Source organism: Paenibacillus lactis (assembly GCF_017873605.1).
GTDB classification, from domain to species: Bacteria; Bacillota; Bacilli; order Paenibacillales; family Paenibacillaceae; genus Paenibacillus_AQ; species Paenibacillus_AQ lactis.
Genome location: NZ_JAGGKI010000019.1, coordinates 1 through 56793 on the forward strand (window position 1 = coordinate 1; position 56793 = coordinate 56793).

Genomic DNA, 56793 nt, shown 5'->3' on the forward strand with positions numbered 1-56793 from the left:
AATGGTCTTGTTGGTCAAACCTCGATCTCTCCACCCGCATAGCGGGTGGTTTTTTGTTTCGCACGCTTCGCGAGCTCAACTGGCTAAAGCCGCAATAAAAAAAACGGCCCCGGAGGGCCGCTAATCCGCTGCTGTTGCAACCAGTGGTTGCCTTATGTCGTTTCTGTCCTCAAACTGCGCCTGCAAGCTTCGTCTCCGGTCTATGGACCGTAGAACTTCGCCTTGTCAGGACCTTTGCTGTTATATTCCGTCTTTATCTCGTTCCGGTAAGAGCGCTCGATCTTACGTACGTAAGATAATCTCCGGATATTCTTCATCGTTTCCTCGGCACGGTCCGCGTTGACGTACATCACAACGTAATGCATCCGGCGTGAAATATAATGCACGCTGCCGTACTTCTCCAGATTCCTCGCTGCCTTGACATCGCTGACCCATATAATAAAACCGGTACGTTCCGCCAACATCCTAAGGTCCTCGCCTCGCTTTCATTCTCTTATCGGCTCGCAGCGCTTTAGCCGCACTGGCAGGCGCCGCCGCTGCCGCAGCCCTTCTTCGGAAGAGGATCGTTGCTAGGGACCTTGATGCTGCTCGAAACCGAGAAGGCAATTCGCTCGGACATTGAGTGCAGAAGATCATCCAGATTCTTCTCCGCCTGTTTGAACCGGGCGACCGGCTCAAAGGCTTCCAGCTCCGCCTCCACCTTGCTGACCTCATCCTTCGCCGAATGGTAGTTCGGATGGAAGTGACCGAACCGCTGCGTCTCCTCGAACAGCTCCTTCTTGGCTTCCAGCTTCTTGATCAGGCTCTGGATGGCCGGGTCTCGCTCAACCGCCTGCTTCCAATATAAGTAATCCGCCACTTCGACGGAAGCATTAATCATATCGCCGATCTCGTAGGCATAGGTGAGCACCTCGGCCATATCGATCGTGTTTATTTCCGATACGCTCATGAACTCATCCCGCTTCTCTATTAGATTCGTCCCTTGCTTGTGCATTCGTGGACTCTTCCATCATAGCATAACGTGCGTCTCTTAAGAAGGGGGAATTCATACGCTTCCAGGGATAAGCAAGCGCATTTCTCTCCATTGTCCTTCGCTAAGCTGCACGATCGACTCCGGGCCGTCAGCGCCAGGGGGAAACAGGGCGCCTGTTATTGTCCAGGGGTTTCGCCCCAGCTCGCGCGGAATGAATTCCATTCGTCTGCCGTTGATCGAAATTTCCAGTTTTACGGATAAAGCGAGCGCCTGCTCCATCATTTGCTTGGCCGTCGAGCTGTGGTAAGCCCGCCAATCCTTCGTCCACATGGCAGGAATCCGCGTCAAATCCGGGAGCAGAGAGCGAATATCCGGCAACCGCTCATCCACCTCGTCAGGCTCGTTCTCCGCTTCGCCAATGCTGCCAGCCCGCTCCGTGATCACAGCCGCTGCGGAATCAAGGGACCAAGGCAGCGGATATCGACTGCTCCCACCATCGGCACCATCGGCAAGGTCCGCGTTACCCAGCTGAAGCCGGTGGCCCGGGCGGTTTTCCGAATCGTCCGCTCCCATGCCCCACTGGACGATCGCGGTCCGGACATGGTCAGGGAATCCGGCCGCCGCCCCTTTCTCGAGCAGTTGGATGATCTGCTCCGGGCCGATGCCTGCCCTTGCGGCCTCCATGACCGAGTCGCGGGTCAGCCGATAAACGGACATGACGTCATCCGATAACCGTTCCGTAAACAGCGCAGCCTGAAATCTAAGCGTATAAGGAACGTCGGGCGGGATCAGGATATCGAAATCGGGCTGAATATACAACCGGCCGCTTCCTGCTTCGCTGTTTGCGAAACCTCCGAATAACGCAGGGAGCGGCGTCATGCGCCATCGAAACACGATCCTTCCGTCATCATTCTCTCCGAGGTCGATGTACCCGCAGCCTGCCAGCAAACGAAGCCATGGGAAGGCTTCCCCGGCGTGTAAACGGCTAATGGTGCCGGCACCATCTTCCTTCTGACTGCCGTCATGGCTGTCCGACAGCAGCAGGCCCGGATCGATCCACCGCCCGCAAGTCAAGGACGGATCGCACAGACGCCAGACGAAATGCTGGTAGGCCGGATTCTCCGGAGTGCAGCGCTCCATAAGAATGAAGAGGATCCTGTTATCCATCGCTTCGCGCGAAAGCTCCAGCCATTCTCCAAGAGCCCGGCGATCAATGATCAGCCCGTGCCGCTGGATGGCGGCAAGCCCGAGAGACTGGATGGCGGCAAGCCCGAGAGACTGGAGCAGGTCAAGAATAAGCGCTATTTGAGGCGGATACGCTTCATGCTGAGTGAACCGGAGCACTGCTGGATCCAAATCGTTTGGAGAAAGGGCTGCGATCTCCTCCAGCCGCCGGATATGCTTTTTGTGCAGCACGCCACGGGAAGTAACGGCCAAAGAGGTTTTCTCCGCATATACCAGCGTATTGAATACATCAAGCGATATGCCGGCTCTTCCTTCCTGCAGCAGCTTGGAAGGTTCTCCCGCGGACGGAACTGCCTGCAAACCGCCAAACGACGATTGAAGGAATCCGAGCTTATGAAACGGAATGCAGTACTCCCACTCGTTCCATCCTTTGCTTGCCGCCTTAATCCATCCCCGCCTCCGTAAGAGCAGCACCCCAAGCTGCACCTCCGCGCCGCTCAAACGCGGAATGATCAGCGTGCGCAAATGGTCGTCGCTAAATGGCCTCCCGGCGAACCTGCGCCAAATGAAGGAAAGCACTGTGCGCTCCAGGGGACGCAGCTGATCCAGGCTGGCCGTTCCTCCCCTTTCATGATCCCCCATCGCCGTCATGGGCTTGACGCCTCCCTTCTGCCCGCCGGTCTCGGTTCTTTGCGACCCGAAGTCTGCTTCGCATGCACAGGGGCGGGGACCGCCCCCTCCATGACGGTCATCGTCCGATACTCGTAGCCCTGCTCAATCAAGAACATACGGCGACGCAGCGCAAAAAACTCCTCACGGCTGTCCTCCGTTACGAGCGTATAGAAATGCGCCTTATTCTCACCTTGCTTGGGCCGCAGCAGTCTCCCCAAACGCTGGGCTTCTTCCTGACGCGAGCCGTAGCTGCCGGAAACCTCGATAGCCACCGACGCATCCGGCAGATCCACCGCAAAATTGGCAACCTTGGAGACGACGAGCAGCCGGGTCTCCCCGCTGCGAAAAGCGGCATACCAGGCATGCCGTTCGTTCTGCGCCATCCGCCCGGTAATGAGCGGCGCCTGCAGCCGATCGGCAATGGCTTTCAGCTGATCCAGGTACTGGCCGATGATGAGGATCTGTGCCCCCGGATGGCGCTCGACAAGCCGGATAAGGGTTGACAGCTTGGACGGATTTTCGGCCGCGAGCCGATACTGCTCTCTCTTTCCTGCAGCCAGGTATTTCTCTTTCAGATGCGAAGTCATCGGCACCTTAACCTCCAGGCAGTCCACCTCGGCGATCCACCCCTGATCCTCGAGCTCCTTCCACGGCATCTCATACCGCTTCGGACCGATCAGCGAAAATACATCATGCTCCCGTCCATCCTCCCGAATCAGCGTCGCGGTCAGACCCAGACGGCGTGTGGCCTGGATATCGGCGGTAGCTCGAAATACCGGGGCGGGCAGCAGATGAACCTCATCGTATATGATCAGCCCCCAGCGGCGCTCATTGAACAGCTTCATATGGAGCTGCTCGTCCCCCTTGCCCGGCCGATGCGTCAATATCTGATACGTGGCGACGGTGACCGGCCGGACTTCTTTCCGATGTCCGGAATATTCGCCGATGTCCTCCGGGGTCAGCGTCGTTTTCCTTAACAGCTCATCGACCCACTGCCTGACCGAGGTTGTATTGGACGTGAGGATCAGCGTCTCGCACTGCAGCTCGCGCATTGCCGCCATGCCGATCACCGTCTTCCCCGCCCCGCAAGGCAGCACGATCACGCCGCTGCCCCCTGAACCCCCGGCATCCCGAATGGATGCGGCCGCCTCACGCTGGTAATCGCGAAGCCGAAAGCCTTGCACCTTCTCCTCCTTCCGGGGATCGGAAGCTTCCGGCAGGCTTTCGTTGCCTGGAGTTGCGGCCAACGGATCGGTTTCTCCCCGCCACCGGATGTCCAAATACTGCCCGTCCTGATACCCCGCATGGTCCAGGACAGGATAGCCGAGACGCGTCAGCTCCTGCTTCAATAAGCCCCGCCGGTCCGCCGGGACCTCCGCCTCCTTGGATGAGCGGAAGTCGAGCCCGATGTCCGCCAGCGTGCGCAGGCTCCGCAGCTCGTTCAGCAGCGACTCGCTGACACTGCGCAGAAGCAGGCGCTGCTCCTTGTCCGGATGCGGCAGCAGCGACAGCTGCCCGTAACGGCTGACAAGCTGTCGAATTTCGGCCAGAACCTGTACCGGAACCTCCCATCTGGCCAGCCCCTGCAGGCTGGAGCAGATCGTTTCGGCGCTCTTTCCGCTGGCGGCGGCATTCCAGAGCGATAAGGGGGTAATGCGATATGTATGAAACGACGAAGGACTTTTGACCAGATCGGCATACTGCGACAGCTGCCGGCGGGCCTGCTCGAATTCGGGGTGTGCGGTCTCAAGCAGAATGGTCCGATCCCTTTGGACGATGCATGGCTTTGGGTTCATCGTCTACTCCTCCTTTTGCATGAATTTGCGGCAAGGGTCTTCCAGCTCCTAAAAAAAGGAAGTCCACATCCAAACAAACATTGGATCTGAACTTCCCCTTATAATCTATAGGATTGCCAAAAAACGTCCATTCATGCGCCTGCCGTCAAAGAAGGCAGATTCTCTAGCCTTCCTCCCGGCAGCTTGATACCATCTCCACGAGCAGCCGAACGCCGTACCGCATCGCCTCTTCATCGAAATCAAACATCGGATGGTGATGCGGGTATACCGCTTCCTTCTGCGGGTTCCCTGCGCCCACGAACATGAAGCAGCCCGGAAGCTCTTGTAGATAGTAAGCAAAATCCTCGGCCGGCATCAGCTTCGGCGACAGCTGCACAAACTCGTCTCCGAACACCTTCGGCGCCGTACGGAAGAATCGGGCCGTCTCCTGCTCATCATTCACCAGGGCCGGATAGCCAATCAGATAACGGACCGACGATTCCGTGCCATAGGTCTCGGATACGGTGCGGGCCATCATTTCGATCCGCTCACGGATCAGCGTCCGCGTAGCCTCGTCGAACGTGCGCACCGTTCCCGTAATCCGGCAGGACGATGCGATCACATTCTGCGCTGTGCCTGCCTGCATCGTACCGATCGTGACGACCGCAGGCTGAAGCGGATCGACCGTTCGGCTCACGATCGTCTGCAGCTGCATGACAAGCGCGGCCCCGGCTACAAGCGCATCAGCCGTTACATGCGGCATCCCGCCGTGACCGCCGCGGCCGGTAATATCGATGAAGAATTCATCGGCTGCGGCCATGAGCGGACCCGGAGCACTCGCTGCGGTGCCGACCGGGAGCGGTGTCCACAGGTGAAGCCCGTAGACCACATCGGCGCCTTCGATGGCGCCGTCCTTGATCATCTCGATCGCCCCGCCGGGGCACACCTCCTCCGCAGGCTGGAACATGAACCGGATTTCGCCCGGAAGCTCCTCCCGGTACGTGCTGTAGTAAGCGGCCGCTCCAAGCAGCATGGAGGTATGGCCGTCATGCCCGCAGGCATGCATTACCCCCGGAACTCTGGATTTATATTCACAGCTCTTGCCGTCCTCGATCGGCAGGGCGTCCATGTCCGCCCGCAGCACGATCGTTTTTCCCCGCTTGTCGCCTCTTAAAATGCCAATGACGCCGTGACCGCCGACATCGGTCTTTACCTCGAGGCCGAGCTCCCGCAGCCGGTCCGCAACAAATCTCGAGGTTTCCTTCTCATGAAACGATACTTCCGGATTCATATGTAAATGACGTCGCCACTCTACCATTCGCGGAAACCACTGTTCCCAAAATGCTTCCTTCATCAAGCTTCATCATCCTCCCCGAACTATGAACGATCATTCGATCGAAAAATAACCGTTAAGGCTCCCCAGAAGCAGGCCATGTCCGACCATGGCGTCAACGCCGCCTTGCTGAACCTTTCGGAACACGTCCCGAAGCGGAACCCATGCGGCGGCCACATCGTCATCGTCCGGACGGCGGTCCAAAGCGCCTGCCGGCTTCAACACATCCGTAAAATAATAATGCACCTTCCGGTTCGCAAGCGAAGCCATCGGGTAAGCGCTGCCCATATAGCTAAGATCCTTGCATCGTATGCCCGCTTCCTCCTCCAGTTCGCGCCGGGCGGCCGCAGCAGCCTCTTCCCCGGGACGGACGGTCCCTCCGGGAAGCTCCCAGGTTATCTCGTCCACCGCTTCCCGATACTGGCGAACCAGCAGCAGGCAGCCTTCATGCATCGCTACCACCGAGGCTGACTCCGGCATCTGGTCGAATACAACGATTTCGTGCTGATCGTTCACCTCGACTGCATAATATTCCGTCTTGTACACGGTCCGGTTCATTTGGCCCTCCGCCTTTCGCTGTATGATATAAACCATATGAATATATAACCGCGCGGATGGAAAGCGTACATTTCAAAACCGATTTGCTCCTCGTTTTATTCTAACAGAAAAGAGGAATGCCTGTCGTCACCAAAATATCTTCTGGATACATGGTCTCAAATTGAGGCCGGACGGGCGCTACAGGCTTGCAGAAGTTCCTGAAACATACTATCATATTAAAGAACTTTGCTAGGAATATTAAGGGGGTTTATGACCACATGATTTTTGAAAATACAGGCTTAGACGGTTTACACAGCGATTTGGCTTACCTCGACGAATGTGCGGAAAAGGTAGGGTTCATTCGCTGGCAGTGGGAATACTACCGCGCTACATACGATTTGAAAATCGAAGATAAAAAGAACCAGGCAGAATACTTCCTGCGCATCAACACCCGCGCCGTGGAAGGCAAGCTGGAGAAGCCTGACACCATTCTTAAGATTGAAGCGGTCTACATGGGCAAGGCTACCTTCCCTCATGGTCTGGAGTATGAGAGCATGGCTCCTCAGCCGGTTATGAATGTGGCCACCAAGAAGATTCAGGAGCTGAAAGCTCTGCTGGAAGCGTAGTGGTTACGCCATGAATACGACCAAACCTCAGCCGAAGAGAGGCACTCCTGATTTCCAGCTGCTCATCATGACCTTGCTGCTGGTGGGATTCGGACTGATTATGGTGTTCAGTTCCAGCTCCAGCTTGACCGTCTTCAATGAGAAATTCAACAACGATCCGCTTTACTTCACGAAGCGTCAGGCCGCCTTTGCCGTTCTGGGTACCTTTGTCATGTTCGTGGCAATGAACATCAACTACAAGAAATACAAGAAGCTGTTTCTTCCTGTATTTTTTCTAACACTGATCCTGCTTATCTTGGTCGTAATGCTCGGTAAGACGACCAACGGCGCCGTCAGCTGGTTCCAGCTCGGATCCCTGGGCATTCAGCCTACCGAGCTTGCCAAGATCGCTACGATCGTGTATCTGTCCGCCTTGATCACGAAGAAAGGGGAACGCATCCGTCAATGGAAGGGCGGATTCTTCCCCGTCCTGATCATCGTGGGCATCGTCGCAGGACTCATCATGCTGCAGCCGGATCTCGGCTCCTGCTTCATTCTGGTCGCGACCTGCGGGCTGCTCATCTATGCGGGCGGTGCCAACCTCAAGCATATTCTCGGCTGTATTTCGCTCGTCGCGCTCGGTTTGGTGCTTACGCTCGGCGTCGGCTCGCTCTTTAACTCGGACGATACTCCCGAGCAAGCCTCCAAGAACTATAAGGTCGGACGGATCGAGGCGTTTCTGGATCCCTTCAAGGATGAATCGAGTACGGGCTACAACCTGGTTCAATCCCTGATTGCCATCGGCCAAGGCGGTGTCACCGGAGCAGGTTTCGGCGAGAGCGTGCAGAAGCTGCATTACTTGCCGAACCCCTACAACGACTTTATTTTCTCCGTCATCGGCGAGGAATTCGGCTTTATCGGCACGGCATTATTTTTACTGTTCTACTTGTATTTCATTATCCGAGGCATTATCGTCTCGCTCCGATGCTCCGATCCTTTCGGGACGCTGACGGGCGTGGGCATCATGGGCCTCATCGCCATTCAGGCCTTTATCAATATCGGCGGCGTGACCAACACGATTCCGATTACCGGCGTGACCCTTCCGTTTATCAGCTACGGCGGCTCATCCCTGCTCGTCATGATGCTCAGCATGGGGATTGTCCTCAGCATCTCAAGGGACAGCAACCGGCCGGCGAAGCAGGAACAGGTCAAATCCGTCATTAAAAAAGACTACCGGACAGCCCGGTAGTCTTTTTTATGTACAATCCATTGTGTTCATTGCTGCAGGGAGAGCCGCTTCCCCTCCCAAGCGTATCGACTTATTTCGCGCGCTGCGGAAGATCGTCGATTTCGTCATCCTTGAACGCCACGCCTTCGACCTTGACGTTGACCTCAACGACACGAAGGCCGGTCATGCTCTCGACCGCTTCGCGGACATTCTGCTGAAGCATGCGGCACACTTCATGTATAGGCGTCTCATAGAGCACAATGATGCGCAAATCGATTGCGGCCTCGAGCTGCCCTACCTCTACCGTAACACCCTTCTGCACATTTTTACCGCTAAGCCGCTTGGCCCAGCCCTCCGACAATCCGCCGGACATCGCTGCAATTCCTGGTGTCTCCAAGGCTGCCAGTCCGGCAATTTTCGATACGACATCATCCGATATCCGAATTAAACCGTTATCCAGTTGAAGTTGTTCCGTCATGCCAAATCCTCCTTCACCTCATTATCCGTTATTGTAAATCCTAACAGGCCCAAAAAGCAAATGCCCGCATCACAAACACCGGATAATTTTTCAAACAAAATGGGTATATTGTAAAAAGAACCCCGAGAATCGTCGTTTCGGCTCGTACGATCGCTTCTTCGAATGACAATACAAAAGGCAGGTGTACATTATGAAAAAATGGTTGAGCCCGGCGCTTCTCATCGTGACCTTTCTGCTCAGCGCAATCGGTCATTATGCAGGGTGGAATTTTACCCTCCAGTTCATCCTTTCTTCCATTTCGGTCATCTTTGTCGCCGGCTTTCTGGGCAAAGCGACCGAAAGCGTCGCCCATTATGCCGGCCAGCGCCTTGGCGGCTTCCTGAACGCCACCTTCGGCAATGCCGCCGAGCTGATCATCGCGATCTTGCTGATTCGTGAAGGCCTGTACGACATGGTTAAGGCGAGCATCACCGGCTCGATCATCGGCAATTTGCTGCTTGTACTCGGTCTGAGCCTGTTTGCGGGAGGGCTCAAGTTTAAAATCCAGAAATTCAACATGACGCTGGCAGGGCTGAACGGCTCCCTTATGACGCTGGCCATCATCGCACTATTCGTTCCCGCTGTCTTCTTGAATACCCATTCGATTACGGAAGACGAAACGAAGCTGCTCAGCCTGATCGTCGCAGGAATTCTGATCGTCTCCTACATAGCATGGCTCGGCTTCTCCATGATCACGCATAAGGAGTACTTGGCGGATGTCAGCGAAGATAAGAGCGATCAGGATGCGCTTGCACATGAACAAGAACCGACCTGGTCGAAGGGACGCTCCGTTCTGTATCTCATCATTGCAACGGTTATGGTCGCCTTCGTCAGTGAATGGCTTGTCGGCGTGCTGGAGCCGATCAGCCACGAATACGGTCTCAGCGAGCTGTTTATCGGTGCATTTCTGGTAGCCATCATCGGTAACGCGGCTGAGCACAGCGCAGCGATCATGCTGGCACTGAAGAACAAGATCAGCGCCGCCGTGGAAATTGCGGTCGGCAGCAGCCTGCAAATCGCCCTGTTTGTCGCCCCTGTCCTTGTGTTCGTCAGCTTCTTTATGGGCGACACCATGGATCTCGTATTCACGACGCTCGAGCTTGTGGCCATCGGCGTTGCCGTATTCATAGCCAGATCCATCACCCAGGACGGCGCCTCCAACTGGTACGAGGGCTTGCTGCTATTAGCTGTCTATATCATCCTTGGCGTGTCCTTCTTCCTAGTATAGCCTTTGGGACGCGTCATTTGATTGGCCGCAGGATTCTCCGCCGTTAACTAACGTCCCATAACATACCAAGAGGCTGTCCGGGTCAATAGACCATTCGGACAGCCTCTTCTATGTATGCGCCTGTACAAGTACAGGCTATTCGGATTGATTCATGGCTTCGTACAGGAGCGCCAGATTGCGTTCGAGCTTGCTGATCAGCTGCTTCCCTGTACTTTCCGGAAGAAGTCCGGCCCGTACCGCAAAATCGACCTCTTTCGAAAAACCGTACATTTGGGTATCCAGCACTTCCTCATAGAGAGGGCAATAACGGGTCGCCAGATTCTCCATCTGTACTTCAATAAGCTTTAGGATTTTATCTGCATCTTCATGTAGAAGACTGATCGCTTTAAGATTCAGCTGTTCCTGTAGATCAGATGAAGTCATGATCTTCCCCCCTATGTCCAAAATCACAGCACAGTTACTATCTTTAATATTAGTCGAAATCGCGGAGCAATACAAGGACCTGAAAAAAATAGACCCCCTGCTAACGAAAAAACACCCTTCCATTCGGTGGAAGGGTGTTCTTCGGCTGTTATTCAGCCACGACGGAGACATTCAAGCCATGCTTGTTAAATACGTCGATCATTGCTTGTTTAGCTTCGTCAGCATCAGGTCCGTGTACATGCAGCTCGTAGCTTTGGTTGCTCACCAGCGTGGTGAACAGGCCCAAAATACTCTTCACGTCGATGTACTTGTTCTCCGCCTGCAAGACGATGGAGGACGAGAACTTACTGGCCGTTTGCGAAATTTCTACGATCGCTGTGTTGTTATTGGACATACGAATCCCTCCGTAACTTTTAGGATCTGAAAAAATATCTCACATTGCACCTTCATGATACATTGAATCCGTTTTCTTATGCAACCTATTTTCCAATCTATTTAAGATTTTCCGGATTTAGCGCCTCCAGCTCCGGAATGACGAACAATCCGTCTTTGCGGATCAGCCGATCGTCGAAATAGATTTCACCGCCGCCGTACTCCGGACGCTGAATCAGCACAAGGTCCCAGTGAATGGAGGAACGGTTGCCGTTGTCTGTTACATCATATGCCTGCCCCGGCGTAAAATGCAGGCTGCCGGCGATTTTCTCGTCGAACAGAATATCCTTCATCGGCGTTAAAATATACGGATTGAAGCCGATGGCGAATTCTCCGATGTATCTCGCCCCTTCATCCGAATCCAGAATCTCGTTCAGGCGTTTCGTGTCGCTGCCCGTCGCCTCTACGATTTTACCGTTTTCGAAACGGAATTTGATGTTTTCAAAGGTGACGCCGTTATACAGCGTCGGAGTATTGTATGCGATCGTCCCGTTTACCGAATCCCGTACGGGCGCGGTATATACTTCTCCGTCCGGAATGTTCTTCTGGCCGGAGCACTTTTCGGCACCGATATTTTTGATGGAGAAGGTAAGATCCGTGCCCGGACCAACGATGCGGACCTTATCGGTCTTTCTCATCAGCTCTGCAAGCGGATCCTGGGCGCGGTCCATTTTGGAATAATCCAGGTTGCAGACGTCGAAATAGAAGTCCTCAAACGCCTCGGTGCTGGTGTTGGCTAGCTGCGCCATGCTGGCATTCGGATATCGGAGCACCACCCACTTCGTGTGCTTGACGCGCTCTTCGCTATGTACCGGATGTGAATATAGTGCGTTATAGAGCTTCATATTCTCTTCAGGCACATCGGCCAAATCGTTCACGTTCTCGCCTGCCCGAATCCCGATGTAGCAGTCCATCTTCTTCATACGGGCGACATCGAACTCCGCCCACAGCTCAAGCTGCTCCTTGCTTGCATGTTTCAGCATGGCGCGCTGAACGGTACGGTCGGTCAATTGCACGAACGGACGTCCACCATGCTTGGATACCTCTTCGATGATTGCATTCAGCAAATCCCGTTCCGAGCCGATCATTTCGATCAGCACATTTTCACCCGGCTGCATGTCGACCGAGTAGGTCACGAGATTATGAGCCAGCTTCTGAATTCTGGGGTCACGCATATGTCTAGTCCTCCTTATGTTGAGACCGTTGCCAAAAATTGAACAGCGGTAAATTTATACCTCATTGTAGCACGCACTGCCGCCCTCCGTCAGCTATAGGATGCAGAATTGCTGCTCTTCCCGCATATCAATAGCCAATAAATGTAACGTCGGATAAGAGCGCCTCGGTTCTCGCCTTGCCGGACCGGTCCACATAGGACACCGACCTCTCCATCGTCATGCGGATCGGCAGCTGTGACCGCTTATCGATCGTCAGATGACAGATAGAGGCAGCCTCCGCTTGATCAAGCATTCGGGTCAATTCCTCATGGTCCCGCTCCCATACGGCTTTCAGCCGGGCCCGGACTTTGGGATCCTCACTGTACAGCGGGTCACCCTTCCGCTGCATTCGCTCGAGAAGCAGTTTCATCTGTCCTTGAAGCGATCGCTTCGTCATATTGGCCGCGGCCTCCGGCGACAGCTCAATCCGGAGCACCTTCGTCCCCCTGGCCGCGCCCAGCTCCGCAGATATTTTCTTATCAGATTCTCCAATATATTCAAGCTGCTCCAGCGGATTGAGCCGGGTCATCCACAACTCCTCCGCCTGCCCGGAGGTAAGCGCATTCCATTTGCCCTCCTTGCGCTTCAGTGAGACGGTCATTCCATCCGTCGAATAAACCGAATCGCCTGTCGCCTGCTGTAGACTCCCTTTCGAAGTCTTATCCTGTATCGTACGCCCCGGTGTTCTCGAGGACAACGTTAAATTCGTATGGTTCTGCAGCTTGCCTTCGAAAGCAAGCGTCTGCTGGAACAAGCCGCTCTCCTCCGTCCGGATCGCAGCCTCCCCTTTAAAAGCGAAATTATCAACCCCGGATAACCCAGCCAATGCCCGTTTGAAAGAATCCTCCGGACTTAGACTATCCTGCCATGCGCAGGCAGGCAGGCTTAACAGCAACAGGGCGGTACAGAGCATGCCCCGCACGACCCGCAGTTTTTTCCACATGATCATCAGCCTTTCATTTGTCATGCTCTTAGGCTATCTTGCAGGGCACGACATTATGCAGCCGTGAATCAAAAGCGCAGCCTTGCATCTTATTAACAGACCGGTATACCCATTAGCGGCCGGGTTGTTAAAAGAGCTTTCGGGACCGTTGGTCTGGGCCTGAACTTCCTGAATGTCAGGAGGATAATAAAACGAGGCTATCCCCTCTTACGGGACAGCCTCGTTCATACCGTTTCGGCTTTCTCGACAACAATGCGATTCCTGCCGTTCTTCTTGGCTTCATACAAAGCCATATCCGCTCTATAAAACAATGATTCCACGCTGATCTTGTTGTTCGTCCAGTTCCATTCCGAAATTCCGCAGGATACCGTCACTCTCGGATCCGTTTCCTCGGCAACCCTGGTGCGTATCCGCTCCGCCACCTGCACGGCTTGTTGAATTTCGATGCCGGGCAGATATACCGCCAGCTCCTCTCCGCCCCAACGGGCCGGAATGTCGCTGTGACGGATCGTGCTCTTGACGATGTTGCTGACCTGCTTCAATATTTTGTCGCCCCGCTGGTGGCCGAATGTATCATTCACCTGTTTGAACTGGTCGATATCAATAACGATGAGGGCTCCGCAAAAATCACGGTTCTGGCATTCATAGATCACTTCGTCGAGATAATGCCTTGCATACAGCTCGGTCAGCATGTCCCGGTTCGCCATTCTGCGGACCTCGGCGTGCAGGAAGGCATTCCCGATCGCCAGGCCGATGTGGCTGGTCAGCGCCTGAAGCAGGCGGTAGCTGTCATAGGAAAAATAATGCCGTTTGGCATGGGTCAGCAGCACGACGCCCCGAACCTCGCCGTTCACCGTTAGCGGCGTCGCAATCATCGAGCTCGAGTTCGTGGTCTCCATCAGCTTCGATTCGGCCGGCCGCTCTTCATTGTAATCCGATAGAATCAGCGGCTCCTTCGAATGATATACGAGGCCGCCGAGGCCATAATCCTTCTCGAAGACTTCCTTCGCCAGCCATTCCGCATTGCAGGACACCACTTCAAGGCCGCCGAGCTCCGCATTGTATATTAGAATGCAGCAATAGTCCGCCTCAAGGATCTTAAGCAGCTCATGGTTCGCGAATTGGAATATCTCCGCCAAATGCAGGCTTTTGTTCAGCCTCTGCGTCAGCTCATTGATCATCCGCAGCTCATGGATCATCAGGTTGGACTGCTCATACAGCTTAGCATTCTCAAACGCGGTCCCCGCAGCGTCGGCCATCATCCCCAGCAGCTCAAGGTCCATATCCGGCAGCACCGGCTTGTCCACCTCGATATGCAGAACCCCGTAAACCCCCTGCTTGCCGCCCATCGGTATTCCGATCTCGACGGTGTTCTGCGACTCGGGATGCTCGCGGATCGTTAGGGTGCCCTCCATAAAGGTCCGGACATATACATCCTCCTGCCAATGCTGAAGAAGCAGGGGTCGGACGAGCGGATGGCTGCTCTCATGGTCCTGGGACATGAACAGCTCCACTTTCGCTTCCGGATACAACGCAAGCACGCTTTCGATCGCCTCGCTTAACACGCTGTGAACATCGATCTGGACATGCATGCGCTTCACGTACTGAAACAGCACCGAACGACGGTAAGCTTCAAGCTTGGCATGGTCATGAACCCGCACAAGATCATTAACAAACATGGATTCGAATTTCCGGTAGAAGCATGTCCGAAACAGAAGCGCCTGGGACTCCGTCACCATCAGCGCCAGCTCTTCCCCCGCAGAGCCGGGCGACACGCTGACCATCACAGCGAACAAGTCGCCCTCGCTTCGTGTAAACAGCGGCACCGAGCATACGACACTGCCTTCGTACAGGCCGGGATTCATTCCGGATGCGGGCATCTTGTCGCTCAATGACCGGTGCACGGCTCCGTCTTCCCCGGCAGCAAAATATTCCCTTAGCCCAGAATCCCCTGACAGCCATGCCCCTTGATGAGACAGAACGGCCCACCTGAACTTCTTTAATGCTTCTGCACCTGCGTTTTCCTTCTGCCACTCCGAATAGCTCTTTTCGATTAGCGTTTGAAGATAGGGATAATCATAAGCGGTTATATCCAATCCCTGAAGGGACAGACCGGACTTGCTTCCAGCGTTACGCCCGGCATCATTGAACATGTCCGCATAACCGGGCGGTCTTTCGTACACTTTCGGTTGTTCCTCTGACATATTGGGCGCTCCTTTGTACCATTATAAAGGCCTGTCTAAGACATTGGCGTCCATAAATTGTATTTAATATATGTAAGGATTCCATTCTTGCTGAAAGACATCTAGATATAAACGACTACATAATCCAATCTTATATTACTCTTTTCTACCCATTTTTGCATTAACTTTTCTGCATTCATCGCAATATTTTTAGGTCCATGGTCCTATCGACAAAATTAGACAAACTCCTTTCAACCTTTTCGATAGGTTAAGCTTGACTTTAAGTCATTACTTCATATAATATTTATTGTTGAGTAAGAATGCAATGCATTCGATGAATTTGGGCGGAAACGTTGTGTCACCCTCACGTTATTTGTTACTGTCGGGACAGCGGCTGAACTTTCCTGGCAGATCTTCCGGGCTTAACTGGTTAGAGCAAACAAATACGGCGCAAATAGAGCCCTAATGAAATTTATTTAAAAAAGGAGTCTATATAACAATGGCACGTTACACCGGTCCTAAATTTAAATTGAGCCGCCGTCTGGGAATCTCCCTGAGCGGTACAGGTAAAGAATTAGCAAAACGCCCTTTCCCTCCTGGACAACATGGTCCTAACCAACGGAGAAAAGTCAGCAACTACGGCATGCAGCTTCAAGAAAAGCAAAAGCTGCGCCACATGTACGGCTTGGGCGAGAAGCAATTCCGCACCCTGTTCGATAAAGCAACCAGCATGAAAGGGATCGCGGGTGAGAACTTCATGTTCCTGCTTGAAAGCCGTTTGGACAACCTCGTGTATCGTCTTGGCTTCAGCAATTCCCGTGCAGGTGCCCGTCAGCTCGTTGCTCACGGTCATGTAACTGTAAACGGCAAGAAAGTTGATATCGCCTCTTACTCCGTAAGCATTGGCGATGTAATCGGTCTTCGTGAAAGAAGCCGCAACCTTACTTCCGTTAAAGAAGCACTGGCTAACCGCGTACATTTGCCTGCTTACCTTGAGTTCGACGAAACTGCATTGGAAGGGAAATATATCCGTCTTCCAGAGCGTTCCGAGCTTTCCCAAGATATCGACGAGAAGCAAATCGTCGAATTCTACAACCGCTAAGATTCTGCGGAGCCCAAGAAACCTGAAAGCCATAGCGGCCTTCAGGTTTCTTTTTTGTTGCCGGCTTTCCCATTCATTACCTCAATATGCAGCGTCGAAGCTGCTGCCACCCACGATCCTCTCGAGCCTTCCCCTGCCCTCCCCGTCCCTGCTGGTTTCGAATCCATCCTTGATTCCAATTCATGCTTGTTTCCAATCCATTTGTTTCGCGTCCATGCTTGTTCCCCGCCCCTCTCCGTCCGTATTTTGAGCCAGGAGCTGTCGATTGGCGGTTCATGCGGCCTGAGTCGACTGCTCGCGTTAACCGTTTTCCCCGTCTGTTTGCTCCGCGATCGGCCGCTAGCAGCGCCTCCTTGAAGCCTCCTTGGTGTGGTAATAAATGCATCCAGCATTTAAGCATTCCAAAATAAATCATTCTTCTTTAAAAAAGGACATTCTATAAAGGACAAATGATTCAAACCCTTCGATTTATGCTATAATAGGTGCGTTAAAAAGGAGGAGTATCATTCATGGTTGAGGAGAAAAAACAGGGTTCCGGAAAACAGAAAAAACCGCGAAAACGTTCCTTTCTGCGGGTTTTCGGATCTGTCATCGGATGGCTTTTTATTATAGGCCTGACAGGTGTGTTGTTCGCCGGAGGAGCCGTTGCGGGCTATGTCACCTCGATCGTTAAGGATGAGCCTGTAAGGTCGCGGGCACTCATCGAGAAGACGATGAACGATAATGCCATTACCGGGTTTGCCTACTTCCGTGACGGCTCGCCGATCGGGCAGCTCAGGACGGAAGAAGACAGACGACCTGTCGAATTTGAAGAAATTCCCCAAATCGTTAAAGATGCCGTCATATCCATAGAAGACAACCGTTTTTATACACATAAGGGTGTTGACATAAAAGGCACTGCGCGCGCAGTTAAAGAACGTTTGCTGAACGAGCCGGTCCAGACCGGGGGAAGCACGCTGACCCAACAGCTTGCAAGACTGACCTTCCTCAGCCGTGACCGCACGGATAACCGGAAGGTGAAGGAAATGCTGCTGGCGATGCGTATGGAGCGGTTTCTAAGCAAGGATCAGATTTTGACCGCCTATTTGAACAAGGTGCCTTACGGCAACGGTTCAAGCGGTTACCAGGTGTTCGGTATCAAAGCTGCCGCTAAAGGGATATTCAACATCAACAAGCTGGAGGACCTGAATATCGCCCAGGCTGCTTATCTTGCCGGCCTGCCGCAGCTTCCATCCTCCTACTCTGCCTTTAACGGGAAGGGCGAATTTGATGAAAAGGCCTTCAAACGGGCGATAGATCGCCAGCATCGGGTGCTGGACAGCATGCTCAAGGAAGGCAAAATTACGCAGGCGGAATATCGCGAAGCGCTGGACTTCGATATTAAGGGAGCGCTGGCACCGCGGACGCAGAAGGCTTATGTGACTTATCCGTATCTCATGATGGAAGTGGAACGCCAGGCATCCGATATTTTGGCACAGCTGGAACTCGAGGGTTCTGCCAATGACCGCAAAGAGAAAAAAGATGAGGAAACACCGGATTTGCTGACCGGCGGGTATCGAGTATATACAACGATTGACCGCACGGTATACCGCACGATGCGCGCCATTGCGGAAGATGACAGCAACTTCTTCCCGGACAGCGAGAAGGGCGTGGAGCAAACGGGCGCGATGATGATCGACAACAAAACCGGAGCCATCCTCGGCATGATCGAAGGGCGTGATTTCAACATCGAGCAGATGAACCACGCCACCCAGATGAAACGACAGCCGGGCTCGGCCATGAAGCCGATCGCCGCTTATTTGCCGGCGCTTGAATCCGGAGCGATTCAGCCGGCCAGCGTTGTGGATGACTCACCCATCATTTTGAAAGATTACTCGAAAGTGTATCATATACCGAAGAACGCATACACCGGCTACAGAGGCCTGATGACGGCCCGGCAAGCGCTGAACGATTCCACCAACACGGTCGCGTTGAAACTGTTCAACAACACCGTCGGTATCGACAATGCCTGGGCATTCTCCAAAAAGCTCGGCATCACCACGCTGGAGGAGAAGGATTACTCCGCAGCGACGGGCGTACTGGGCGGCCTTAGTCGGGGCGTAACCGTCGAAGAGCTGACGAATGCATACAGCTCCATCGGCAATAAAGGAAGATTCAACGATGCTTTTATGATCGAGAAGATCGTCGATTCCAAAGGGAATATCGTCTACAAGCACGAAGTGAAGCCGGAGCAAGTGTTCTCCGAGCAAACAGCCTATCTCATGACCGACATGATGCGTACCGTCATTACGAACGGTACCGGAAGCAAGGTCCGGGATACGTATAAGAAATTCAATGAAATTCCGATTGTCGGCAAAACCGGCTCTACGCAGAACTACGGTGATGTCTGGTTCATGGGCTATTCGCCTGACATCACGCTGGGCGTCTGGGTCGGCTACAAGGAGCAAAAGCATGTGCTCGTCGGAGATCAGCGGAAGCATGCCCAGAGCATCTGGGCGAAAATTATGAATGAGGTCACCGACGTTAAGCCTGAGCTGTTCCCGACGAAGAGCTTTGAGAAGCCGGAGGGTATCATCTCCAAGACCGTATCCGCGTACAGCGGGAAAGTGCCTACGGCGCTAACCGACCGATTCGTTACGGATATTTTCAACGCCAAATATGTACCGACCGAGCCGGACGATGGCATTGCCAAGGCTAAATACATTACCTATCGCGGCGTGAATTACATTCCGCAGGAAGCAACTCCGCTCGATATGCTCAAAGAGCAGATCGTCGTTAAACGGGAGAAGCCGATCGATGAGCTGATCCAAGAGCTCGAGAATGCGCTGAAGGTGATGAAGGGAGAACGCAGACCGCTGGAATACTATCTTCCGCAAGACGCCAAGAAAGGCATGCCGACCAAGATCGATCCGAGAAAAGATGACGGAAGGGCGCCTACGCCGCCGAAAAACGTTCATTACAACATCGGCAGCGGAGCGATCAGCTTCAGCGCGAGCGGCTCGCCGGACGTCGTAGGCTATCGCCTCTATAAATCGGTCAACGGCAGCCCGTTCACCCATCAAGGCCAGGTTGTTCTGGCCGATGGCAATTACGTCTTCTCCGGCCTGGGATCCGACGGCCTGTTTGCCTCGTATTACGTAGTGGCGGTGGATGTGGCCGGCAATGCTTCCGAGCCTAGCACGATCGTAGGTACCGGCGCACCGGGCTTTACCACCTCGGAAGAGGCGGATCCGGAGGAAGACCTCGGCACGGATGAAGGGCTAACCGAAGAGGTTCCGGAGGATGACCTGGGCTCCGAAGGCGTTACTGCTCCTCCGGCAGCTCCCGGGCAGCCAACGATAACCGCTACGCCGGATGGCTTCACGGCCAAATGGAGCGGCAATGCGCCGGAGGAAGAGGTCATCGCCTATAACATTTACTACAGTCCGAACAGTGACGGGAACTATCAAGTTCTCGGCACAAGCAAAAGCACCGACTATTATTACGTAGGCGGGCCGATGAGCGGTACGTTTCGAGTGACTGCCGTGAATTCGGCCGGGGAATCAGCACCTTCGCCAACCGTCTATTTCGAGAAAACCGAATAAAGACATCAACGAAGCCGCTTCTTTCGAAAGAACCGCATCCTTCCGGGTGCGCTTTCGTTAGAAGCGTTTTTTTTATGCTGTGCACGGTGTCATGATGACTGCTCCACGATGCTCAGCGTCTCGCTTGGACGACAAGCCTAGACGTGTTACTGCAGACAGCGGACCACATTTCAATTCATTTGCCTCGGGGCGCCTCCTTTTTTTCATGCAATCACCTCCCCGTTCCCACGTTCAGGACGCGATAATTCGGCATCCATTGTCCGATTCACGTGTTCACATCAAAAAAAGCTGACTCCCACTGTAGGATCAGTGGCAAGTCAGCCTGTTGTGCACTAGGTTATGATATTAATCCTCGATGGTGGACAAATCCCCGGTCGGCAGATCCAGCTCCCAGGCTTTCAATACCCGGCGCATAATTTTGCCTGACCGTGTCTTCGGCAGCTTATCCTTAAACTCAATCTCGCGCGGAGCGGCATGAGCGGACAGTCCCTCTTTTACAAAACGGTAGATTTCATCCTTAAGCTCCTGGGAAGGCGTATATCCTTCGCGCAGGGAGATAAACGCTTTAATGATTTCGCCGCGGGTTACGTCCGGCTTCCCGATGACGCCCGCCTCCGCTACGGCCGGGTGCTCAACCAGCTTGCTCTCGACCTCGAACGGCCCGATGCGCTCGCCGGAAGAATTGATGACATCATCGATTCGGCCTTGGAACCAGAAGTAGCCTTCTTCATCCATATACGCCGTATCGCCGGAGATATACCAGCCCGGAATGCGGAAGTATTCTTCATACTTGGCCGGGTTGTTCCAGACCTTTCTCATCATGGACGGCCAAGGCGTCTTGATGGCCAGATTGCCCATCGTATATGGAGCAACCTCGTTCCCCTGATCATCCAGAATCGCGGCTGTAATGCCTGGAAGCGGACGCCCCATGGATCCCGGCTTGATCGCCATGCTCGGATAGTTGCAGATCAGCTGCCCGCCGGTCTCGGTCATCCACCATGTATCGTGTATCCGCTGCTTGTAAGCTTTATAGCCCCACCGTACCACCTCAGGGTTCAGCGGCTCTCCTACGGACAATACGTGCCGCAGATGGCTCAGGTCGAATTGGTCGATGAGATCCGAGCCTGCTCCCATGAGCATCCGGAAGGCGGTCGGGGCGCTGTACCACACCGTCACCTTGTTCTTCTCCAGCGTGCCGTACCAGTCCTGCGGACTGAACCGGCCGCCGCGAATCACATTCGTAACGCCGTGCAGCCACGGTGCAAAAATGCCATAAGAGGTACCTGTTACCCAGCCCGGGTCAGCCGTACACCAGTATATATCGTCTTCTCTCAGATCCAGAACGACCTTGCCGGTATAATAATGCTGAATCATGGCATTCTGCACATGATAGACGCCCTTTGGTTTCCCCGTCGAGCCCGAAGTATAATGCATGATCAATCCGTCTTCCCGCTCCAGCCACTCGAGCTCGAGCTCACTGGACGCGGATTCCATCTCCCGGAAATAAGAGATCAGCTGCGGATCCTCTTCCTCCAGATCCCCAACCACGAAGATATGCTTCAGCTCAGGCAGCTCGTCACGCTTGACGCGCGGCAGTAGAGCAGGCGTCGTGACCAAGGCTACGGCACCGCTGTCCTCCAGTCGGTCCTTCACCGCCGTCTCCATAAAGGCTTCGAACAATGGCCCTACTACGGCGCCGACCTTCAGAATTCCCAGCAGACTCGCGTAGAGCTCCGGGCTCCGCGGCATGAAAATAAAGACTCTGTCGCCTTTTCCGATCCCGTACTTACGAAGTACATTGCCAAATTTGTCGGACTGCTCTTTCATCTCGGAATAGGTAATCGCTTCGTCTTTTGTCGCATCGCTGTACAAAAGCGCGATCTTATCCCCTTTTCCCTCCGCTACATGACGGTCGATGGCTTCATAAGCCATGTTGACTTTCCCCGTCTCGTACCATGTAAAATGTCTCTCGATCGTATCCCATGAAAACTCGGAACGTGCTTCCTCGTAGCTCTTCATATTGGAATGCGAGACTTCACTTGGTAAAATTTCGCTATGCGTCTGATTCATCATAACATCCTCCTCATTCTCAAATCAGTCTCGTCCTGGTGGACAGCGCTTTCAAATTGAATTGAATGAAACATTGGAAGTTGCACATTGCGCTTGCGGCGGGTCGTCACGTTGCCTCCGATTATCGAGCAATTAACCCTAGGGATTCGTTAAGCCAACTCCTGTTGTCAATGTTATAATTGTGAAGGTTTTATGTCGAAGTGATTATATCATATGTTATGTTTTCCTGTCATTGCTTTTCATTTTTTTATTTTTTTGCTATAAGTAGGGTATGGAAATGAAAGGAGCGTAACGGATGGAACACTGCAAGCTTTACCAGTCTCATGTTTTGTTTCCTGAAGACCGCCGCCTGATCATCGAAGGACCTGTACCTCCCGAGCAGTTATCCAAGCTTACGATGCACCCTGATCTAAAGGCGTTTCGCCGTCCTGCGGAGCAGCATGAGGCATTGGTGGAAATTGCAGGCCTCCCCGAGGGCAGAATTATTATCACGCGGGACCGCGATAGGATTGTAGGATATGTAACCTTCCATTACCCCGATGAGCAAGAACGGTGGTCTGAAGGGAAGATGGAAGATTTAATTGAGCTGGGGGCGATCGAAGTCGCTAGTGACTATCGCTCGATGGGCCTCGGCCAGCAGATGATCAAAACCGCATTCGAGGAAGACCAGATGGAGCGGTATATCGTATTTACGACCGAATATTACTGGCATTGGGATCTTAAGGGGAGCGGCTTGAACGTATGGGACTACCGCAAAATGATGGAACGGCTGATGAAGGTAGTGGATATGGAATGGTACGCGACCGACGATCCGGAAATATGCTCCCATCCTGCCAACTGTCTTATGGTAAGGATCGGCCGACAAGTCCCGCTGTCATCGCAGGAGCAGTTCGACCGCATTCGCTTCAGGCAGCGCTTTATGTACTAAGAAACCAATATATCCCCGGGGGCTTACCCTCGGGGATATTGATTCTGCGGGCAGGTCCGCTGCGTTCATCCTAGCCTAAGCTAAGAGACCTCACGCTTCTTAAAGCCTCGACAGCATATGATTTACAATCTCGTGGGATCGCTTGGAAGCTTTCACCGTAAACTCCGGGAAATTGACGTGGGCCGAGCCGTCGGCTTTGTCCGACATCGATCTAATGACAACATACGGCACCGCATTCATGTGGCATACTTGAGCTACCGCAGAGCCCTCCATTTCCGCACACGCCCCGTTAAGCTCGCTGTACAGCATCTGCACGGTATCCCGGCTTGCGATAAACTGGTCGCCGGACAGGACTTTGCCGACGATATAATGCCCGCCCGCCAGCTCCTTGCACGCTTCCTCGGCAAGCGTTATCAGCGCTTGATCCGCCGGGAAATCGGACACCTCCTGGTAAGGGATGACCCCTTTCGAATAACCGAGCGGCGTCACATCCATATCATGCTGCATGCATGAGGACGAAATGACGATATCGCCTATGTTAAGCTCCGGGTGGAGGGCACCGGCAACACCGGTAAACACAATCTTCGACACGCCAAAGGCATCGATTAAGATTTGGGTTGTAACCGCAGCGTTCACCTTGCCGACGCCGCTCTTGCATACGACCACCTGCTTGCCGTGAATGGTCCCGGCGGCATAGGAAACGCCTGCTTTCACCGTTGTATCCTTATTCTCCAGCTGCTGCAGCAGCAATTCGATTTCTTCGTCCATGGCCCCGATCAGACCGATTACCTGTGTTGACATTCCTGTACCCCTCCGCAAATGATATTCGAAAATGCTTTCAGCAGAAAAAAGCCCCTTGATTTCAGGAGCTTTTTTTCAAATTTATGGATGCCTCGATCCGATGCATCCATTTCAAGCCTACTCGTTTACATGGCTTACCGACAGACGCAGAATCGTCTCGTGCGGCAAAATCACGCGTGGATTCTCCACATTTTCCTTTTTCATCAGTTTGGTCAGCAGCCGCATCGCCACCGCACCAAGATCATACATCGGTTGAGCCACGGTTGTCAGCTGAGGACGAACCATGGAGGCCATACGGATATTGTCCACGCTGATGATCGAGAAATCATCCGGAACCTTGTAGCCTTCATCCTGGATGCTGTGGATGGCGCCGATCGCCATCTCATCGGTAGCCGCAAAAATAGCCGTCGGCTTCTTCTTCAGCCCGAGGAAATATTTCATCGCTTCAACGCCGGATTCATAGCGATAGTTGCCAATACGGACCAAATCCTCTTGATATTCGATACCGGCAGCTTCCAGCGCCTTCTTGTATCCCTGGAAGCGGGCATAGCCGTTCGCTGGATCCTGAAGGGTGCCGCTGATCATCGCGATCTCACGATGTCCGTGCCGGATCAAGGTGTTCACCGCATCAAATGCAGCCTGCTCATGGTCGATATCTACCGACGGATAGGAGCCCTTCTCATCGCTGGTGGCACACAGGACAATCGGAACAGCGGAGGTCTGGAACGCCTGGATATGCTCGTCCGTCACGGTTCCGCCCATGAACAGGAGCCCGTCCACTTGCTTCTCGAGCAAGGTGTTAATGACGCGGATCTCCTTCTCCTTCCGCTTATCGGCATTACACAAGATGATATTATAGTGGTACATATTCGCAATATCCTCGATACCGCGGGCAATTTCCGCAAAGATCGAGTTCGAAATATCAGGGATTACAACGCCTACGGTTGTCGTCTTCTTGCTCGCCAGGCCTCTGGCTACCGCATTCGGACGATATCCCAAACGTTCAATCGCTTCGTAAACTTTCTTCCGGGTCTGAGGCTTTACGTTCGGGTTATTGTTAACAACCCGGGATACCGTCGCCATGGAAACGCCTGCTTCGCGCGCAACATCGTAAATGGTTACCGTCAAATTCCTTCTCTCCATTGCCAATAGATTTTCATTCGTTCAATACCAATTGAATTTATGATACGACAAATTACTGCTTCATGCAATGACACGGCAATTCATGCCGTTTCAATCGGGTGGTCAGCGCTTCAGTCGTAATATGGGAATGGATGTATGCCAGACTGGCGCTCCTTCTACACAAGTATAACTTGAACTTGAGGCGATTCATGTCGGATGCCAAGATCCTCTGCTGCCTGGTACGATACCGGACGGATCGCGGGTGGCCTAAGTCAAATCATAGCCATGCTGCCCGCTGGGACGCTAAAGCAAGACTGCCTTCGCTTCCCGTAGATTCACGCACACAATTGGGCATCCGGTACTATGCTTGAACAATAGCAAGGGTCTTCTATCCGTAGAATCAAGCGCGGCGCGTAATTGTTTAATAGTAGTCATTTTCGACAACGACGCCGTAGGATATACATTCCCTATCATTGTATTGAAGTTCCTACCCTCTATCCTAACAAAAAGTGCGTGAAAAATCCAACAACCACGAAAATTTTCTGAAAATTATCTGGCGAAATAGCCTGAATTTTCAGGAATCAGCGTTTTCAAAGCGCTAAGTTGCTCCAAACGTCCTTCGATTTGCTTCATCCACTCCTCATCCTTCATTCCTTGCGCACAGCAAAACAGGTCCAGCAGCATATTGATCCTTTCGTCAAAAGCCTCCCTGCAGCGTGCTTGCAGCTCTTGGTCCTCTTCATCCACCGTTGATTCATCCACGTATGTACGGAACACCTCCCGCAGAACGTAAGCCGCTTCATTAACGTCCGCGAACGAAACCCTTAGTCTCTCGGCGCCATGGCCCAGTGATGCAATATATCGAAGCAGATGCGGTTTAATCAGTGGAAGCAGCTCATACTTCTTGCAGGCCTGGCAGGAGTATACTGGTACATGGCATATTCGGATCCTTTTTTCATGAATCAGCTTTCGCAGTTCCAACCTCATCGATTGTCCGCAGTTACAGGTTTTGAACAAATCGCCCACCCCAAATCTAACAACATAATCTTTTTCAAACTCTATTGTCACAAATCTGTCACCTAAATTAGTTCTATTCGACTATCATACCAGAGATTCCTTCAAAAATGTGATAATGCTTTATTTACCAAATATGTATCCGATTTCTTGATCGGTGTGCGGACGTGACGGTTTCCATGAAACCTCAGCCGATCTTTGTTACAATGATGAAGAGATCGCAGCCTGTGCTGAAGTCAAGAGGTGCACACGGGAAAGGAGCTTATAACGATGACAAGACTATCAGGAAAAAAAGTCATTGCGCTTGTGGATGAAGAATTCGAGGATCTGGAATTATGGTACCCGGTATACCGGGTTCGTGAGGAAGGGGCCGAGGTTCATCTTGCCGGTGCCGAAAAAGGAAAAACGTATATCGGCAAATATGGCGTGCCTGCCACAGCCGAATACGGTTTCGATGAGCTGGACAGCAGCGATTACGACGGAATCCTCGTACCGGGCGGATGGGCGCCGGACAAGCTGCGCCGTTATGGCAAAGTGCTCCAGCTGGTTCAGGAAATGCATGCGGCCAAGAAACCGATCGGCCAGATCTGCCATGCGGGCTGGGTCCTCATTTCTGCCAAAATATTAAACGGCGTCACCGTCACGTCCACGCCGGGGATCCGGGATGATATGGAGAACGCCGGCGCGATCTGGAAGGATGAAGCGGTCGTGACTGACGGCCACATCATATCCGCCCGCCGCCCGCCGGATTTGCCGCCATACGGCAAGGCCTTTTGCGATGCGCTCGCCGAACGCGGGTAAGCTTCGTCCATCTATCCCTAAACACTAAAGCCGCCTGTTTCGAATGCGATTCCCTTCTTGAAAATCGCATGAAACAGGCGGCTTTTGATTATTATAGCCACGATATACTCGTTTTGATCGGCTATGCTCTAATGACTCCATTTGCTTCTATATCCCGGACTACGCTCCCTATGCCCTAAGGTTTTCCGTACGTCCGTTATAGCTTGTCCTTCGAAAAAAGAGTCGCACGATAGAGCCGGACTACGTGGAGGGAAGCTCCTATGAAGCCGAACTGTCGGTGCCGCTGCCTCCGCTTGCAAAGCTGCATCGCTCGGCAAATGTATTCAGCCGTTCCTCCACAGCCGTGTTGGTCCGCAGCTTGAAGCAGGCAGCCGCCTCCTTCTTCGCCTCCGCCGCATTGGTATTCAGAATACGGTGCTTCACGCGCAGCAGCGATTGCGGCGACATGCTGAGGTCTTTAACGCCCAGCTCAAGCCAGATTGGAATCGCCCGCTCATCTCCGGCAAGCTCCCCGCATACGCTGACCGGAATCCCCGCCTGATGCGCCGCTTCAACCGTCGTCCGGAGCATGCGCAAGACAGCCGGATGAAAGGGATGGTACATATGGGCGATCTGCTCGTTCATCCTGTCCACGGCCAACACATATTGAACCAAATCATTCGTTCCGATGCTGAAGAAGTCCGCTTCCTCCGCCAACAGATCCGCAATGGCCACCGCTGCCGGCACTTCGATCATGATGCCTACTTTGATATTCGGATCATAAGCGATGCCACGGCGGTCAAGATCCGCCATCGCTTGATGGAGAATCCCGTTGGCCTGCCGGATCTCTTCGACCGACGAAATCATCGGATACATGATTTTGACATTGCCGAAGGCGCTGGCCCGAAGAATCGCAGCCAGCTGGGTTTGAAACAGCTCCGTGCGATCCAGGCAGATCCGGATGGCGCGGTAGCCCAGGAACGGATTATCCTCCTCCGGCAGCGAGAAATAATCAAGCTGCTTGTCACCGCCGATATCAAAGGTGCGAATGACGACGGAGGACTGCCCGGCCTTCTCCACAACATGACGGTAGACCTCGAACTGCTCCTCCTCCGTCGGGAAGCTGTGGCGGTCCATATACAGAAATTCCGTCCGGAACAAGCCCACTCCTTTAGCCCCGTTCTGCAGAGCGATATCAAGCTCCTTCACCGAGCTCATGTTGGCAGCCAGGTTAAAGAACGTCCCGTCTTTGGTGACGGCATCCACCGTGGCCAGCAGCTGGAGCTGCTCTTTACGCTTCCGCTGCTCGTCGCGAATGCCTTCATAACGCTCCAAAGTCAGCGGATCCGGTTCAAGGTAAAGATGCCCTGCATCCCCATCCACAATAAGCAGCTCACCGGTCTGGATCGGCTTCTCCAGCTTGTTCTCGATGCCGGATACCATCGGGATGCCGAGGGCACGGGCCATAATTGCAGAATGGGAGGTTTTGCCCCCGGTCAAGGTGACAATCCCGAGAACATGGGACGGATTGAGATGAACCAGCTGGGACGGCGAGAGCTCCTTGGCAACCAGGATATAAGGCTGCGTGTCGGAAGGCAGCTTAACCTCCGGCGCACCGAGCAGATGCTTCAGCAGCCGGTTGCCTACATCCTTGATATCCAGCGCCCGTTCCTTCATGTATTCGTCGTCAAGCAAATCGAACATGGAGACAAAATGGTCAATCGCCTCTTTAACCGCCACTTCGGCCGCCTTGTACTGACGTTCGATGATCCCTTGGATTTCGTTCATGAACACCGGATCGTCCAGGATGGCCAGATGCGCGTCAAATATTTGCGACTCCTCGTGCCCCACCATTTCTTTGAATTCATTCTTGATGTATTCGATTTCGTTCTTGGAGGTTCGTATGCCTTCATATAGACGCTCGAACTCTTTGGCCAAATCGACGGCGTCCAATTCGGAATCCGGAAGATCCAGCTCCCAATGCGGCAATACGAAAGCCTTTCCGATCGCTACGCCTGTTGCTGCGCCAATGCCTTGTATCATGTTTCTCTACCCCCAGCGTTACTCTCATTTAATACGACGGACATGACGGATGACTGTCCTTTCTTGACCGATTTGAACGGAGCATAGCTCCAGGATCTGACCTTATCCGGATTCGTGATCACCATCGGCGTAGCCAGCGATGCGGCGTGGGCCTTCAGATACGCCAGGTCGAATTTGACCAGCAGCTGGCCGGGCTCGACCGTATCCCCTTCGCTGACGACAGCCGTAAACGGCCCCTTCAGCTGGGAGGTATCGATGCCGATATGGATCAACACCTCAAGACCATCCGGGGTGGAAATCCCGATGGCATGCATCGTCGGATACACATGCATCACCGTACCGTATACCGGAGAGACGAGCTCCCCCTTCTCGGGTATAAATGCCACCCCGTTGCCAACCAGCTTGGCGGCGAAAATATCGTCCGGCACTTCGTCAATCGGCAGCATGCGTCCTTGTACCGGAGCGCTGAACAGCACCCGCGGCAGATCCTGCTGCATCAGCTTGTTAATTTCCTCGCGGATCAGCTCGGAGTAGGTCCCGAACACCACTTGCACATTGCCCCCGCCAAGCTTGATAATGCCTGCCGAGCCAAGCAGCTTGAGCGCGTCGGAATCGATCTGGCGGTCATTATACACGGTCAATCTTAACCGGGTCATGCAGGACTGAACCTGTACAATATTGTCCTTGCCCCCCAGCGCTTCCAGAATGAGCGGCGCCTGATACGGAATATCTCCGGCCCGTCCTTCCAGAGCCGAGCCTTCCTCGCGCCCCGGCGTCGGAATTTCGAAGGTCCGAATCGCCCAGCGGAACAGAAAATAATAGACCAGCCCGTATACGATGCCGATCGGTATGATCATCCAGGCATTCTGTGACAGGTGGTAGTTGAGCACATAGTCGATGAAGCCTGCCGAATACGAAAAGCCGTGATGGATATCAAACATGTACGTAAGCACCATGGCGAAGCCCGCCATCAGTGCGTGCAGCACATACAGATAAGGAGAGGCGAATAAAAACGCGAACTCGATCTGCTCCGATACCCCGGTCAAAAAACAGACGAGGGCCGAACGCATAAACGTTTTCTTTACCTTCGGCTTTAAATCCTCGCGCGCCTCCTGGATGATTGCAAATGCGATAGCCGGCAGCGCAAACATCATGATCGGAAACAGTCCGGCCATGAAATCGCCTGCCGTCGGATCGCCGGCGAAGAACCGCGGCAGATCCCCCTGAACAATCGTGCCGTCACTGGTCTCGTACGTTCCAAGCTGGAACCAATATACATTATTCAGCAAATGGTGCAGGCCGAATGCCGTAAGCACCCGGTACAGGATGCCGTACAGGAACAAACCGAAAGCGCCCATATGCACCGTCAGCTCGTAGAAGGAGTCCAGACCGCGCTGCACGATCGGAGCCATCCCCAGCATGAACCATGCGAACACGGCGGAGAACAGCCCCATGAACAACAGCACGAAGCGGGATCCTCCGAAGAATTGGATCGCCTCAGGCAATTTAATATGCTTGAAGCGGTTATAGACATATCCGGATAGCACACCAAAAATGATCCCGATCAAGGTGGAGGGCTGAACGCCTCCATCCCCCAGACGGGAAATCACCTGATCATATATAAACATGCCGGCCAGAGCCGCAAGACCTGCAGGCCCTCCCTGGTTCGAGAGCCCCCAGGCAACCCCGATGGCAAATAAATACGGCATATAATAAAACACGCCGTGTCCCGCCGCTTGGGCAATCTCGCCCAAAGTTCCGAAGCCCCAGGCCGCCCACGGCAGACTGCCCACGCTAAGCAGGAGAGCTGCGGCCGGAAGCGCCATTGTAGGGAGCATAACGGCTCTGCCCAGCTGCTGCAACGATCCCAACCAATTCAAGGCGAGCCCTCCTTTCTATCCTTGATGGTAAGCGTTCCACCTCTTTTTGTCAAAAAGAAAACCGCACCCCCACACGAAAAAGCAAGTCCTGCTTGATCGAACCAAAAACAATCAGGATTCGCGATTGTGCCGCATCCTTGACTGCCGGTTACTCTCTCGCAAGACTTGCCCTTCTTCCATCCACTCGAAATAAAAAAATTATTTGCCGCGCAGGGCGATCGAATCCTCTACCTTAATGCAGCGGTCCATGACCGCGATCATGCCGTTCTCCTCGGCGATCGCTGCCGCCTCCTCGCTGATGATGCCCTGCTGCAGCCAGAGCACTTTGGCGCCGATCTCTGCAGCTTCCCGTGCCACGTCGGCGCAATATTCGCTCCGCCGGAATACATTCACGATCGTTACAGGCTCCGGTATGTCCTTCAAGGAAGGATAGCATTTCTCCCCAAGAATTTCGTCTGCTCCGGGATTTACCGGAATGATCCGGTACCCCCGGCTTTGCATAGCCGCAGCTACCATATGGGAAGTGCGGTCCGGGCGGTCGGACAGGCCGACTACGGCGATGTTGCCTGCATTTTTCAAGATATCCGCAATTTGCTCGCGGCTCGGATTTTCAAATGCCATGGGATGGTTACCACCTTTCGGAGTTTTTCGAATGGCTCTTTGCTACCCTTATTTTACCCATTCCACATCGGCCCCAAGCGCCTTCAGATGATCGAAATACTGCGGGTAGGATTTGGCGACATGATGCGCGTCCCGAATTCGCAGCGGCTGCTTGGAGCGAAGCCCCACCACCGTCAAAGCCATAATTACGCGGTGATCATAGTGGGCATTAATTTCGACACCGCCCTCGACGCCTTCCGGACGGCCGTGAACGATAATCTCAGCTTGACGTTCTTCCACATTAGCGCCTGCCTTTCGCAGCTCCGTCAAATAATCCGTAATTCGGTCACATTCCTTGTACCGAAGATTCTCAACATTGTAAAAACGGGAGGTGCCTTCAGCAAACACGGCGGCCGCCACCATCGCCAGCACCGCGTCCGTCGCCGTGTCCCCGTCAAATTCCAGCGCTTTGAGCCGCCCGTTCCCTTGGACGCGCACATTGCCGTTCTCGTGCGTAAGAGGAACCTGCATCATGCGGAGCACGTCGATGATCGCGCGCTCCCCTTGCTTGCTGTCCTCCGCGAGGTTGCGGATCGTTACGTCCGATTCCGTTACTGCTGCTGCGGCAAGGACTGCGGCGGAACCCGGATAGTCGCCTTGAACCGTGTAGATCTGCGCTTTGTAGGACTGGCCGCCCGGAACCCGGAAGAACATGTAGTCCTCGTCCGCATGGATCATAATCCCGGCCTGCTCCAGCACTTCCAGCGTCTGACCGACAACCACCTTCGACTTCAGATCCCCGGTCACCGTAATCTCGCTGTCCTCGGCAAGCAGCGGCGTCAGGAACAGCAGGGCGCTCAAATACTGCGAGCTGACCTCGCCGGAGACGGTAATGCGTCCGCCCTTCGGGCTGCCTCCGCGAATCGTGATCGGCAGCTTCCCGTCATTATGCTCCACCTGTACGCCCAGTTGCCCGAGCGCATCGATCAAGTCATCATGCGGACGCTTCCCTAGCGATTCCGGATATGTGTTTACAAACGTAACCTCTTCGGACAAAGCCGCTACGCCCATTAAGAAACGCAGCACCGCTCCGGCATTCCCTACATTCAATTCCTTCACGTTTCGCGGCGATTTGCCGAAGCCGGTAATGACCGCCTTCTCATCGTCCTCCTCGAGGACGGCTCCAAGATCTTGGATGCAGCGTCTCATCGCATCGCTGTCCTCGCTGTGAGCCGGATAATAAACCGTGCTCGTTCCTTCGGCCAGCGCGGCTGCAAGCAGGTAGCGCGTCGTGTAGTTTTTGGACGACAACGCCCCGATCTCGCCTTGTAGTTTGGGAGTAGGCCTTACAATGATATCCATAATATGTATCTCTCCTTGTATATAGTATAGCGCTTGTACGCTGTTTTCCAAATGATCCTAAGGCAGTCGATTGACAGAGAAATCGCCGCTTGGTTATCATTGTTCATATCACTTTTAAATTTTCCGGCGGCCCGTTTGCTCGGGACGTTATCATTTTGCAGAAAAGAGGTCAACTGATGAAACCGATTCCCCAGATGGAAACTTCTGAGCTTAGACGCCGTCTTCACAACGGCGAGCAAGTGTACATGATCGATGTCCGGGAAGACGAGGAAGTGGCAGCCGGCATGATCAACGGCGCCAAGCATATCCCGATGGGCGAAATCCCCGCCAGGCTCGATGAGATCCCTCGAAATGAAGAGGTCGTCATTATATGCCGCAGCGGCGGACGCAGCCAGCATGTGTGCGAATTTCTGAGCCATCAAGGAATTCATAATGTGATCAACCTGAAAGGCGGCATGCTTCAGTGGCATGAAGAGGAGTAGCCGCTCATTGTCTGCAGGAAGGCGGGGGAAGCTACAGTTTCCCCCGCCTTGTTGTCTCTCCCGCTAGAACACTTCACATTTTCCCTGGAACAGGCTCTTTATCATCCGACCAGCACTGATCATCTTAGCCGCGGTAATGCATTAAAATCTCAGCCGCGACTTCATCCGCCGTCAGCCCTGCGGTATCCACCATCAGATCGGCAAAACGATATTTATCGGCTCTTTCCATTAGGATGCTCTGCACTCGCTCCTCTACATTGCCCGCAAGCAGCGGCCGGTTGGCATCGCCCCGGACCCGTTCCACAATCGTATCGGCATCCGCCGTCAATGCGACGACCCAGCCTCCCCGCTTCATCGCCTCGCAATTCTCGGGACGGAGCACCGCTCCCCCTCCGGTAGCGATGATCTGGCTCGTCCGATGCAGCACCTCGCGAAGCGCCGCCGTCTCGATATCCCGGAAACAGCCCTCTCCGTCCGCTGCGAATATATCCGGAATGCTTTTACCGGCCATTCTCTCAATCTCGGCATCAAGATCGACCAGCGAATAGTTCAGATGATCGGCGACGAGACGCCCTACGGTTGACTTCCCCGTTCCCATCATCCCGATCAAGATGATGTTCCCGCTCCTTGTATTCAATGCTACACCCCATTTGCTGCTTCACTATAAAGTTGTTCATATCATACCATAGCCCGAAAACTTTCGACAATGGATCTGACTTACTGGCTTACTGGCTTACTGAACAACACGCCGCTTTAGTAAGGGTAACTGATAAATCTAACAGAAAGTCTAGTTTGGACATCCGGATCATATACTGAAATGGAAGAATACAAGAATGAAAGAAAGGAGGAACCGCGTCCATATGTCCGACCACCGTTCCTCGATCGCTTCGGCGCCCTTGCGTATCCGCCGGATCCTCGATCCCTCCTATCCTCTATGCAGAGAGGATGTGGTTTGGGTGCTGCATTTTGTACAAAAAAAAGTGGCTTCGAAGGATCCAGCCCTGCTGGATCTTTCAAAGCCACGATTGCTGCAAAACTTCTACAGCTATTGCGAAGCCGCACTGCTCCTGTTCGGAAGCGGAAGCCATGTCCACGCCCAAAGCGGCGACATTCGCACTTGCCTGCTGGAGGCCATGCACGGACTTTCGGAGCTGCAGGAGGCGTTAGCCCCCTCTCCGGTCCGCAAACCTCAGCTTCTCCCTCCGGCGGAGGAGGGGAATTGACCTCCTCCTGGTGAGACGACAAGCTCATCTTGCCATGGACAATTACTCCATCCAGTTGTAGTGGAACGTTCCTTCCTTGTCTACACGCTTGAACGTATGCGCCCCGAAGTAATCGCGCTGAGCCTGAAGCAGGTTCGCCGGAAGGTTCGCCGTACGGTAGCTGTCGTAGTAAGCCAGCGCACTGGAGAAGCCAGGAACAGGAATACCGAGCGATACCGCGGATGCCACGACTTTACGCCATGCATCTTGGTACGATTCGATAATTTCTTTGAAGAACGGATCGAGCAGAAGGTTCTTCAGCTCCGGATTGTTCTCATAAGCGTCCGTGATGTTCTGCAGGAAGCGGGAGCGGATAATGCAGCCGCCGCGCCAGATTTTAGCAAGATTGCCGTACTGCAGATTCCAGCCGTACTCATCGGATGCAACGCGGAGCTGAGCGAAGCCTTGCGCGTAAGATACGATTTTGCTTGCGAACAGCGCTTTGCGGACATTTTCGATAAATTCCGCTTTGTCGCCGTCGAATGGAGCGGTTTTCGGACCATTCAAAATTTTGCTTGCCGCAACGCGCTCGTCCTTCATCGCGGAAAGGAAGCGGGAGAATACGGATTCCGTAATCATAGAGAGCGGCACGCCAAGATCCAGGGAGCTTTGGCTTGTCCATTTGCCCGTGCCTTTTTGTCCGGCTGTATCCAGGATGACATCCACCATCGGCTTGCCTGTTTCTTCGTCGTATTTGGAGAAAATGTCGGCGGTAATCTCGATCAGATAGCTGTCGAGCTCGCCTTTATTCCATTCCGTGAAGATTTCATGAAGATCCTTCGCATTCAGACCAAGCACGTCTTTCAGCAATTGGTATGCTTCACAAATCAGCTGCATATCTCCATACTCGATGCCGTTGTGAACCATCTTCACATAATGTCCGGCACCGTCAGGACCGATATATGTACAGCAAGGTTCATCGTTCACTTTAGCGGAAATGGCCGTCAGGATCGGCTCAACCAGCTTGTATGCACTTTCTTGTCCGCCAGGCATGATCGATGGACCTTTCAGGGCGCCTTCTTCGCCGCCGGATACCCCAGCACCGATGAAGTTAAAGCCTTTCTCGGCCAATTCCTTGCTGCGGCGCTGCGTGTCCGGGAAGTAGGCGTTACCGCCGTCGATAATGATATCGCCTTTGTCCAAGTGCGGGATCAGCTGCTCGATGGTAGCATCCGTAGCTTGTCCGGCTTGAACCATAATCAGAATTTTGCGGGGCTTCTCAAGGGAATCCACGAATTCCTCGATCGAATAGGTGCCTTTAACCTGCTTGCCGACGGTTTCCTTCAGCATGTCCTCCGTTTTTTGCGGAGAGCGGTTATATACAGAAACGGTAAAACCTTTGCTTTCGATGTTCAAGGCCAGGTTTTTACCCATGACAGCAAGGCCGATGACACCGATTTGTTGTTTTGACATCTGGTTCTCCATCCTTTACTCCAGTATATTTTATAAGCAACCCAATCCCTATCGGGATGATTACATTATTCTCATTTTAACGTTTTTCTGTGGAGAAGTGAACCCCTGTAACAAAAACGTCGATCGCCGGCTTCAAGGGGATCACCTGCGAACGCGCGCGAAAACACCCCTTTTGACTCGGAGTGTTGTTCGTGCTTTTGGCATGGAACTATGAAAATGGGACTTACCACTCAAGCCTCATCAGCTCTAAGGCAAGCTCCTTCAATCTCTGCTTGCAGCTCATGATCTTCTCCTTGTCGCCCGCTTGCATCGCTTCATACAGCTTCTCCAGCTCATCATCGGTCTCCAGCCTGCACAGCAGCAGTCTTCGTTCCCCTTCGTCCGATTCGAATAATCGCATCATTTCCTGCTCTGTCATCGGCGTCCCCTTCTGGAACAGGACGCGCTGGCGATAGCCCGTAATCTCCACAAGGCGGATAACTTCGCCGAACAGTATATTTTCGATTAAAATTTGCCGGTCCTTGAAGCGTTTGACGACAGCGTGCCCTCGGGTATTCTCGATCAGCTTCTCCATCCATTCCGCCAGCCTCGGATCCCGGATCATGTAATCGCCGACCAGTTTAAACCCGCTGCCTGTGCGCTGAAACCGAAGCTTTACCAGCTTGCGTCCTGTCCGGATTGATATGATAAACTGCGACTCATTCTCGCTCCAATACAGTGAGTATCCTTCTTGGATCAGTTCCTTGATCAGGTCCTGGATATGCCGGCGATCAAACCGGAGCTCCAGGTTGCAATACTCCACTTCCTCGCTCTTATTCACGGCACTCCCTCCTCCGGTTTACTACCGATCACAAAACGACGGTGAAGATTCCCCCTCTTGCACAGCTTTTTGACGTTGTCTTATCTATATCTTATACTCCATCTTATGTAACGGTAACTTGGTTTATTGACTATTTTTCCCCAGATGAAATTACAGTGAAGCTTATGCCCATCATGCGGGAAGTACGGGTCAGCTATGGTATAATAAGGTATTGGAAAGAGCTAGTATAGGTCATATGAAGATACTTAACAGGAGGATTTCACATAGATGACAACAGCGTTCACAGGATTTAACGATCAAGATTTCGACGTATTCTCCGTCCCTGGGCTCGAAGCTCGAATGGAAGCGCTCATCGAGCACGTTCGGCCAAAGCTGGAGTTGATCGGAGCGGAGCTGGCCCCCCTTGTTTCCGCTCTCGCAGGCGAGGACATGTTCGTTCATGTTGCGAAGCATGCCAGACGCAAGGTTAACCCCCCGATCGATACATGGGTCGCCTGGGCTGCCAATAAGCGCGGCTACAAAGCGCTCCCTCATTTTGAAGTGGGTCTCTTCGGCACGCATCTGTTTGTTATTTTTGCGATCATTTACGAAAGCCCGAACAAAGCCGTGTTCGCAGCCAACCTTGAAGCGAAGCTGAAGAAGACGATCAAAGCGCTGCCGGGTCATTTCTATTGGTCTATGGACCATATGAACCCCGAGGGAACGCCCCATCAATCGATGAGCCAAGGCGACTTCGAGAAGCTTATTCATAAGCTGAAGGAGGTCAAGAAGGCTGAAGTGATGTGCGGACTTCGCATCCCGCGCGAGGAAGCGGTCAAGCTGAGCGGGGACAAGCTGCTGGAGAAGGTCCAGGAGACCTTCGAGACGCTTCTGCCGCTTTACAAAATGTCGTTTTGATCGCAGGATCATCATTCGAAAGGGCTGCTTGAGCAGCTCTTTTTTTCGTGCTTGAAAACTTCTTGCATTCCCCCCCCATTTTGCTATACTCAATTTTGCTTATATAAAAGCAGTAACCGACAAATATTAACCATACACATAAGGAAAGGTTGTGACAGCGTCAATGGACCATAGCCGTACACCGCTCTTCACCGCACTCAAGGAACACGCGGCCAAAAACCCGGTTCAATTTCACATTCCGGGGCATAAGAAGGGCTTAGGCACCGATGCCGAGTTTAGAGAATTTATAGGGGATAACACCCTTTCCATAGATCTGATCAACATCGCGCCGCTGGACGACCTGCATCAGCCTACCGGTGTTATCGAAGAGGCCCAGAAGCTGGCCGCCGACGCCTTTGGCGCGGACCATACGTTTTTCAGCGTACAAGGGACAAGCGGGGCGATCATGACCATGATCATGTCCGTATGTGCCCCGGGGGATAAAATTATCGTTCCCCGCAACGTGCATAAATCCGTTTTGTCCGCCATCATTTTCACCGGGGCCAAGCCCGTATTCGTATCCCCGGCTCAGGACCCCAACGTCGGGATCGACCACGGGATTACGATCAGCTCGGTGCGCAAAGCACTGAAGCGCCATCCGGACGCCAAAGCCGTCTTAGTCATCAACCCGACCTATTTCGGCGTCAGCGCCAATCTGAAGGAAATTGTCGATCTTGCCCACAGCTACAACGTGCCGGTTCTGGTGGACGAAGCACATGGCGTGCTGATCCATTTCCATGAAGAGCTTCCGATGTCCGCTATGGAAGCAGGCGCCGACATGGCTGCGACCAGCGTCCATAAGCTCGGCGGCTCCATGACGCAAAGCTCGGTGCTGAACGTCAACACGAAGAACGGCTATATTAATCCGTATCGGGTGCAGACCATCATCAGCATGCTGACGACGACCTCGACCTCCTATATCCTGCTTGCATCGCTGGATACGTCACGCCGCAATTTGGCGCTGCACGGGAAGGAAATGGCTGCGAGAACGATCGAGCTCGCACAGTATGCCCGTCGTCAGATCAACGAGATTGAGGGGCTATATTGCTTCGGGGATGAAATTCTGGGCAGCGAGGCGACTTACTCCTATGACCCGACCAAGCTGACGATCCATGTCCGCCATCTGGGCATTACCGGGTACGAGACCGAGAACTGGCTCCGCGATCATTATAATATCGAAGTAGAGCTCAGCGATATGTACAACATCCTGTGCCTCATTACCCCGGGGGATAACCGGGATACGATCGATACGCTGCTGACCGCTCTGCGCGAGCTGTCCAACGAATATATTCATGTGAATGAAATCAATGAGCTTGTTGTGAAGACACCGGAGATTCCGCAGCTGTCGCTTATCCCGCGCGATGCCTTCTACGGGGACACCGAGATCATTCCATTTAAAGAATCGGCCGGACGGATCATCGCCGAATTTATTTATGTCTATCCGCCGGGAATCCCGATCCTGCTGCCGGGTGAAGTTATTTCCCAGGAAAACATCGACTACATTATCGATCACGTCGAGGTCGGACTCCCGGTGAAAGGCCCTGAGGACCGCAGCATTCAGAATGTTAAGGTTATTGTAGAAGCCGATCCGATCTTCTAATGAAACTTATTTTACGCTAGTCTAACCCGGAGCAGGTTTGCTCCGGGTTTTTGTCCTTTACCATCCATTTAACCAGCGTGATCAGGGACCATAGTCTCTCCTTTTTGCAAATAACACGGGCTAATGACACTGGCCGTTTGAATCACCCGAGGGCTTTGCTTAACGGAAGGCTATGTCCTTCTCCTCAATTTTCCCCTCCCTCTATCCAATTTCATCCGGCATTTACAGTAGCGATGTATAATAAGTTTGGAACCGCTTCATCCATCCATATCATGGTTATTTGTTCTTCCAGCATCTATTCATAGAAGGGAGATTTGTTGATGAAAAAACAAGTAGTTTCGCTCTTCACTGCCCTGCTGCTTATGTCCATGCTTCCATTCGGCGCTCAGGCCGCGGACAACGGATATGGAGGCAAGGTGCCGGCAACCGTTATGTCGTACAACATCCACCATGGCGTCGGCCTGGATAATCAATTAAGTCTCGAACGGATTGCAGGAGTCATCCGGGATGCCGGAGCGGACATCGTCGGTCTGCAGGAAGTGGACCGGTTCTATGGGGAGCGAAGCGGCTTCCAGGATCAAGCCAAAGAATTGGCTGAATTGCTTGGCTATCATTATGCTTACGGGGCAAACCTGGATTTGGCTCCAGCCGAAGGACAGACTGAGAACCGTCAGTACGGAACCGCGATTCTTAGCAAATATCCGATCCTGAAGTCCGAAAACGTATGGCTTAGCAGCTTCGGCAAGGAGCAACGCGGTGTATTGCATGCCGTGATCAATGTACGAGGAGTCCATGTCAATGTATATAACACGCACCTTGGCCTTGATGTAACGAGCCGTTTGGCGCAGGCGCAGGAAATCGTCGATCTCGCTTCGACCTCCGCCTCCGATGGTCCGGCCCTGCTGCTTGGTGATCTGAACGCCGAGCCTGCAAGCGAGGAAGTTGGGCTATTGCTGAACAGCGGCTTATTCGTCGACAGCTTCCAAGGCATCGAGGACGCCTATACTTTTCCGGTTCGCAACCCGTCGGTGACGATTGACTATATTTTAACCTCTCCCGGCGTTTCGCACGCAAACCAGCGTGTCATCCACACAGAGGCATCAGATCATTTGCCGATCGTGACGGAGGTCGTCTTCGCAAGAAAGGGCGGCCATTAACGATACTGTAATCTGGAGGTGTGGCACAAATACTTATCACTAACCTGATGGAGTGAACGCATAGAGCGGCGCATACCAGGATGAAATCCGGTTCCTTTATCGAACGCAAAAACAGGCCGCTTCCGGGAGATCTCCCAGAGGCAGCCTGCTTTCTTGCTCCTATGCGGATATTATTCCTGATTCGCTGCAGCGACCAGCTCGTTATAAGCGGCCTCTACTTCGTTCCATTCCGCTTCGTCCTCGATATTGTAAAGAACCATTTCCTCGTTCTCTTCTTCCATACGCAGGATGACGCCGTCCGCTTCCGGATTGTCGCGCTCAAGCAGCAGTGCATAAAGCTTCTCGCCCACATCAAAGGTTTCTACGAGAACCATTTCCACTTCTTTGCCCTGCTCATCCGTCAATGTAAGCACAAACTCCTCATGATCATGGTCGTGGTCATGATCGTGACCGCAGCCGCAAGCATCTCCGTGTTCGTGTTTGTGTTCGCTCATTGAAAAAACCTCACTTCGGGTTAAATTATCATACTTTCGTATCGTATCACGTAAGGCTTCTTCAGGTCAATTTTTCCTGAGGCGGCCACAACCTGCGTTTAGTTCAGCGCCGTGATCACCTTTTCGGCAACCTTGACGAAGCCGGAATCGGGTTTAACCTGGACATAAAAGCCGACCGAGTATTTGCCTGACGTTTTAAAGTCATACGTAAAATCATAGGTGCGGAACCAAAAATTGTCCTTCCGGTCTTGAACGACCTGGGATTGAATATCCTTGACATGACCGGATGGGTCTTCGATCGCAACCTTCACCGCATGGATATCGTTATTCAGGCTGTCGACCTGGCTGAATACGTTGAATTTCAGCTTGCCCCTGTTGACGTTCCCGAATACAGTGTCCCCTTTGAACAGGAAAATATGCACATTAGGTTTAATCACTTCGACATTACCTGTCTTCGAATTCCAGTCCACGGCACCGTCAAACTCCCGCACCGGCACGTAGGTTTTGCCGTCGATCACATAACCGCCGTCCTTTAATTCGCGTCCGTTGAGCCATACCCGGACACGCTCTTGTACGGAATCCGCAAATAAAAGCGTACTGCCACCCATTAACGAAAGGACCAGAACGCACGCCATCACTTTCTTCCACTTCATCTTATCCGTTCCCCCCAATAGCTCATCATGTTGTTATATGTGTATACTACAACCCAAATAACAAGTTGCGCTCTGTCCAGCAGTTTGTGGAAAAAAATTTGTCTAATTTTGTTGATGAAACTACCGCCTAAGAAGGTATTTAAAGACCGTGTACTTCCGCCCTGGTTTCGGTACAATATAAAGTAGCTTGCCAGGATTTTCACATCATACATCAGGAGGTTACGCACATTGACTTTGAAATTGCAAATGCTTGGCACCGGCGGTGCGTTTGCCAAGCAGTACTACAACAATAACGCGCTGATTGATGACAACGGGTATACGCTGATGGTCGATTGCGGGATTACAGCCCCTATGGCGTTGCACCAGCTCGGGGCTACGTTCAATGACATCGATGCGGTGCTGATCACCCACATTCATGGGGACCATGTCGGCGGTTTGGAGGAGCTTGCTTTTATCACAAAGCTGCAATACAAGCGCAAGCTTCCGCTCTACATCGGCGAAGCGCTTGTCCAGCCGCTGTGGGAGAACACCTTGCGGGGCGGCATGTATCAAGAAGGTCAAATCACCTCGCTGGACGATATCTTTGACGTCCATCCGCTGAAGCCGGGGGTAAAGACGGATATTTCGTCCGGATTGTCCGTGGAGCTGATTCAAACCCGGCATATCCCGGGGAAGAGCAGCTATTCGCTTTATTTGAATGAACGGATTTTTTACAGCGCCGATATGGTATTCGATCCTGCGCTGCTTCGTACACTGGTACAGGACCGGGGGTGCGAGGTAATTCTGCATGAGTGTCAGCTGCAGGGGCCGGGCGAGGTCCACACCACGCTGGAGGAGCTGCTTAGTCTGCCGGAGAATATTCAAGAACGCACTTATCTAATGCACTATGGGGACAATGCCAAAGATTATATCGGCAAGACCGGATTGATGGAATTTCTGGAGCAGCAGCGCATCTACGAGTTATAGGTCGAAACGGGAAAAGAGATTCCAAGCTGTCTGAGGCTTGAATATCCGCAGCAGACCGACGGAAGATTCAGAATACTGCATGGTTTTGGGGTGCATAGATAGGATCGGACCCGGGAACTCTATACCCGGGAGGCGATATATCATGGAAAACAATTCTCAAGAAGTCGTAGGCGTACGGAAAAACGGCGATGGCGATATCGTCGAGCTGAAGCTCGAGGACGGAACGGTCGTCGATTACAAAACAGCCCAGCAAATGGCGAAGAATAAACAAATCAAGAATGTGAATGTATTTCGCGGACGTGACGGTGACGAGCATCTCCGTTCGAATGCCGATGGCGATCCAAGCAACAATTTGGACAATCTGCCGACATTCTAAAAGATCGATAAAGAGGCCCTGCGATCCAACGCTGGGCCTCTTCTTCATGCCAGGGATGAGCAGGATTACAGCTCTTTTTTCATCCGAACATGGGGAATCCCCGCATCGTCGAACGGTTCATCCGATATCGTCTCGTATCCGAGCTTACGGTAAAACGGCTCTGCCTGTACTTGGGCATCCAGCACTGCATAAGGCAGCTTCAGCTCCCGAGCCTGCGTTTCTAATGCCATCATCAGCACCCGGCCGATGCCTTTGGAGCGGAACGGCTTGCGGACGGCGATCCGCTGCATTTTCGCCGAATCCTTATTATAGTAGGTCAAACGGCCGGTTGCGGCATACTGCCCTTCCGATTTGATCAATACATGCCAGGCCTCCGCATCCAACCGGTCATAATCGTCAATCTCCAGATCAATCGGCACCTTCTGCTCCAGCACGAACACATCTTTACGGATGTCCAGTGCTTGCTCCAGCTGCTCCTCGGTCGTCACATTAATAATCTCTGCTGCCACTTGATTCACACCTCTTTATGTAGATTCGTCTATCGGAACCCTCTATCTTTATCAGATCGAAATATTATACAAAAGATTTGATTTCCTGTATAGTAGAAGCTAACGTCTTCTTAGAAAGGAGCTAGGCCGAGCATGGGAATCGGAGGCACGATTTTTGTAGCCGCTATCATTGCCGTCCTCATCATTTTTCCAGTATTCTGGGCAATAAAGAAGGGTTACTCCCGCAAATGGGATGAGGAATAGATAACTTGGTTAAATTGCGGCCGCCAGCCTTGTGGCCGGCGGTTACCGAACATCCGCGCTTGCACGTTATGACAAGGAACCGATCGAGTAGCGGGACTACCGCTCCTCTGATGAACGATTGATGCCAAACGGAATCAATGGGTCAGCTCGGGCAGCGTTGGATCGGATTCAAGCGTTGACATCGGTTCGGGACGAAGCTCCCCATCCCTTGAATATACTTCGTTTTGAACCGAACGGCTGTATACATCCAGCAGAACGGGAGCCGAAGGCGAGTTCAAGGGCTCAAGCTGAACCGACGTCCGTTCCGGAACGCTGCATCCGCTGACGACTGCGATGGTGGTTAGGGTTACAGCAGCAACCGCGATTCGATTCATGCTGAAGTAAGCTGCTTGTTTCATGGAATTCACGCTCCTGTTTATGGAAAAATGGCACTTTTCCTAGTCTGAACCGAAACGTCCTATTTTATAACGAAAAAACCGTTGACAGCCAGCTTGTCTGCTGGTAATATATGAATTACCTCAATTTTTTATTTTATTTCTGATCTGTTAGCTCAGCTGGGAGAGCACCATCTTGACAGGGTGGGGGTCAGTGGTTCGAGCCCACTACAGATCATCACCGAGAGCCCTTGCGTAGCAAGGGTTCTTTTGTTTTATCTCATTCACTCACCAGTCCAGAAATGTCGAATTGGTGCCGAAAGGGTTTTATTGAGGGTAAAGTAAATCTGTTGTTCATTGGGCTTTACCCCATATCTCAAACAAATTTGTCGATCCGGGTGAATGGCAGGTTCTTTTCCTGATATGTTTGCGCGGTAAGTTGACACATCACTCATCCCGTTAATCAAATCCCATAAAAAAAGCACCCGATTAGGTGCTTTTTTTATATGACACACGATTTCCCGTCAAGGAGTAGAAGGGCACTAGATAAAGCTAAAGTTGTACTTCCTTTGTATTTACAAATTCAGCACTCGTAAGTATAGCGCAGCTCTTTCTGGTGCATACAGACTCTCAATATATAATCTGATAAGTAGGCACGATCACTCCGCTTTCATAAGACTTGATGTCAGTTAATTTCAAATTGATTTTCTTCTTGCTGGCTCCAAACAACGGAATGCCTTCACCAAGAATGATGGGATTGACCTTCAAAATCAACGTGTCAATCAATTGGTGGTCGAGGAGCTTTCCGGCCAGATTTCCTCCTCCGCATAACCATATTTTTTTCTGCTGATCCGTAGTTTCCTGTTTTAGCCTCGTACAAAACGACACCACATCCTCTTTGACAAGCTCCACTTGCTCATTGGATTCAAATTCCATTTGATTCGAGAAAATATAATGCTTCAGTCCAGGATGAGCCGCCTGCGCAATTCCGGAAGGTTCACCCGGCTTCAATCCATATTGAAATCCATATTCATATGTTTTTCTACCCATCAATACAGCATGATACTGCCGGACACTTTCGAAGAAATCACCGCCGTCATCCGCATACAGAAATACGGAATCATCCGCAACGCTATTTTTGTCCGCAATGAACAGATCAGCAGTTACGGCAACATGATACACCAGTTCAATCATAGGATACCACCCTTCTAATGGTCAGTACTTCCACAACATGGAGCCGATTTGATTCTCACTCATTGGTATTTGGTATTTCGACATCGAGAAGTCGATCCCTGCATTTCCCAAATAAATTATAAACCCAACGCTCTTCGGCAACGGAATCATATCATACACCTTCTTCCTGCGTTCTTATGTAAAAGAAAAAGCCGCCTAAGGGCAGCTTTTTATCCTTTCAATCTCCTTCAGTTGTATCTCCGTTATAAGTTATTTCAGGTCAAGTAATCCCTTCTATTTTTCCTTACAGCCATAGGTTTGATAAGAAGAGGGGATTTTCCTTCTGCTATTCAAATGACAAATTCAACAAACGCCGGCGACCGCAGCATGCCTGCCTTGGTCCAGTTCCGGGTTTTCACCTTCGCCCGGATCCGTGGTTTCAGGTGAACGAAATTTTTATCCTCACCCGTTACAAGCTGCTGGCTCACTCCGTAAAAGGCTCGTTTGGCCTTCGGCGGCACGCCCAGCTCGACAATACCAGTCGGCCGCAGACGCCCGTTTTCCGTCATCACAGTCGTTAACCAACCGAATTCTTCTTTCCGGTAGCCGGTGATAAACACTTCGGCATAGGTCCAATTGATGACCTTCTGCCAGGCTGGTGATCGGCGACTCTCGTACCGGCTGCCCTGAAGCTTCCCGACCATCCCCTCGAGCTCCTGGGCCCTCATTTGCCCAAACAGTGCCTCTCCTGCTCCCTCCACAAAGGGTATGATACCGAAGTGTCTGTTCGGCATGCTGATGCCTGCCAGAATCTCTTTACGCCTCAGCAGGGGCAACTCTCGAAGGTCCTGCCCCTTGTATCTCAGGATGTCGAACGCAACATAGGTCACTGGCGATATGTCCATTAGCTGCCGGATACGCTGCTCCTTCTTGGCCTGGAACCGGGTCATGACGTTTTCGAAGTCAACCAGCCCCGTCTGCGGATCGGTACAAGCAACCTCACCATCCAGAAGGATATCATGTTCAAACGGCTTCAGAAGCTCGGGATACTGCCGCGTGCAGCATGTCTCATGCCGGGTATACAACTGGATTCGGCCGTCCTCCTGGGAGAACAGGAGCCGGTGCCCGTCGATTTTGGGCTCAAATATATAATCATTGTGGCTAAATGGGCCACTTGCTGTCTCTAATAACATCGGGCTAATAAACATAGGAACACCTCTCCATCGATTATACCTTTTGGCATGTTCTATGAGAGGCGGTAAGTATTGTAAATCACAACATGAATATCATCCAAAACTCTTTGTTCGGGAACAGCACGAATGGACGACAATCTTTAACCAATCCTTTCAGCGGGGGGGATCAAGTATAAAGAGGCTAGACCGTCATTCTCACACCACACTTGCAGCAGGAAACTGAAGAAGTATTCGGAGTTAAGTTTATACATTAATGATCACAAAGATTTGTTGGCACGTGCTCATATCCCCCATTTCACAGTTGATAGGGATTTAGGGACAAGAGGGTAACAAAAGACGGCTCTGCTCTCCTTTTTGATCCATTTTCTTTGGACTCATCTGCCCTCATTCCTATGCGTCTAGTATCATACCGAATGCCGTATATACCTTCGTAGCTGTTATAATTACCTTATAGTAATTGAATCCGAATCCAAAGATAATTCTGGAGGTTTCTCAAAATGAAACTTATCACTCTGGTTTTTCCATTTATAGCCACGATACTGCTCGTATGGATTGTTATGATCCTCTTAAAGCGCATGAAAAAATAAAAAACTCACAACTGAACCATCCCGACGGGGTACTTATTCGTATGTAGCTATGACCATGAACTATTTCTTTGTCCTGTACAGCTCTCCAAAAGTGACTCCTTTCTATCCCTCCGATGGGTCAATAATTAGAAGAACAATCCCATGCAAAACCGTTTCTTAAACGCTCTAACCCTTATCCCCCTTCTTATAGCTTCCTAATCCTTATTCTTCTTCCTTCACATCGCCCTTCCTCAAGAAATCTGACGGCAAGGCTGCATCCATTATTAATCACCGAAACAACTTCCTCAAAAATGCATAACCAATCCCGCTTAACAGGCGTTCTAAACGATAAAGAGTATGGCGGGAGGAACTCAATCATGGATCTGCTCTTATATGCAGGTATTGCTTGCATCCTGGTAACGGGGCTCTTATCTGGCGCATGGACGACGGGATACCAGCAAAGGGGGAACTTTTATGCGGATTCGAAGGATGATCGGACATCAAAAAAGAAAGCGGCCAATGGGTTCTTTATAGCCGAGCCGGGATCGTATTACTATCAGCGGCCGGGATTGTGTATCTTTTTAAATGATCATAAAAGCACCCCCGCTTCCACATAACCATTTAATGTTCCAACGATCCTGCTCCTCACCTACTTTCCAGCCTATTATGGATCCTTCAAAAAAAGATTGTTAGGTGTATCCATAACAAACAGGAGCCGGATACATGCATCCGGCTCCTTGTCAGGATGTTTCAAGGGGAGACAGCAGGAGTCCCCTGCCGTCACTTCATTTCAGCAATTCTTCCGGTGTCTCGCCGCGGTACACAAATAAAGGGCTTGCGGAATTGACAACAAACACCGAAACCATCGTCAGGGCCGATGCGACACCGCTATAGAAGCGGTGTTTCGCTTTGCCGATCCGGGACATAAGAGCCTCCTCCTCTCCATTGAACTAAACTGACCGCTTGGATGAAAAATACGATCGCTAACGTTGGAGATTGAATCACAATATTCACCGCCACAATCAAACAGCTGATCAGGCGAAGTTTAGGGTAATGCACGCTGGATATACGGGATTGGTCCTTAATTCGGCTCGGGGCAAAGCGGATGACAAGCAGCAAGCTTGCCAAGTTCAGAAGTTGTATGTATAAAAGGCCCGGCTCGAGAAAGGACACCAGGGTGAACAATCCGGTTGTCACGGCAATGCATGCGGCTCCGGATTTCAAATGCATCCCTCCCGAGAACTGCCGCAGGACGGCAAAGCCGATCAGGGATAGAGCCGCCTGCCCCGTATTGCCGGTCAACCATGCGATCAGCATCGTTAGCGATACGATCAGCACCACATTTAACACAATGGCAACAGCATGTGCCAAGACGGGGAGAGTCGATTTATGGTCGGGTACTTGTCGTTTGATCCTCTCTGCGATCCGTTTGGCGGTTTCCTCTAACAACATGGCGATCCCGCTCCTCCGATTGGATGGCATAGTACAAGAAGATTCCAAAAGTACTGGCAAAGAAAACAAAATGAAGCCACAAATGGTTCAGATAAAACAAGATGGCGACCAAGACGAGCACGATCGCGATGAGGACAATCAAGAGAACATGCTCGAATTTCAAACGTGTCCTCTCGATATTAAAATGAAAGCCGATACCGAGTTTATACATGACCCAGGCGGCCAACAGTCCTGTTCCTGCACTCAGCACCTGAAGAATGTATCCGTCAACATGATCGGTTTGCACAGTCTCAACCGAGCCGAATATCAAGGACAAATAGGCAACCTGAATCACGGCATACAGCATGTAACCGATCATCGTGCAAACGGCAGACCAGATGACAGGAATCTTGATAATGGTCGAGTATAAGAACAGGAAGATCAGAAGGGTAATTAACGGAACTAGAAAATCCAAATGATACTCATTGCGCAAGATCAGGCTTTGAACATTCGCCAAGGTCATAACCAGCAGAGCTTGACCCAGGTGCTGGGATATGGGGATCCGCAGCAGGCTCATGATCAGCCAATGAATCGCCAGTGTTTCTAATGTTGAAAAAAACATAAATAAGACAGCTTCCATACAGGACAATTCCTCCTTGCAGCTTAAGAATGGTTAAATGATTCTACGCCACTCCTCAACCCGAACCCTGGAGCCTGCCAACAATCCCACCACCGAATTCGTGATGCCGGCTGAAGAAAAGACATGTGGATATCGAATCGAGACGTCACATATGATGCATGTTCTTGAGGCCTATTCCGGTGGCGACTACCGCTTTCTTAAAAATGCCGGGAATCTCTGATGGAAAGCACAAATCAATAAACATGTATCGATGTTGAAGTTTGGCATAAATGTTAGCTTGTCCAGAACATATTCCATTGAACTGACCCTGACGACCCTCACTTCATTCACTGTGAAAATCTAAGTATGATTATATAAGGCAATGCTGCAGATTTAACAGGTAATTTAATACAAATGTGGCGTCAGAAGAGCAATCTGTAGAAATGTATCCCTCTCGGAAGACGAAGAAGATGATTTCGTGAAGGCTGAAACCATGGAGCGTGAAATGATGTTGGTAAATATAAAAGATGCAAACCGGTTGCAAGAGACTTAGCAGGATATCCTTATACCTATTATACAAGAACATGTGTTCCCATTCAATCCTATTCAATCTTTTTGCACGAACAATTTCACATCTGGAAAATACCGTATCTGCACAATAACTACCGCCGAGATGGGCTTCTCGGCTTGCGTTCAGCCCGGTGGATAGGAGATAGCTTAGTATCGCTTATCCCATTTATCAGTTACGATATAAAGAAAAAGTGCCCTGAAGCACGACTCTGCTTCTAGGACACCCGATTTCATTTGAAAGGCGTGTTCATATATGCGTTTCCGAAAATCCGCCGCCATCCTTTTTCTCTTGGCCATTCTCCTGTCCGGCATCGGAACAAGCTATGCCATGGATTCCCGCCCGATCGACAACGAAACGGAACAGAGGCTCCGTGACGCCTATAACCTGGAGGCACCGACAGAGGACCTGTTGCCCAGCTTCCGGAGCGAGGGTGACTTCGGATTTACTCCGGATGCTCCCCTCTTCCTGCCCGAACTCATGAAATATACCTTCCATCCCATTCTGATCTTCATTCAAGAATGCTTGTTCGGCCGGCCTTGGTGAAAAGCTTCGTCCACAGCCATCCGTTCGCGAACAGCAGCAGAAGGATATAGGCCGGAGCTCCGAACGGAACCGTGCTGCTGGCATAATGCAATCCTCCAAGTCCGCCCAGCACCGGAAATGACAGCAACACGATCCAGCCGTCTTTTTGCTGGGTAACGCTAAAGGCTCTCGCAAACGGCGGCGTCCGCAGCATGGCTTTGGCAGCTACAGGAATGAGCGCAAGCCCGGTCAGCAGGATGATGACCAAATCCCAAACGATCCGCATGCCGAACAGGCTCAGGAAGATCGCAGCATTGACCGCAAACAGCGGCAAAAACATTTTCACGGCATACGCCTTGAGCGTTCCCCTGTAGAGAGGTCCCAGCGATGAGAGCGGTGCTGCGCGAAATAGCCAGAACGCTTTTGGTTTACCGGAGTATTTCAGCATCATCACGGTCGTTATGACCATGACCAGCATAGCGTATAGGACGTAAAAGGATGACCCCGACCGGATTTCCGCCAGTGTCGAGCCCCTGAGCGCCGTAAAGAAAAACAAATAGGGCAAAATCATCGATAAGCCGAGCGAAGGATAAACCTTAAGCTTAAATTCCCGTTCGCTCTTCATCATGCTGGCCGACAATCGGAAGCATGCCTGTTCTTCACGCGTCCTGCAGAACCATCTGGCAAGCGCCCGGTCCGCGCGTCCCCGTTCCTTTCCCGATCCCGCGTCACTGTGCGACAGCTTCTCCAGAAATAATTCAAATGACGGGATATAGCGGAGATAGATAAGCAGCAGCGCGACAGGGCCGGCTACGGCCATAAGCGAGAAAGCGATAATCCAAGGGTCCGTTTCCCCGCCAAGCAGCCACGCAAACGGGGCCGCGAACCAAACCGGTGGAAGCAGCAGCTGCCACCAAGCCGGCGTAAATGAAATATTGAAATCAACCAGCTCGAACGAACGGATCACGAACTGATAACCGATGGCTATGACCGCGGACAGGCCAATCTGAACGTAATTGATCAAATCCTTGAGCTTTTCCCCGTCCCAGTACTTGAGCAGCAGCAGATAAACAAGCGTCGTAACCGCCAAGATGAGGAGATTCATCAGAATAAGCTCGATAAGATAAATCAGGAAGAACATCACGCCGTTGATCAATAAGCCGGTCACGAGCGAAGCGGCCGACAGCGAGGCTGTGAGCAGCAGCATATATATGCCCGCATGGATGGATCTTGCAAGACCGACCGTACGCCCGTCTACCGGCTTCGTCATGAGTATGCTCCGGTCGCGCACATCCAGCAGCACCGACGAAAAGTCCGAAATCATGGAGGTCATAATGAAAAACATGAGGATGGCAGCCACGACACTCATTGCCATCATATAGTTTGGATCGCTAATGTACACGAACGGCGCGAGTACGATCCCCATCAAGCCGTACAGCCACAGGGATCGAATGAACAGGTTCTTATCCGCATCTTCCTCCTTCCGGTTCGTATTCGATAAGATGATGGGCACCCGGCGCGAATCCATCAGCAGCTTCACCTGCAAAATGCGGCGCAGCATCCCGTAATCGGCACCCATTCGGGTCAGGATCCCTTTGAATTTATCCAGCAGCAGCAGCGTCCGAAAGGACGGTTCCTGCGGCAGCATATCAAGAGCCCTCCCGAATGATCGAAACGAACCGGTCCGCAATCGCTCCATGGTTATGGAATCCGGTCAGCTGGTTGAACACCTCTTCCAAGGAACCTTCCTGCGACTGCTGCTGCAGCTCCTTAAACGTTCCGTCCGCTACAACGCGGCTATCGGCAAGCAGCACGATCCGGCTGCTGATCTTCTCCACGACGTCCATAATGTGAGAGGAGTAAAATATCGTTGTGCCCGCGGCCGACAGCTTGGCCAAAATTTCTTTGACCACCATGACGCTGTTCGCATCCAAGCCGCTCAGCGGCTCATCCAGAAACAACAGATCCGGGTCATGAAGAAGGCTGGATATGAGCAGCACCTTCTGGCGCATCCCTTTGGAAAAGGTAGCAATCCGCGAGTGATAGACCTTTCCCAGATCAAAACACTCCATCAACCTTTCTGCCTTCTCATAGGCTTCCTCGTACGAAAGCCCGTACAGCTCGCCGGTAAACGTCAAATACTCCGCCGGCGTCAGCTGATCGTACAGCTCCGCGACCTCGGGCACATATCCGATTCTCCGCTTGTACTCGACGCTGCCATCGGCAATATCCTGCCCAAAGATCCGGACCGTTCCGGTATATCCCTCCACCAAGCCAAGCATAATCTTGACGGTAGTGCTCTTCCCGGCCCCGTTCGGACCGATATACCCGATCATCTCGCCCCGGCGCACATGAAGATCAATTCCGTTAAGCACGTAGCGTCCATCATATTTCATCCTCAGATCCTGAATCGACAGCACTTCTTCCGTAGACATGATTTTTCGTTCTCCTGTTCCCCCATAATTTTTAACGCATGCCTTTACCTTATTATGGAAGATGATCAAAATCAACCTTTCTTGACATATTCGCTTTGCAAAATTCCCATATAGATGATGTCATGCCAGCTCCCGCCCCGGAACAGGCTCTGTCTCGCACTGCCTTCACGCGTGAAGCCAGCCTTCTCGTACAAACGAATCGCCCGTTGATTAAACGAGAATACGCGCAATCCCAGCCGGTGCAGATTCATTTCAAGGAAGGCATAATCCAGCAGGAGCCGCATCGCTTCGGCGCCGTACCCCTGCCCCCAGCAGTCTTTGTCTCCGATGTCGAGGATGCATTCCGCGTTGCGGTTCTTGAGGTCGATCTGGATAAGCGACATGATGCCGATCGGCTTGCCCGACTCCTTCAGCAGGAGCAGATAGCTTTTCGACGAGGCTGAGCCCATGATGACATGCTGCACAAAATCTCTGGTTTCCTCCATCGTGTACGCGTCCAGGAATGGACTCGTCGATTCCATAACCTCCTGGTCGTTTCTCCATGCATGATAGAGCTCGGCATCTTCCATGGTCATTTTTCGGCAAACCAAACGTTCGGATTGGAATAGCATTTTTTCACTCTCCTATGGATAAATCGCGATAACCATCCGTACTCGAGGGCTTCAGCATTAGCTTCAGTGTGTTCCGGAACACATCCAGCTGCTGTTCCGCCCAGGTCGCATCCGGTCCAAGCTGATACGTATCCAGCATCAGGCCGTTGAGAAAAGAGAGGATATACCCCGCAAGGCTCCGCGCATCCTGCAGCGGCTGGAACTCCCCCCGCTCCTCCCCGGCCCGAATCACCCGGCTGATCGCATCGACGGCATTCTCGTAACGCTGCCGGATATACGGATAATGCTTCTTGTCCTTCACATAGGCGGAGGAGAGAAAGAACTCTGCCCGCGCCCGCACCAGCGAATGCTGAAGCTTCATCAGATCCTGCTCGATTTCACCCAGCCACTTCATGAGCATCCCCCACACCGGGGACTGCAGTTCCGGCCCGGTCCACTGAAACAGCTCCTCATCGTCATATCGCAGCACTTCCATGAAGACATGCTCAAGATTGTCAAAATAAGCATACAGCGCACCGCGCGATATGCCGGCCTCATCCATAATGTCCTGCATGACGGCATGGGCGAAGCCTTTCCGGATGAAGACGCGTCTTGCGGCAGCCGCGATCTCCCGCTTCTTCGTTTCTTTGTACTCGTCGCTAACCCTCGGGCACATGGGCATTTCATCTCCATTTTTTAAAATAGACATTATTGTCGTTATTAGCATTCAGTATAAACGACATTGATGTCGTTTTCAATCAAGAACGGACCATTCTTTGAAAACGGCTTGTTCTATGAATGGCTTCCGACAAATCCGTCAACATTCGCGAAATGCTGCATATATATGGGGGAGAGCGAAAAGAGGTGATGCAACATCATAAGGGGGATCTACCGCGTACTCGTGTTTGCGCTTCTGCTGATTTTTCTTCTCCCGTCAGGAGCCCACGCCGCTTCCGGACAGAAGCTGGACAGCAAATACACCCGGTACGCACAGTTCATCGTCATTGACAAATCCAGCAACAAACTGATGTATTACGAAAAAGGCAAGCTGATTAAATCGTTTTCCGTAGCCACAGGAAAAAAGCCCTCCTATACGCCGGAAGGCCTGTTCAAGATTCACGAGAAGGTGAAGAACCGCCCCTATTACAAGGAACGCATCAAGGGCGGCGATCCGCGGAATCCGCTCGGAGCCCGCTGGCTTGGCATTAATGTAAAAATAAACGGAAAAGTCAGCTATGCATACGCGATTCATGGAACGAATAACCCCGGCTCCATAGGCAAGTACGTCTCCGCAGGCTGCATCCGCATGCATAATAAAGACGTCATCTGGCTGTATGACCGGGTTAAGATGAGCACGCCCGTCCTCATTCAAAAATAATACCGTTTTTACCCCAAAGCCGGACGTGACCTGTAATCGCGTACGGCTTTTTAAATATGTTGAATGCTGCTTTGCCCGCTTCGCATTCCAGGCTGGTGCCTAGGAGCCGTATTCGGCTCCGAATTCGATGATATTCCGGTCCGGGTCCAATACGAAGATTTGGGCAAAACCTGCTACGCTGTCGGGGCTAGCCACATATTCAACGCCCATCCGGTCAAGCCACGTCTTCGTTTCGCTGTAGCTCTTCACCCAGATCGAAAAATGACCGTCCGTCGTATCGATTCCCCGTTCCCGCAGCGTGTCGCTGATCGGATGCTCCAGCAAATGCAGCTGCTGATCGCCAACCTCATACCATATTCCCTTCGATTGAAACGGCGGACGCGGGATTTCCCGGAACTTCAGGATATCCGAGTAGAATGCCCTTGCCTTGTCCAAATCCCTGACCGCCAAGCTGACATGATGAATTCGCTCGAATTGAATCATGAATGATATCCCCTCCTTGCAATTGTGCATTTGATTGTATGATTGTTCATTGTACAGGAAAACTTATATAACGTTAATGACCCGCAAAGGAATTACAGAGGAGGAGCGAGTAGATGGATATTCACACGAATGAATATAAAATCGCTGCGTTAAACGGAAACGAAGGCACCTTGAAGGCGATTGAAGATGCGGAAACGAAAATTGCGGAGCTCACCGGCAAGGAGATTACGCTGATCGCCTACGAGAAAAAGCAGGACGGCAGCGAACAGCAGTAGGCTTATTTTGTCCTAAGAGACGAGCTGAACCATAAGAGCTTTTGAAAAATCCGTCCCGTTTAACGAATAAGGAGCTGCCCCTAAGCCAGGTTTTACGAAACCCGGATAGGCACAGCTCCTTTATTCATATGCGGCAAAGCCCGAGCTACTGCATTCGCAGACGGGCCTTGCCCTTGACAACGCATCGCTTCATGCTCAACGGTGAGTTTCTTGCTTAGCGGGCGGTCTTTATGCCCAAAGTGACGATTTCATAAGGTTTGACCGTCATGGAATAGCTTCCGTCTGTGCTGAAGGCTTGAACATCGCCCTCATCCTCCAGAATCGTACTCTTATAGACGCCTTCGCAAGCCAGTTCGGATTGCAGCCCGAGCTCTGCTTGCGTACCGGCCATGTTGAACCAGCGCAGCATCAGGTCGCCCGTCCGTTCGCTGATCTTCATCGAAGAGAAGGCCAGCTCCCGGTCGCTGCGGCTCCAGCCGAGCGGCGCGTACGTCGTCGGAATCGATCCTTCATGAATGCCGGTCTGTGCGGCCGTCCAAGGCACCTGGAACTGGTATGCTTCGGCGTAGGCGCCGGAGCCGATGCCATCGCCCTGATGCGGGATGACCTCCATGCGAACGGTGAATTCGCCGATGCACTGGGCTTCCGGCGTAGGGAAGTAGCCCCAGTCGCCAAGCTCGCCTACGGAACGAAGCAGCGTCACCGCAATCGTGTTGCGCCCGTCGCGCAGCACCTCGTATTCATTCAAGCCCTGATTCGCCACGGTAAGTCCGGCCTCCGAAGTGCTTACATCGACAAATGCCTGCTGGTGGGCCGTATTGCTCGGATTGGTCCACTCCTCTGCCGGCACATTGCTGCGCTCGGCAACCTCGAACATCGAGTCGACCAAATGGGTCTTCGTCTCTAGATCGGTCGGGAACAAGGCGCGCACGCGATGATCCTTCGCCCGGTTATCGAGGGTGGCCTCAATTTCAACCCCGCGGCCGCTCTTGTTCAGAGCAACGACGGTACGAATCTTCACCGGAACCGTCTCGGTGACCCGCTGTGCCTTGCGCTGCGGGTAGTATACAAGCTCGATCTGCTCCGCTTCCAATCTGCTGTCCGCCGATGCCGGGACTTCCCAGTCATGCACAATCTCGATGGCAGCCCGGTACGGCGTATCCTCTACCACCCGGATCTGCGCAGGTAGACCTTTCGTCGTAAGCGCTGCTTCGCCGTTCGGCTGTTTGTACATGTATTCGTTGCCGATGTCCCCGGTATCCTCATAAACGCCGAGGTCGCGGTACACCTGTCCGCCCTTTTTATCGGTCAAGGTAAAGGATCCGTCTGCAGCAATTTCAACCTTCAGCCATGCGTTCTCCAATACGTTCTCTCCGCTGATCAGCGAAGCTCCCTCCGGAGCGGCTGCACCGCTCTTGACCCAAGCGTACGTAGCGAAGCCGACAGCTGGCACTTCACTTGCCTCGAAGGTCAATCTGACCCTGCGCGCCATGTACGGCTGACGGAACCGGTCGTCCGGCAAATCGTAGCCGAACTGCACGCCGAGATCCTCCACCGTGCAAGGCAATGCCTCGCCCTTGTCATTAACGAGTACGCGGCCCGACAGGTCCAGTTCCTTCATCCGGCGGCTCGTTTCTTCCAGCGTAAAGCCTTCGCGGAAATAGAGGCGCCCCGCGTCAAGCTCGATCGTAACCGTTCCGCTGCGGCTCCAGCCGGTCGTATTCCATACGACCAGCGG

At 52.3% G+C, this 56793-nt stretch carries 57 protein-coding genes and 1 tRNA gene (1 of these 58 only partly in view); 19 read left to right on the forward strand and 39 right to left on the reverse strand.

The genetic code is table 11. From position 1 onward, the window contains the following. Positions 1-200: 200 nt before the first annotated feature. The 6 genes from J2Z18_RS24800 to J2Z18_RS24825 all read right to left on the reverse strand — a co-directional run bounded on the left by J2Z18_RS24800 (position 201) and on the right by J2Z18_RS24825 (position 6496). Positions 201-464, reverse strand: coding sequence for a YlbG family protein (locus tag J2Z18_RS24800; protein ID WP_007129638.1), 264 nt, complete (start codon positions 462-464; stop codon positions 201-203). A gap of 47 nt (positions 465-511) precedes the next feature. Further along, on the reverse strand, positions 512-949 hold the full coding sequence (locus J2Z18_RS24805; protein WP_028405222.1) for a YlbF/YmcA family competence regulator: 438 nt from the start codon (positions 947-949) through the stop codon (positions 512-514). A gap of 96 nt (positions 950-1045) precedes the next feature. Next, positions 1046-2809, reverse strand: a complete 1764-nt coding sequence (locus tag J2Z18_RS24810) for a helicase-associated domain-containing protein (RefSeq protein ID WP_245256195.1) — start codon at positions 2807-2809, stop codon at positions 1046-1048. Then, a complete protein-coding gene (locus J2Z18_RS24815) occupies positions 2806-4626 on the reverse strand; it encodes a DNA repair helicase XPB (protein ID WP_210095527.1) in 1821 nt (606 codons plus the stop codon). The genes J2Z18_RS24810 and J2Z18_RS24815 overlap by 4 nt, the downstream gene beginning before the upstream one ends. A gap of 163 nt (positions 4627-4789) precedes the next feature. Beyond that, on the reverse strand, positions 4790-5959 hold the full coding sequence (locus J2Z18_RS24820) for a M20 family metallopeptidase (RefSeq protein ID WP_144878108.1): 1170 nt from the start codon (positions 5957-5959) through the stop codon (positions 4790-4792). Between the two features lie 33 nt (positions 5960-5992). After that, positions 5993-6496: an NUDIX domain-containing protein gene (locus J2Z18_RS24825; protein WP_210095528.1), complete on the reverse strand. Its 504-nt coding sequence runs from the start codon at positions 6494-6496 to the stop codon at positions 5993-5995. A 257-nt stretch (positions 6497-6753) separates the two neighbouring features. Between J2Z18_RS24825 and J2Z18_RS24830 the strand changes: the two genes are divergently transcribed. After that, positions 6754-7101, forward strand: coding sequence for a YugN family protein (locus J2Z18_RS24830; RefSeq protein ID WP_007129632.1), 348 nt, complete (start codon positions 6754-6756; stop codon positions 7099-7101). Positions 7102-7111: 10 nt separating this feature from the next. After that, the gene (ftsW, locus tag J2Z18_RS24835; protein WP_028405217.1) at positions 7112-8329 is read left to right on the forward strand and encodes a putative lipid II flippase FtsW; all 1218 of its coding nucleotides are present in this window, start codon (positions 7112-7114) and stop codon (positions 8327-8329) included. A 70-nt stretch (positions 8330-8399) separates the two neighbouring features. Here ftsW and J2Z18_RS24840 read toward each other — a convergent pair whose 3' ends face one another. Further along, positions 8400-8786 (reverse strand): Asp23/Gls24 family envelope stress response protein, encoded by a 387-nt coding sequence (locus J2Z18_RS24840; protein ID WP_007129630.1) that lies wholly within the window; start codon positions 8784-8786, stop codon positions 8400-8402. A gap of 190 nt (positions 8787-8976) precedes the next feature. On the opposite strand from J2Z18_RS24840, the gene cax reads away from it, so the two are divergent. Next, a complete protein-coding gene (cax, locus tag J2Z18_RS24845) occupies positions 8977-10053 on the forward strand; it encodes a calcium/proton exchanger (protein WP_007129629.1) in 1077 nt (358 codons plus the stop codon). A 135-nt stretch (positions 10054-10188) separates the two neighbouring features. Here cax and J2Z18_RS24850 read toward each other — a convergent pair whose 3' ends face one another. From J2Z18_RS24850 to J2Z18_RS24870, 5 genes are all read right to left on the reverse strand, one after another. Next, the gene (locus tag J2Z18_RS24850; protein WP_007129628.1) at positions 10189-10476 is read right to left on the reverse strand and encodes an Fpa/YlaN family protein; all 288 of its coding nucleotides are present in this window, start codon (positions 10474-10476) and stop codon (positions 10189-10191) included. Between the two features lie 148 nt (positions 10477-10624). Next, positions 10625-10870 carry an HPr family phosphocarrier protein gene (locus J2Z18_RS24855; protein WP_007129627.1) on the reverse strand — a complete coding sequence of 82 codons (246 nt, stop codon included), beginning with the start codon at positions 10868-10870 and terminating at the stop codon, positions 10625-10627. Positions 10871-10967: 97 nt separating this feature from the next. After that, a complete protein-coding gene (locus J2Z18_RS24860; RefSeq protein ID WP_007129626.1) occupies positions 10968-12083 on the reverse strand; it encodes an aminopeptidase in 1116 nt (371 codons plus the stop codon). A 127-nt stretch (positions 12084-12210) separates the two neighbouring features. After that, complete coding sequence (locus tag J2Z18_RS24865) at positions 12211-13065, reverse strand: hypothetical protein (RefSeq protein ID WP_210095529.1); 855 nt, start codon at positions 13063-13065, stop codon at positions 12211-12213. A gap of 224 nt (positions 13066-13289) precedes the next feature. Continuing rightward, entirely contained in the window at positions 13290-15269 is a 1980-nt protein-coding gene (locus J2Z18_RS24870; protein WP_210095530.1) for a sensor domain-containing diguanylate cyclase, read from the reverse strand. 478 nt (positions 15270-15747) lie between these two features. Here J2Z18_RS24870 and rpsD point away from each other — a divergent pair, with 478 nt between their 5' ends. Then, on the forward strand, positions 15748-16350 hold the full coding sequence (gene rpsD / locus J2Z18_RS24875; RefSeq protein ID WP_007129623.1) for a 30S ribosomal protein S4: 603 nt from the start codon (positions 15748-15750) through the stop codon (positions 16348-16350). A 509-nt stretch (positions 16351-16859) separates the two neighbouring features. Then, positions 16860-19934: a penicillin-binding protein 1A gene (locus J2Z18_RS24880; RefSeq protein WP_210095531.1), complete on the forward strand. Its 3075-nt coding sequence runs from the start codon at positions 16860-16862 to the stop codon at positions 19932-19934. Positions 19935-20279: 345 nt separating this feature from the next. Here J2Z18_RS24880 and acsA read toward each other — a convergent pair whose 3' ends face one another. Next, positions 20280-22004, reverse strand: a complete 1725-nt coding sequence (gene acsA / locus J2Z18_RS24885) for an acetate--CoA ligase (RefSeq protein WP_210095553.1) — start codon at positions 22002-22004, stop codon at positions 20280-20282. 295 nt (positions 22005-22299) lie between these two features. Between acsA and J2Z18_RS24890 the strand changes: the two genes are divergently transcribed. Then, positions 22300-22932, forward strand: coding sequence for a GNAT family N-acetyltransferase (locus J2Z18_RS24890; protein ID WP_007129620.1), 633 nt, complete (start codon positions 22300-22302; stop codon positions 22930-22932). Between the two features lie 99 nt (positions 22933-23031). On the opposite strand, the gene J2Z18_RS24895 is transcribed toward J2Z18_RS24890, so the two are convergent. The 4 genes from J2Z18_RS24895 to J2Z18_RS24910 all read right to left on the reverse strand — a co-directional run bounded on the left by J2Z18_RS24895 (position 23032) and on the right by J2Z18_RS24910 (position 25842). Continuing rightward, on the reverse strand, positions 23032-23733 hold the full coding sequence (locus J2Z18_RS24895; RefSeq protein WP_210095532.1) for a 5'-methylthioadenosine/adenosylhomocysteine nucleosidase: 702 nt from the start codon (positions 23731-23733) through the stop codon (positions 23032-23034). 117 nt (positions 23734-23850) lie between these two features. Continuing rightward, positions 23851-24861 (reverse strand): catabolite control protein A, encoded by a 1011-nt coding sequence (gene ccpA / locus J2Z18_RS24900; protein WP_007129617.1) that lies wholly within the window; start codon positions 24859-24861, stop codon positions 23851-23853. A gap of 170 nt (positions 24862-25031) precedes the next feature. Then, positions 25032-25112: a monothiol bacilliredoxin BrxC family protein gene (locus tag J2Z18_RS30950; protein ID WP_232239316.1), complete on the reverse strand. Its 81-nt coding sequence runs from the start codon at positions 25110-25112 to the stop codon at positions 25032-25034. A gap of 292 nt (positions 25113-25404) precedes the next feature. Continuing rightward, positions 25405-25842 (reverse strand): hypothetical protein, encoded by a 438-nt coding sequence (locus tag J2Z18_RS24910; protein WP_244152689.1) that lies wholly within the window; start codon positions 25840-25842, stop codon positions 25405-25407. A 297-nt stretch (positions 25843-26139) separates the two neighbouring features. On the opposite strand from J2Z18_RS24910, the gene J2Z18_RS24915 reads away from it, so the two are divergent. After that, a complete protein-coding gene (locus tag J2Z18_RS24915) occupies positions 26140-26670 on the forward strand; it encodes a type 1 glutamine amidotransferase domain-containing protein (RefSeq protein WP_210095533.1) in 531 nt (176 codons plus the stop codon). A 258-nt stretch (positions 26671-26928) separates the two neighbouring features. Here J2Z18_RS24915 and ptsP read toward each other — a convergent pair whose 3' ends face one another. The 4 genes from ptsP to aroA form a co-directional block, all read right to left on the reverse strand. Continuing rightward, complete coding sequence (gene ptsP / locus J2Z18_RS24920; RefSeq protein ID WP_210095534.1) at positions 26929-28692, reverse strand: phosphoenolpyruvate--protein phosphotransferase; 1764 nt, start codon at positions 28690-28692, stop codon at positions 26929-26931. Then, on the reverse strand, positions 28689-30572 hold the full coding sequence (locus J2Z18_RS24925; protein ID WP_007129613.1) for a glucose PTS transporter subunit IIA: 1884 nt from the start codon (positions 30570-30572) through the stop codon (positions 28689-28691). The genes ptsP and J2Z18_RS24925 overlap by 4 nt, the downstream gene beginning before the upstream one ends. 198 nt (positions 30573-30770) lie before the next feature. Beyond that, positions 30771-31193: a CoA-binding protein gene (locus tag J2Z18_RS24930; RefSeq protein WP_007129612.1), complete on the reverse strand. Its 423-nt coding sequence runs from the start codon at positions 31191-31193 to the stop codon at positions 30771-30773. A 48-nt stretch (positions 31194-31241) separates the two neighbouring features. Further along, on the reverse strand, positions 31242-32534 hold the full coding sequence (gene aroA, locus J2Z18_RS24935; RefSeq protein ID WP_210095535.1) for a 3-phosphoshikimate 1-carboxyvinyltransferase: 1293 nt from the start codon (positions 32532-32534) through the stop codon (positions 31242-31244). A 176-nt stretch (positions 32535-32710) separates the two neighbouring features. Here aroA and J2Z18_RS24940 point away from each other — a divergent pair, with 176 nt between their 5' ends. Next, on the forward strand, positions 32711-33016 hold the full coding sequence (locus tag J2Z18_RS24940; RefSeq protein ID WP_007129610.1) for a rhodanese-like domain-containing protein: 306 nt from the start codon (positions 32711-32713) through the stop codon (positions 33014-33016). A 124-nt stretch (positions 33017-33140) separates the two neighbouring features. Here J2Z18_RS24940 and J2Z18_RS24945 read toward each other — a convergent pair whose 3' ends face one another. Next, entirely contained in the window at positions 33141-33653 is a 513-nt protein-coding gene (locus J2Z18_RS24945) for a shikimate kinase (protein WP_028405209.1), read from the reverse strand. 223 nt (positions 33654-33876) lie between these two features. Between J2Z18_RS24945 and J2Z18_RS24950 the strand changes: the two genes are divergently transcribed. Then, the gene (locus tag J2Z18_RS24950) at positions 33877-34239 is read left to right on the forward strand and encodes a hypothetical protein (protein WP_007129608.1); all 363 of its coding nucleotides are present in this window, start codon (positions 33877-33879) and stop codon (positions 34237-34239) included. Between the two features lie 42 nt (positions 34240-34281). Here the strand turns inward: J2Z18_RS24950 and gnd are convergent, their stop codons facing one another. Both gnd and J2Z18_RS24960 read right to left on the reverse strand, forming a co-directional pair. Next, positions 34282-35691, reverse strand: coding sequence for an NADP-dependent phosphogluconate dehydrogenase (gnd, locus tag J2Z18_RS24955; RefSeq protein WP_028405207.1), 1410 nt, complete (start codon positions 35689-35691; stop codon positions 34282-34284). Between the two features lie 223 nt (positions 35692-35914). Next, a complete protein-coding gene (locus J2Z18_RS24960) occupies positions 35915-36511 on the reverse strand; it encodes a YkzI domain-containing protein (RefSeq protein ID WP_007129606.1) in 597 nt (198 codons plus the stop codon). A 267-nt stretch (positions 36512-36778) separates the two neighbouring features. On the opposite strand from J2Z18_RS24960, the gene J2Z18_RS24965 reads away from it, so the two are divergent. The 3 genes from J2Z18_RS24965 to J2Z18_RS24975 all read left to right on the forward strand — a co-directional run bounded on the left by J2Z18_RS24965 (position 36779) and on the right by J2Z18_RS24975 (position 40204). Continuing rightward, on the forward strand, positions 36779-37408 hold the full coding sequence (locus J2Z18_RS24965) for a YktB family protein (protein ID WP_007129605.1): 630 nt from the start codon (positions 36779-36781) through the stop codon (positions 37406-37408). Between the two features lie 163 nt (positions 37409-37571). Further along, a complete protein-coding gene (locus tag J2Z18_RS24970) occupies positions 37572-39047 on the forward strand; it encodes an aminotransferase class I/II-fold pyridoxal phosphate-dependent enzyme (RefSeq protein WP_210095536.1) in 1476 nt (491 codons plus the stop codon). A gap of 320 nt (positions 39048-39367) precedes the next feature. Then, a complete protein-coding gene (locus tag J2Z18_RS24975; protein WP_007129603.1) occupies positions 39368-40204 on the forward strand; it encodes an endonuclease/exonuclease/phosphatase family protein in 837 nt (278 codons plus the stop codon). A 170-nt stretch (positions 40205-40374) separates the two neighbouring features. Here the strand turns inward: J2Z18_RS24975 and J2Z18_RS24980 are convergent, their stop codons facing one another. After that, positions 40375-40698, reverse strand: coding sequence for a DUF1292 domain-containing protein (locus J2Z18_RS24980; RefSeq protein WP_007129602.1), 324 nt, complete (start codon positions 40696-40698; stop codon positions 40375-40377). 98 nt (positions 40699-40796) lie between these two features. After that, positions 40797-41351, reverse strand: coding sequence for a hypothetical protein (locus J2Z18_RS24985; RefSeq protein WP_007129601.1), 555 nt, complete (start codon positions 41349-41351; stop codon positions 40797-40799). Positions 41352-41579: 228 nt separating this feature from the next. Here J2Z18_RS24985 and J2Z18_RS24990 point away from each other — a divergent pair, with 228 nt between their 5' ends. Together J2Z18_RS24990 and J2Z18_RS24995 are read left to right on the forward strand one after the other, a co-directional pair. Then, entirely contained in the window at positions 41580-42317 is a 738-nt protein-coding gene (locus J2Z18_RS24990; protein ID WP_007129600.1) for an MBL fold metallo-hydrolase, read from the forward strand. 142 nt (positions 42318-42459) lie between these two features. After that, entirely contained in the window at positions 42460-42693 is a 234-nt protein-coding gene (locus J2Z18_RS24995; protein WP_007129599.1) for a DUF3892 domain-containing protein, read from the forward strand. Between the two features lie 65 nt (positions 42694-42758). Here J2Z18_RS24995 and J2Z18_RS25000 read toward each other — a convergent pair whose 3' ends face one another. Together J2Z18_RS25000 and J2Z18_RS25005 are read right to left on the reverse strand one after the other, a co-directional pair. Further along, entirely contained in the window at positions 42759-43202 is a 444-nt protein-coding gene (locus J2Z18_RS25000; RefSeq protein ID WP_007129598.1) for a GNAT family N-acetyltransferase, read from the reverse strand. Positions 43203-43579: 377 nt separating this feature from the next. After that, positions 43580-43843, reverse strand: a complete 264-nt coding sequence (locus J2Z18_RS25005; RefSeq protein ID WP_007129596.1) for a hypothetical protein — start codon at positions 43841-43843, stop codon at positions 43580-43582. A gap of 141 nt (positions 43844-43984) precedes the next feature. Between J2Z18_RS25005 and J2Z18_RS25010 the strand changes: the two genes are divergently transcribed. Further along, positions 43985-44057, forward strand: a tRNA-Val gene (locus J2Z18_RS25010). Between the two features lie 392 nt (positions 44058-44449). Here the strand turns inward: J2Z18_RS25010 and J2Z18_RS25015 are convergent. Further along, entirely contained in the window at positions 44450-45013 is a 564-nt protein-coding gene (locus J2Z18_RS25015; protein WP_210095537.1) for a dihydrofolate reductase family protein, read from the reverse strand. Positions 45014-45342: 329 nt separating this feature from the next. Further along, positions 45343-46200 carry an ATP-dependent DNA ligase gene (locus J2Z18_RS25020; protein WP_144866493.1) on the reverse strand — a complete coding sequence of 286 codons (858 nt, stop codon included), beginning with the start codon at positions 46198-46200 and terminating at the stop codon, positions 45343-45345. Between the two features lie 928 nt (positions 46201-47128). Between J2Z18_RS25020 and J2Z18_RS25025 the strand changes: the two genes are divergently transcribed. Then, positions 47129-47368 (forward strand): DUF5316 family protein, encoded by a 240-nt coding sequence (locus tag J2Z18_RS25025; protein WP_245256196.1) that lies wholly within the window; start codon positions 47129-47131, stop codon positions 47366-47368. A gap of 168 nt (positions 47369-47536) precedes the next feature. On the opposite strand, the gene J2Z18_RS25030 is transcribed toward J2Z18_RS25025, so the two are convergent. Genes J2Z18_RS25030 through J2Z18_RS25040 form a run of 3 tightly spaced genes read right to left on the reverse strand, consistent with a single transcriptional unit; the run spans position 47537 to position 48822 of the window. After that, positions 47537-47677 carry a cyclic lactone autoinducer peptide gene (locus J2Z18_RS25030; RefSeq protein WP_144878386.1) on the reverse strand — a complete coding sequence of 47 codons (141 nt, stop codon included), beginning with the start codon at positions 47675-47677 and terminating at the stop codon, positions 47537-47539. Beyond that, on the reverse strand, positions 47640-48203 hold the full coding sequence (locus J2Z18_RS25035) for an accessory gene regulator ArgB-like protein (RefSeq protein ID WP_186311185.1): 564 nt from the start codon (positions 48201-48203) through the stop codon (positions 47640-47642). The genes J2Z18_RS25030 and J2Z18_RS25035 overlap by 38 nt, the downstream gene beginning before the upstream one ends. After that, positions 48139-48822, reverse strand: a complete 684-nt coding sequence (locus J2Z18_RS25040) for a hypothetical protein (protein WP_144878385.1) — start codon at positions 48820-48822, stop codon at positions 48139-48141. Before J2Z18_RS25040 ends, J2Z18_RS25035 begins: the two co-directional genes overlap by 65 nt. Before the next feature lie 802 nt (positions 48823-49624). Here J2Z18_RS25040 and J2Z18_RS25045 point away from each other — a divergent pair. Continuing rightward, entirely contained in the window at positions 49625-49915 is a 291-nt protein-coding gene (locus tag J2Z18_RS25045) for a hypothetical protein (protein WP_007129532.1), read from the forward strand. Here J2Z18_RS25045 and J2Z18_RS25050 read toward each other — a convergent pair. The 4 genes from J2Z18_RS25050 to J2Z18_RS25065 all read right to left on the reverse strand — a co-directional run bounded on the left by J2Z18_RS25050 (position 49881) and on the right by J2Z18_RS25065 (position 53595). Then, positions 49881-51542: a hypothetical protein gene (locus J2Z18_RS25050; RefSeq protein WP_210095538.1), complete on the reverse strand. Its 1662-nt coding sequence runs from the start codon at positions 51540-51542 to the stop codon at positions 49881-49883. The two genes, J2Z18_RS25045 and J2Z18_RS25050, sit on opposite strands and share 35 nt — an antisense overlap. A 1-nt stretch (position 51543) precedes the next feature. After that, positions 51544-52329, reverse strand: a complete 786-nt coding sequence (locus J2Z18_RS25055) for an ABC transporter ATP-binding protein (protein WP_007129530.1) — start codon at positions 52327-52329, stop codon at positions 51544-51546. A 71-nt stretch (positions 52330-52400) separates the two neighbouring features. Continuing rightward, positions 52401-52940, reverse strand: coding sequence for a GNAT family N-acetyltransferase (locus J2Z18_RS25060; RefSeq protein ID WP_007129529.1), 540 nt, complete (start codon positions 52938-52940; stop codon positions 52401-52403). A gap of 4 nt (positions 52941-52944) precedes the next feature. Then, positions 52945-53595: a TetR/AcrR family transcriptional regulator gene (locus J2Z18_RS25065; RefSeq protein WP_028406154.1), complete on the reverse strand. Its 651-nt coding sequence runs from the start codon at positions 53593-53595 to the stop codon at positions 52945-52947. A 225-nt stretch (positions 53596-53820) separates the two neighbouring features. On the opposite strand from J2Z18_RS25065, the gene J2Z18_RS25070 reads away from it, so the two are divergent. Then, entirely contained in the window at positions 53821-54297 is a 477-nt protein-coding gene (locus tag J2Z18_RS25070; protein ID WP_007129527.1) for a L,D-transpeptidase, read from the forward strand. A 99-nt stretch (positions 54298-54396) separates the two neighbouring features. Here the strand turns inward: J2Z18_RS25070 and J2Z18_RS25075 are convergent, their stop codons facing one another. Further along, positions 54397-54780: a VOC family protein gene (locus J2Z18_RS25075; protein WP_007129526.1), complete on the reverse strand. Its 384-nt coding sequence runs from the start codon at positions 54778-54780 to the stop codon at positions 54397-54399. A 113-nt stretch (positions 54781-54893) separates the two neighbouring features. Here J2Z18_RS25075 and J2Z18_RS25080 point away from each other — a divergent pair, with 113 nt between their 5' ends. Then, complete coding sequence (locus J2Z18_RS25080; protein WP_007129525.1) at positions 54894-55055, forward strand: hypothetical protein; 162 nt, start codon at positions 54894-54896, stop codon at positions 55053-55055. A gap of 214 nt (positions 55056-55269) precedes the next feature. Here J2Z18_RS25080 and J2Z18_RS25085 read toward each other — a convergent pair whose 3' ends face one another. Next, positions 55270-56793, reverse strand: partial view of an alpha-mannosidase gene (locus J2Z18_RS25085; RefSeq protein ID WP_210095539.1) — the 3' portion only. 1215 nt of this gene lie beyond the right edge of the window; only the last 1524 of its 2739 coding nucleotides appear in the window; the start codon falls outside the window, past its right edge — the gene reads right to left on this strand; the stop codon is at positions 55270-55272.

Coding starts and splice junctions, on each gene's coding strand:
- J2Z18_RS24890 (WP_007129620.1), top strand. CDS start 22,300: ATGGAACACTGCAAGCTTTACCAGTCTCATGTTTTGTTTCCTGAAGAC.
- J2Z18_RS24870 (WP_210095530.1), bottom strand. CDS start 15,269: ATGTCAGAGGAACAACCGAAAGTGTACGAAAGACCGCCCGGTTATGCG.
- J2Z18_RS24810 (WP_245256195.1), bottom strand. CDS start 2,809: ATGACGGCGATGGGGGATCATGAAAGGGGAGGAACGGCCAGCCTGGAT.
- J2Z18_RS24910 (WP_244152689.1), bottom strand. CDS start 25,842: ATGAGGTTGGAACTGCGAAAGCTGATTCATGAAAAAAGGATCCGAATA.
- J2Z18_RS24815 (WP_210095527.1), bottom strand. CDS start 4,626: ATGAACCCAAAGCCATGCATCGTCCAAAGGGATCGGACCATTCTGCTT.
- J2Z18_RS24895 (WP_210095532.1), bottom strand. CDS start 23,733: ATGTCAACACAGGTAATCGGTCTGATCGGGGCCATGGACGAAGAAATC.
- J2Z18_RS25060 (WP_007129529.1), bottom strand. CDS start 52,940: ATGCTATTCCAATCCGAACGTTTGGTTTGCCGAAAAATGACCATGGAA.
- J2Z18_RS24975 (WP_007129603.1), top strand. CDS start 39,368: ATGAAAAAACAAGTAGTTTCGCTCTTCACTGCCCTGCTGCTTATGTCC.
- J2Z18_RS24825 (WP_210095528.1), bottom strand. CDS start 6,496: ATGAACCGGACCGTGTACAAGACGGAATATTATGCAGTCGAGGTGAAC.
- J2Z18_RS25030 (WP_144878386.1), bottom strand. CDS start 47,677: ATGTCCCGGATCGGCAAAGCGAAACACCGCTTCTATAGCGGTGTCGCA.
- cax (WP_007129629.1), top strand. CDS start 8,977: ATGAAAAAATGGTTGAGCCCGGCGCTTCTCATCGTGACCTTTCTGCTC.
- J2Z18_RS24915 (WP_210095533.1), top strand. CDS start 26,140: ATGACAAGACTATCAGGAAAAAAAGTCATTGCGCTTGTGGATGAAGAA.
- gnd (WP_028405207.1), bottom strand. CDS start 35,691: ATGTCAAAACAACAAATCGGTGTCATCGGCCTTGCTGTCATGGGTAAA.
- J2Z18_RS24805 (WP_028405222.1), bottom strand. CDS start 949: ATGAGCGTATCGGAAATAAACACGATCGATATGGCCGAGGTGCTCACC.
- J2Z18_RS24860 (WP_007129626.1), bottom strand. CDS start 12,083: ATGCGTGACCCCAGAATTCAGAAGCTGGCTCATAATCTCGTGACCTAC.
- J2Z18_RS25025 (WP_245256196.1), top strand. CDS start 47,129: ATGGATCTGCTCTTATATGCAGGTATTGCTTGCATCCTGGTAACGGGG.
- J2Z18_RS25080 (WP_007129525.1), top strand. CDS start 54,894: ATGGATATTCACACGAATGAATATAAAATCGCTGCGTTAAACGGAAAC.
- J2Z18_RS25045 (WP_007129532.1), top strand. CDS start 49,625: ATGCGTTTCCGAAAATCCGCCGCCATCCTTTTTCTCTTGGCCATTCTC.
- ptsP (WP_210095534.1), bottom strand. CDS start 28,692: ATGATACAAGGCATTGGCGCAGCAACAGGCGTAGCGATCGGAAAGGCT.
- J2Z18_RS24830 (WP_007129632.1), top strand. CDS start 6,754: ATGATTTTTGAAAATACAGGCTTAGACGGTTTACACAGCGATTTGGCT.
- J2Z18_RS24800 (WP_007129638.1), bottom strand. CDS start 464: ATGTTGGCGGAACGTACCGGTTTTATTATATGGGTCAGCGATGTCAAG.
- J2Z18_RS24950 (WP_007129608.1), top strand. CDS start 33,877: ATGTCCGACCACCGTTCCTCGATCGCTTCGGCGCCCTTGCGTATCCGC.
- J2Z18_RS24855 (WP_007129627.1), bottom strand. CDS start 10,870: ATGTCCAATAACAACACAGCGATCGTAGAAATTTCGCAAACGGCCAGT.
- J2Z18_RS24980 (WP_007129602.1), bottom strand. CDS start 40,698: ATGAGCGAACACAAACACGAACACGGAGATGCTTGCGGCTGCGGTCAC.
- J2Z18_RS24880 (WP_210095531.1), top strand. CDS start 16,860: ATGGTTGAGGAGAAAAAACAGGGTTCCGGAAAACAGAAAAAACCGCGA.
- J2Z18_RS25050 (WP_210095538.1), bottom strand. CDS start 51,542: ATGCTGCCGCAGGAACCGTCCTTTCGGACGCTGCTGCTGCTGGATAAA.
- rpsD (WP_007129623.1), top strand. CDS start 15,748: ATGGCACGTTACACCGGTCCTAAATTTAAATTGAGCCGCCGTCTGGGA.
- ftsW (WP_028405217.1), top strand. CDS start 7,112: ATGAATACGACCAAACCTCAGCCGAAGAGAGGCACTCCTGATTTCCAG.
- J2Z18_RS25020 (WP_144866493.1), bottom strand. CDS start 46,200: ATGTTTATTAGCCCGATGTTATTAGAGACAGCAAGTGGCCCATTTAGC.
- aroA (WP_210095535.1), bottom strand. CDS start 32,534: ATGGATATCATTGTAAGGCCTACTCCCAAACTACAAGGCGAGATCGGG.
- J2Z18_RS24970 (WP_210095536.1), top strand. CDS start 37,572: ATGGACCATAGCCGTACACCGCTCTTCACCGCACTCAAGGAACACGCG.
- acsA (WP_210095553.1), bottom strand. CDS start 22,004: ATGAATCAGACGCATAGCGAAATTTTACCAAGTGAAGTCTCGCATTCC.
- J2Z18_RS25005 (WP_007129596.1), bottom strand. CDS start 43,843: ATGAAACAAGCAGCTTACTTCAGCATGAATCGAATCGCGGTTGCTGCT.
- J2Z18_RS24995 (WP_007129599.1), top strand. CDS start 42,460: ATGGAAAACAATTCTCAAGAAGTCGTAGGCGTACGGAAAAACGGCGAT.
- J2Z18_RS25065 (WP_028406154.1), bottom strand. CDS start 53,595: ATGTGCCCGAGGGTTAGCGACGAGTACAAAGAAACGAAGAAGCGGGAG.
- J2Z18_RS24985 (WP_007129601.1), bottom strand. CDS start 41,351: ATGAAGTGGAAGAAAGTGATGGCGTGCGTTCTGGTCCTTTCGTTAATG.
- J2Z18_RS24840 (WP_007129630.1), bottom strand. CDS start 8,786: ATGACGGAACAACTTCAACTGGATAACGGTTTAATTCGGATATCGGAT.
- J2Z18_RS24865 (WP_210095529.1), bottom strand. CDS start 13,065: ATGTGGAAAAAACTGCGGGTCGTGCGGGGCATGCTCTGTACCGCCCTG.
- J2Z18_RS24965 (WP_007129605.1), top strand. CDS start 36,779: ATGACAACAGCGTTCACAGGATTTAACGATCAAGATTTCGACGTATTC.
- J2Z18_RS25015 (WP_210095537.1), bottom strand. CDS start 45,013: ATGATTGAACTGGTGTATCATGTTGCCGTAACTGCTGATCTGTTCATT.
- J2Z18_RS25040 (WP_144878385.1), bottom strand. CDS start 48,822: ATGGAAGCTGTCTTATTTATGTTTTTTTCAACATTAGAAACACTGGCG.
- J2Z18_RS24940 (WP_007129610.1), top strand. CDS start 32,711: ATGAAACCGATTCCCCAGATGGAAACTTCTGAGCTTAGACGCCGTCTT.
- J2Z18_RS25075 (WP_007129526.1), bottom strand. CDS start 54,780: ATGATTCAATTCGAGCGAATTCATCATGTCAGCTTGGCGGTCAGGGAT.
- J2Z18_RS24930 (WP_007129612.1), bottom strand. CDS start 31,193: ATGGCATTTGAAAATCCGAGCCGCGAGCAAATTGCGGATATCTTGAAA.
- J2Z18_RS24820 (WP_144878108.1), bottom strand. CDS start 5,959: ATGAAGGAAGCATTTTGGGAACAGTGGTTTCCGCGAATGGTAGAGTGG.
- J2Z18_RS25035 (WP_186311185.1), bottom strand. CDS start 48,203: ATGTTGTTAGAGGAAACCGCCAAACGGATCGCAGAGAGGATCAAACGA.
- J2Z18_RS24850 (WP_007129628.1), bottom strand. CDS start 10,476: ATGACTTCATCTGATCTACAGGAACAGCTGAATCTTAAAGCGATCAGT.
- J2Z18_RS25055 (WP_007129530.1), bottom strand. CDS start 52,329: ATGTCTACGGAAGAAGTGCTGTCGATTCAGGATCTGAGGATGAAATAT.